General features: G+C 39.4%; 48 protein-coding genes, 1 tRNA gene, 1 pseudogene and 1 riboswitch. Of the genes and pseudogenes, 2 read left to right on the forward strand and 48 right to left on the reverse strand.

All coding sequences use genetic code 11. From position 1 onward, the window contains the following. The 22 genes and pseudogenes from VER_RS05675 to cobU all read right to left on the reverse strand — a co-directional run. Positions 1 to 189 (reverse strand): annotated as a pseudogene (locus VER_RS05675) (arginine repressor); the annotation flags it as partial. A 3-nt stretch (positions 190 to 192) separates the two neighbouring features. Next, entirely contained in the window at positions 193 to 771 is a 579-nt protein-coding gene (locus VER_RS05680; RefSeq protein ID WP_162099908.1) for a class I SAM-dependent methyltransferase, read from the reverse strand. Continuing rightward, a complete protein-coding gene (locus VER_RS05685; protein WP_162099909.1) occupies positions 768 to 1,649 on the reverse strand; it encodes an NAD(+)/NADH kinase in 882 nt (293 codons plus the stop codon). Before VER_RS05685 ends, VER_RS05680 begins: the two co-directional genes overlap by 4 nt. 8 nt (positions 1,650 to 1,657) lie before the next feature. Then, positions 1,658 to 2,461, reverse strand: a complete 804-nt coding sequence (locus tag VER_RS05690; protein ID WP_162099910.1) for a TlyA family RNA methyltransferase — start codon at positions 2,459 to 2,461, stop codon at positions 1,658 to 1,660. Positions 2,462 to 2,476: 15 nt separating this feature from the next. Next, positions 2,477 to 2,944, reverse strand: a complete 468-nt coding sequence (locus VER_RS05695; protein WP_162099911.1) for a divergent PAP2 family protein — start codon at positions 2,942 to 2,944, stop codon at positions 2,477 to 2,479. A 2-nt stretch (positions 2,945 to 2,946) separates the two neighbouring features. After that, entirely contained in the window at positions 2,947 to 3,825 is an 879-nt protein-coding gene (locus tag VER_RS05700) for a polyprenyl synthetase family protein (protein ID WP_162099912.1), read from the reverse strand. A gap of 120 nt (positions 3,826 to 3,945) precedes the next feature. Beyond that, entirely contained in the window at positions 3,946 to 4,164 is a 219-nt protein-coding gene (xseB, locus tag VER_RS05705) for an exodeoxyribonuclease VII small subunit (RefSeq protein WP_162099913.1), read from the reverse strand. Then, the gene (xseA, locus tag VER_RS05710) at positions 4,157 to 5,362 is read right to left on the reverse strand and encodes an exodeoxyribonuclease VII large subunit (RefSeq protein WP_162099914.1); all 1,206 of its coding nucleotides are present in this window, start codon (positions 5,360 to 5,362) and stop codon (positions 4,157 to 4,159) included. Before xseA ends, xseB begins: the two co-directional genes overlap by 8 nt. Before the next feature lie 8 nt (positions 5,363 to 5,370). Continuing rightward, positions 5,371 to 6,372, reverse strand: coding sequence for a metallohydrolase (locus VER_RS05715; RefSeq protein ID WP_162099915.1), 1,002 nt, complete (start codon positions 6,370 to 6,372; stop codon positions 5,371 to 5,373). A 7-nt stretch (positions 6,373 to 6,379) separates the two neighbouring features. Then, positions 6,380 to 6,817, reverse strand: a complete 438-nt coding sequence (gene nusB / locus VER_RS05720) for a transcription antitermination factor NusB (RefSeq protein WP_162099916.1) — start codon at positions 6,815 to 6,817, stop codon at positions 6,380 to 6,382. Further along, positions 6,801 to 7,187 carry an Asp23/Gls24 family envelope stress response protein gene (locus tag VER_RS05725; RefSeq protein WP_238390158.1) on the reverse strand — a complete coding sequence of 129 codons (387 nt, stop codon included), beginning with the start codon at positions 7,185 to 7,187 and terminating at the stop codon, positions 6,801 to 6,803. Before VER_RS05725 ends, nusB begins: the two co-directional genes overlap by 17 nt. Then, a complete protein-coding gene (locus tag VER_RS05730) occupies positions 7,187 to 7,609 on the reverse strand; it encodes an Asp23/Gls24 family envelope stress response protein (protein ID WP_162099917.1) in 423 nt (140 codons plus the stop codon). The genes VER_RS05725 and VER_RS05730 overlap by 1 nt, the downstream gene beginning before the upstream one ends. Positions 7,610 to 7,668: 59 nt before the next feature. Then, complete coding sequence (efp, locus tag VER_RS05735) at positions 7,669 to 8,226, reverse strand: elongation factor P (RefSeq protein ID WP_162099918.1); 558 nt, start codon at positions 8,224 to 8,226, stop codon at positions 7,669 to 7,671. A 14-nt stretch (positions 8,227 to 8,240) separates the two neighbouring features. Continuing rightward, entirely contained in the window at positions 8,241 to 9,311 is a 1,071-nt protein-coding gene (locus VER_RS05740; protein WP_162099919.1) for a Xaa-Pro peptidase family protein, read from the reverse strand. Between the two features lie 60 nt (positions 9,312 to 9,371). Beyond that, a complete protein-coding gene (locus VER_RS05745; protein ID WP_162099920.1) occupies positions 9,372 to 10,070 on the reverse strand; it encodes a pseudouridine synthase in 699 nt (232 codons plus the stop codon). Between the two features lie 11 nt (positions 10,071 to 10,081). Continuing rightward, entirely contained in the window at positions 10,082 to 10,717 is a 636-nt protein-coding gene (cobC, locus tag VER_RS05750; protein WP_162099921.1) for an alpha-ribazole phosphatase, read from the reverse strand. Next, positions 10,680 to 11,816: a threonine-phosphate decarboxylase CobD gene (gene cobD, locus VER_RS05755; protein WP_162099922.1), complete on the reverse strand. Its 1,137-nt coding sequence runs from the start codon at positions 11,814 to 11,816 to the stop codon at positions 10,680 to 10,682. The genes cobC and cobD overlap by 38 nt, the downstream gene beginning before the upstream one ends. Positions 11,817 to 11,830: 14 nt before the next feature. Beyond that, positions 11,831 to 12,739: a GHMP kinase gene (locus VER_RS05760; RefSeq protein ID WP_162099923.1), complete on the reverse strand. Its 909-nt coding sequence runs from the start codon at positions 12,737 to 12,739 to the stop codon at positions 11,831 to 11,833. Positions 12,740 to 12,829: 90 nt separating this feature from the next. Then, positions 12,830 to 13,573, reverse strand: coding sequence for an adenosylcobinamide-GDP ribazoletransferase (gene cobS, locus VER_RS05765; RefSeq protein ID WP_162099924.1), 744 nt, complete (start codon positions 13,571 to 13,573; stop codon positions 12,830 to 12,832). Further along, complete coding sequence (gene cbiB, locus VER_RS05770) at positions 13,570 to 14,547, reverse strand: adenosylcobinamide-phosphate synthase CbiB (RefSeq protein ID WP_162099925.1); 978 nt, start codon at positions 14,545 to 14,547, stop codon at positions 13,570 to 13,572. The genes cobS and cbiB overlap by 4 nt, the downstream gene beginning before the upstream one ends. Next, positions 14,547 to 16,070: a cobyric acid synthase gene (locus tag VER_RS05775; protein ID WP_162099926.1), complete on the reverse strand. Its 1,524-nt coding sequence runs from the start codon at positions 16,068 to 16,070 to the stop codon at positions 14,547 to 14,549. The genes cbiB and VER_RS05775 overlap by 1 nt, the downstream gene beginning before the upstream one ends. Then, positions 16,070 to 16,645: a bifunctional adenosylcobinamide kinase/adenosylcobinamide-phosphate guanylyltransferase gene (cobU, locus tag VER_RS05780; RefSeq protein WP_162099927.1), complete on the reverse strand. Its 576-nt coding sequence runs from the start codon at positions 16,643 to 16,645 to the stop codon at positions 16,070 to 16,072. The genes VER_RS05775 and cobU overlap by 1 nt, the downstream gene beginning before the upstream one ends. A 151-nt stretch (positions 16,646 to 16,796) precedes the next feature. On the opposite strand from cobU, the gene VER_RS05785 reads away from it, so the two are divergent. Further along, positions 16,797 to 17,135 (forward strand): hypothetical protein, encoded by a 339-nt coding sequence (locus VER_RS05785; protein WP_162099928.1) that lies wholly within the window; start codon positions 16,797 to 16,799, stop codon positions 17,133 to 17,135. A gap of 140 nt (positions 17,136 to 17,275) precedes the next feature. On the opposite strand, the gene VER_RS05790 is transcribed toward VER_RS05785, so the two are convergent. The 14 genes from VER_RS05790 to VER_RS05855 all read right to left on the reverse strand — a co-directional run bounded on the left by VER_RS05790 (position 17,276) and on the right by VER_RS05855 (position 29,919). Next, positions 17,276 to 17,782, reverse strand: a complete 507-nt coding sequence (locus tag VER_RS05790; protein WP_162099929.1) for a cob(I)yrinic acid a,c-diamide adenosyltransferase — start codon at positions 17,780 to 17,782, stop codon at positions 17,276 to 17,278. A 26-nt stretch (positions 17,783 to 17,808) separates the two neighbouring features. Beyond that, complete coding sequence (ndk, locus tag VER_RS05795) at positions 17,809 to 18,213, reverse strand: nucleoside-diphosphate kinase (protein ID WP_162099930.1); 405 nt, start codon at positions 18,211 to 18,213, stop codon at positions 17,809 to 17,811. 9 nt (positions 18,214 to 18,222) lie between these two features. Next, positions 18,223 to 19,086: a zinc metalloprotease HtpX gene (gene htpX / locus VER_RS05800; RefSeq protein WP_162099931.1), complete on the reverse strand. Its 864-nt coding sequence runs from the start codon at positions 19,084 to 19,086 to the stop codon at positions 18,223 to 18,225. Positions 19,087 to 19,130: 44 nt separating this feature from the next. Further along, positions 19,131 to 19,207 (reverse strand) — tRNA-Pro (locus VER_RS05805). Positions 19,208 to 19,292: 85 nt separating this feature from the next. Beyond that, on the reverse strand, positions 19,293 to 20,213 hold the full coding sequence (gene thrB, locus VER_RS05810) for a homoserine kinase (RefSeq protein ID WP_162099932.1): 921 nt from the start codon (positions 20,211 to 20,213) through the stop codon (positions 19,293 to 19,295). A gap of 9 nt (positions 20,214 to 20,222) precedes the next feature. Continuing rightward, the gene (locus tag VER_RS05815) at positions 20,223 to 21,512 is read right to left on the reverse strand and encodes a homoserine dehydrogenase (protein ID WP_162099933.1); all 1,290 of its coding nucleotides are present in this window, start codon (positions 21,510 to 21,512) and stop codon (positions 20,223 to 20,225) included. A 147-nt stretch (positions 21,513 to 21,659) separates the two neighbouring features. Continuing rightward, on the reverse strand, positions 21,660 to 22,109 hold the full coding sequence (locus VER_RS05820) for an ACT domain-containing protein (RefSeq protein WP_162099934.1): 450 nt from the start codon (positions 22,107 to 22,109) through the stop codon (positions 21,660 to 21,662). Next, entirely contained in the window at positions 22,102 to 23,118 is a 1,017-nt protein-coding gene (locus tag VER_RS05825) for a lysylphosphatidylglycerol synthase transmembrane domain-containing protein (RefSeq protein WP_162099935.1), read from the reverse strand. The genes VER_RS05820 and VER_RS05825 overlap by 8 nt, the downstream gene beginning before the upstream one ends. Continuing rightward, positions 23,115 to 23,966, reverse strand: coding sequence for a ChbG/HpnK family deacetylase (locus tag VER_RS05830; RefSeq protein ID WP_162099936.1), 852 nt, complete (start codon positions 23,964 to 23,966; stop codon positions 23,115 to 23,117). Before VER_RS05830 ends, VER_RS05825 begins: the two co-directional genes overlap by 4 nt. A 142-nt stretch (positions 23,967 to 24,108) precedes the next feature. Beyond that, entirely contained in the window at positions 24,109 to 24,552 is a 444-nt protein-coding gene (gene larC / locus VER_RS05835) for a nickel insertion protein (protein ID WP_162099937.1), read from the reverse strand. A 143-nt stretch (positions 24,553 to 24,695) separates the two neighbouring features. Then, complete coding sequence (gene larB, locus VER_RS05840; protein ID WP_162099938.1) at positions 24,696 to 25,472, reverse strand: nickel pincer cofactor biosynthesis protein LarB; 777 nt, start codon at positions 25,470 to 25,472, stop codon at positions 24,696 to 24,698. Then, positions 25,469 to 26,257 (reverse strand): RNA methyltransferase, encoded by a 789-nt coding sequence (locus VER_RS05845; protein ID WP_162099939.1) that lies wholly within the window; start codon positions 26,255 to 26,257, stop codon positions 25,469 to 25,471. The genes larB and VER_RS05845 overlap by 4 nt, the downstream gene beginning before the upstream one ends. A 118-nt stretch (positions 26,258 to 26,375) precedes the next feature. Next, complete coding sequence (locus VER_RS05850) at positions 26,376 to 28,166, reverse strand: ABC transporter ATP-binding protein (RefSeq protein WP_162099940.1); 1,791 nt, start codon at positions 28,164 to 28,166, stop codon at positions 26,376 to 26,378. Next, a complete protein-coding gene (locus VER_RS05855) occupies positions 28,159 to 29,919 on the reverse strand; it encodes an ABC transporter ATP-binding protein (protein ID WP_162099941.1) in 1,761 nt (586 codons plus the stop codon). Before VER_RS05855 ends, VER_RS05850 begins: the two co-directional genes overlap by 8 nt. Before the next feature lie 223 nt (positions 29,920 to 30,142). Here VER_RS05855 and tpx point away from each other — a divergent pair, with 223 nt between their 5' ends. Continuing rightward, positions 30,143 to 30,658 (forward strand): thiol peroxidase, encoded by a 516-nt coding sequence (gene tpx / locus VER_RS05860; RefSeq protein WP_162099942.1) that lies wholly within the window; start codon positions 30,143 to 30,145, stop codon positions 30,656 to 30,658. Between the two features lie 156 nt (positions 30,659 to 30,814). On the opposite strand, the gene VER_RS05865 is transcribed toward tpx, so the two are convergent. The 12 genes from VER_RS05865 to VER_RS05920 form a co-directional block, all read right to left on the reverse strand. Further along, positions 30,815 to 31,135: a type II toxin-antitoxin system PemK/MazF family toxin gene (locus tag VER_RS05865; protein WP_162099943.1), complete on the reverse strand. Its 321-nt coding sequence runs from the start codon at positions 31,133 to 31,135 to the stop codon at positions 30,815 to 30,817. Then, on the reverse strand, positions 31,125 to 31,670 hold the full coding sequence (locus VER_RS05870; protein ID WP_162099944.1) for a Panacea domain-containing protein: 546 nt from the start codon (positions 31,668 to 31,670) through the stop codon (positions 31,125 to 31,127). The genes VER_RS05865 and VER_RS05870 overlap by 11 nt, the downstream gene beginning before the upstream one ends. A gap of 141 nt (positions 31,671 to 31,811) precedes the next feature. After that, positions 31,812 to 33,146 carry an amidohydrolase gene (locus tag VER_RS05875; protein WP_162099945.1) on the reverse strand — a complete coding sequence of 445 codons (1,335 nt, stop codon included), beginning with the start codon at positions 33,144 to 33,146 and terminating at the stop codon, positions 31,812 to 31,814. Positions 33,147 to 33,155: 9 nt separating this feature from the next. Continuing rightward, entirely contained in the window at positions 33,156 to 34,400 is a 1,245-nt protein-coding gene (locus tag VER_RS05880) for an adenosylhomocysteinase (RefSeq protein ID WP_162099946.1), read from the reverse strand. A gap of 21 nt (positions 34,401 to 34,421) precedes the next feature. Beyond that, a complete protein-coding gene (mtnA, locus tag VER_RS05885) occupies positions 34,422 to 35,474 on the reverse strand; it encodes an S-methyl-5-thioribose-1-phosphate isomerase (RefSeq protein WP_162099954.1) in 1,053 nt (350 codons plus the stop codon). Positions 35,475 to 35,521: 47 nt separating this feature from the next. Further along, positions 35,522 to 36,343, reverse strand: coding sequence for an S-methyl-5'-thioadenosine phosphorylase (gene mtnP, locus VER_RS05890; RefSeq protein ID WP_162099947.1), 822 nt, complete (start codon positions 36,341 to 36,343; stop codon positions 35,522 to 35,524). A 178-nt stretch (positions 36,344 to 36,521) separates the two neighbouring features. Continuing rightward, positions 36,522 to 37,418 (reverse strand): Hsp33 family molecular chaperone HslO, encoded by an 897-nt coding sequence (gene hslO / locus VER_RS05895; protein ID WP_162099948.1) that lies wholly within the window; start codon positions 37,416 to 37,418, stop codon positions 36,522 to 36,524. A gap of 108 nt (positions 37,419 to 37,526) precedes the next feature. Beyond that, the gene (gene ribE, locus VER_RS05900) at positions 37,527 to 37,985 is read right to left on the reverse strand and encodes a 6,7-dimethyl-8-ribityllumazine synthase (RefSeq protein WP_162099949.1); all 459 of its coding nucleotides are present in this window, start codon (positions 37,983 to 37,985) and stop codon (positions 37,527 to 37,529) included. 75 nt (positions 37,986 to 38,060) lie between these two features. Then, on the reverse strand, positions 38,061 to 39,257 hold the full coding sequence (locus tag VER_RS05905; RefSeq protein WP_162099950.1) for a bifunctional 3,4-dihydroxy-2-butanone-4-phosphate synthase/GTP cyclohydrolase II: 1,197 nt from the start codon (positions 39,255 to 39,257) through the stop codon (positions 38,061 to 38,063). A 44-nt stretch (positions 39,258 to 39,301) separates the two neighbouring features. After that, the gene (gene ribE / locus VER_RS05910) at positions 39,302 to 40,015 is read right to left on the reverse strand and encodes a riboflavin synthase (protein WP_162099951.1); all 714 of its coding nucleotides are present in this window, start codon (positions 40,013 to 40,015) and stop codon (positions 39,302 to 39,304) included. Further along, positions 39,996 to 41,168, reverse strand: coding sequence for a bifunctional diaminohydroxyphosphoribosylaminopyrimidine deaminase/5-amino-6-(5-phosphoribosylamino)uracil reductase RibD (gene ribD, locus VER_RS05915; protein ID WP_162099952.1), 1,173 nt, complete (start codon positions 41,166 to 41,168; stop codon positions 39,996 to 39,998). The genes ribE (VER_RS05910) and ribD overlap by 20 nt, the downstream gene beginning before the upstream one ends. A 126-nt stretch (positions 41,169 to 41,294) precedes the next feature. After that, positions 41,295 to 41,436, reverse strand: a riboswitch (FMN riboswitch). 70 nt (positions 41,437 to 41,506) lie between these two features. Then, a complete protein-coding gene (locus tag VER_RS05920; RefSeq protein ID WP_255494017.1) occupies positions 41,507 to 41,770 on the reverse strand; it encodes a type III toxin-antitoxin system ToxN/AbiQ family toxin in 264 nt (87 codons plus the stop codon). Positions 41,771 to 41,935: the final 165 nt, after the last annotated feature.

Below are 41,935 nucleotides of genomic sequence, written 5' to 3' on the forward strand. Positions count from 1 at the left end.
TAAAGCATAACGATAGTGGCCATCACCAGTAGGAATTTTAATGAGCATTAACTCTTTAATATCACGAGATACGGTAGCTTGTGTTACTTCAATCCCTTCATCCGCTAAAGCGGCTGCTAATTCTTCTTGGGTTTCAATAGAGCGGGATTGTACGATTTCTTTAATTTTGTTATATCTGTAGCGTTTCATAGGTCACCGTCCTTTAATAATATATAAAATGGGAGGCTTATTAATCTGGTTAATAGGCATCCAAGTTGCCACATCATACGCCTGTTGTGGCAAGGTTGTTAACAATGTATGTACTGCTTGCGCTTCCGCTTCACCAGTAGGTGTGCCTGGATACGCTACAATAGTAATCAGACCGCGTGGCGCTAAATGCGTTAAGCCTTGGTTAATGGCCTCAATAGTTGTTGTAGGCTGCGTCATTAACTCATGAGAGCTACCTGGCAAATAGCCTAAATTGAAAATCAGCAAATCAATAGGTGCCGCTAGCCAAGGCGTGTCACTTAGTAGAATTTCATGACGACCTTCTATAAAGTGACAGTTAATATCTTGACGTTGGCACTCTTTAGCCACTCTTTGCTTAGAGGCCTCAATGGCTATAGCTTGCCTATCTAGGCCATATAAAGTAGTTCCTTTTTGGCAATGGTTAGCTAAATACAGCAAATCGTGACCATTTCCTACCGTGGCATCTACAATAGTTTGAGCCTTAGTTAATTGATTAAGCCATAAGGTTCGTTGAAATTGTACAGCATGATTCAAATTAATCATAGAAGTTCATCTCGGCGGGCTGACAATTTACGGAATAAAGTGGCAAAGAATTTTTGCTCATAGAAGCGGACGTAGCGACTATATAAAGCACTGGCTTCTATATGTAAGGTATCCTCACTGGTAAACTCATAATCAAAAGTGCCATCAATACAAATGTGTAGTTTTTCCTGCCGCTTTGGCATGGTTAAATCGATGCGAGCACTTTCTTTTAATACTAAGGACACACTTTGCAATAAATGGGGTGCAATTGGTGTGACAATAATAGAGTGATTATCTGGCGCCATAATAGGGCCACCAGCGGATAAATTATACCCCGTAGAACCAGTGGAACAAGCCACAATTAACCCATCAGCGGGATACATTTGTGTGTAGCCTTCGTTGATGGCTAAATTAATACGCGCCATACGCCCTGGCTTTTCATGGGTAATAACAACTTCATTAATGATAGGGGTTAATTTTTTCGCTCCTTCAGCAGTGCGAATTTCAGCAGCTAAATGAATCCGATTTTCTACGCGATAATCACCATTAGCAATCTTTGTAATTCGATCTTCCATATCGGCTAATTCGATTTGATTCAAAAAGCCTAGCTCCCCTAAATTAATACCACAAATAGGAACATCGTGCATATAAATCTGACGGGCTAAATGAATAAGCGTACCATCGCCACCAAAACTAAAGGCAATATCTAAGTGCTTAAAAATTTCTGGTCGTGGTAATACATGTTCCGCAGGGATGTCAAGAATATGTGGTAAGTCAAATTCTTTAAGATCTTCAGGAAGCCAAACTTCTATGCCACAATTTTCGCAAATACGCTTTGCCTCTTGGAGAACGGGTATTATATTTTCTTTGCCCATATTAGGGATAAAACCAACACGCATATCATCACCTACATTTCATGAGCGGCTGCCACTACTGATTGAACTAACTCATTTGTAATGGGCAAAGCCCCTTCCGCTGTTTCCTTAAAAAATCCTAAAAATTCAATATTACCTTCAGTCCCTTTAATGGGTGAATACGTGACACCATGTGGATATAAACCACAACTTTCAGCTACTTGTAAAATACGGAGCAATACTTCTTCATGAGTACTAGCTTCTCGCACAATACCACCTTTGCCCACTTTTTCACGACCCGCTTCAAATTGAGGTTTAATTAAGGCCACTAAGGAGCCACTGTCTTTTAATAAGGTAACGGCTACCGGTAATACCTTATCAAGGGAAATGAAGGCTACATCAATGGAAATAAAATCCACTAATTCCCCCAATTGTTCCGCTGTTACGGTACGGATATTTTGTTTTTCCATATTAATAACACGTGGATCTTGTCGTAAAGACCAAGCGAGTTGGTTATAGCCCACATCGATAGCAAATACTTTAGCCGCCCCATTTTGTAAGGCACAATCCGTAAAACCGCCAGTAGAGGCGCCAATATCCACCATGACAGCATCCGTTAAATCAATGGGATAGAGCTGTAAGGCTTTTTCTAACTTTAGACCACCACGACTTACATAGGGCAAGGTATTCCCTTTGACCGATAAATCAGCATCAACAGGAATTTTAGTGCCCGCTTTGTCGACACATACTGTGCCCATGAAAATTTGACCAGCCATAATGGCTGTTTTTGCTTTTTCACGGCTTTCAAAGAGGCCTCGGTTCACTAGTAATACGTCTAACCGTTCTTTTGTACTCATAAAACTCCCTTGTGATTACAGAAAATTATAATAAATAATGGATGCAACCGTATATCCTAAGATAGCACCGCCAAATACTTCAAAGGGCGTATGTCCTAGCAATTCTTTAAGCATTTGCCCTCCTTCAATGTGAACTGGAATATTGCGTTTCTTGAAATGTTCCATTAATTGATTGAGAATTTGTGCTTGTCGTCCTGCTTCGCGACGTACACCTGACGCATCATACATGACAATGAGGGAAAAGGTTAAGCAAATAACGAATAAATCAGAGTTTACACCATGCTCATAGGCTGTGGCTGTAGATAAAGCTACTACTAAAGAGGTATGAGAGCTAGGAAAGCCACCGGAGCCAATGAGACGTTCCCATTGCAGACGACGTATTTGTAATAAGACGATAACAAATTTAAGAGCTTGCGCCAAGAACCAACCCCAAAAGGCACAGAGTGCTATGTAATTACTAAAAATTTCACTAAAAAACTGCATGATTAATTCGTCCTATGTACTAGATAATCCACTAAGGCTTCTAAAATTCGGGTATCGCCCTCTATTTCGGCTAAGGCTGCTTTAGCGGCCGCTGCGGTTTCTTCGGCTTTAGCCCGAGCGCCAGCTTCGCCTAATTCAGACACGTATGTAGATTTATCTTGCTTTTCATCACTGCCAGGCATTTTGCCTAAGTCTTCCATGGTGCCCGTTACATCTAAAATATCATCGGTAATTTGGAATAATAAACCGAGTTGGTCGCCATAGGTGCGATAACTAGCTTGCACGTTAGGTGACGCCTTACTAAGAATAAGGCCTATTTCAATAGCGGCCAGGAATAAGGCGCCCGTTTTACCACGATGTAATACTTGCAATTCTGATAAAGGAATGTGACGGCCTTCTGATTCTAAATCAAAAGCTTGGCCCCCCACCATACCTTCTGGCCCAGCGGCTTTCGCTAAGGCTAAGACACATTGCAATTGTTGGCTTGGTGTGGCTACTATATTTTGACACATTAATTGAAAGGCATAGGTTAATAAACCATCGCCCGCTAATATGGCCATGCCATCACCATATACTTTATGGTTTGTAAGGCTGCCACGACGATAGTCATCATTATCCATAGCAGGCAAATCATCATGCACTAATGAATAGGTGTGAATTAACTCGATAGCACAGACGATTTCTTTGTATGGTTCCGGTGAAACACCGAGTGATTCCATAACCGCTTTGGTTAAAATGGGACGTATTCGTTTCCCGCCCATTAATAAGCTGTAGCGCATAGCTTCGTAAAGCTTTGCATATTCTGTATTAGGAGACTCTAAAAGAGTAGCTAAATATGATTCAGTCCAAGCTTTACTGGCTTTTAAATATTCTGTTAACATAGTTCCTCCTACCCTGTGGGTATGTATCAGTAACTACTATTTTATTAATTAATAGCTAGCAATTATAAAAATACTCTCTATCTAATTATTATACATCATTTAGTCTAATTTATACATAGATTATTTCTGCATTTCATCGCCAATTCGTACTTCTTCAATAATTTGGCGTACTTCCCCTTCTACACTTTGAAGCATATCGGAACATTCTTTTACTAAGGTAAGGCCTTTTTTATATTGTGTTAGTAAATCATTCACTGATAGTTCGTTAGCATCTAAGGTGCGTACAATTTCTTCTAAAGCGGCGTATTTCTTTTCGTAATTTTTTAATGTATTAGCCATTGGTATGAATCTCCTTAATCACAGCTTCTAATGTGCCATCTTGCATGGTTATATCAATAGAATCACCAACTGAAACGTCCCTAGTAGTACGGATAGGGCGTCCTTTATGTTCTACTTTGGTATAGCCCTTTACCAATACATGAAGCGGGTTTAATAATTCCAATTGCTTCGCTAAAAGCGCTATATCATTTTGTTTCTGTCCTATACGATTCGTAATGGAAGAAGTTAATTGATGCTGTAAAGCCGTTAATTTTCCACTTTCTTTATGAATTAAAGTAAGGGCTGGAATCCCCAACTTACGGTTGAAGATAGCTTGTAAATCTTGCTTCTTACTTTCTAAAGTTTGCTTCATAAATTGGTGTAAATATTGCTCTTTATCTTTTAACTGTTGCCATAGTAAGGCTACAGGATATACGGATAATTCTGCGGCATGACTGGGCGTAGCACCACGAACGTCGGCAGCAAAATCGCATAAGGTATAATCCGTTTCATGACCTACTGCTGACACAATCGGTGTTTGACAGTGATACACAGCCTCTACTACGGCACGATCGTTAAAACACCATAAATCTTCCATAGAGCCCCCACCACGGCCTACAATGATAAGCTCCACCGCTTTATCCCTATCGGCCCGCTCAATGCCTTTAGCAATAATAGGACCCGCTTTATCACCTTGCACGGGCACAGCAAAAAGTTTAAATTGAACCCAGGGATTACGTTGGGCCGCTACATGTAAAATATCGTGGAGTACGGCACCCGATTCAGACGTTACAAGGCCAATGCAAGTAGGCATGACAGGTAATGGCTGTTTATGAAGATCATCAAAATAGCCCAGTGCAGTTAATTCTTTTTTTAAAGCTTCGTACTCTAATTGATAGGGACTTTTCTGACCAATTTCCATATCATTACAAATAAGACTTAAACGGCCTGTTTTTTCGTAGAAATTTATAGTAGCCCGCATGGTAACAAAAAGACCATTTTCTAAGGCATTGACTAAGCCTTTTTTCTGGGCTGTACCAGCCCAAAGAGCTACGTCAACGGAAGCATCCTCATCTTTTAACGAGAAATAATAATGCCCCGTGCTATGACGTTTTAAATTGGAAATTGTGCCTGCTACATAGCAGTTTTTAAGAATATATTCACGCTCTAAGACACGTTTGATTAGACTGTTTAAGCGTGTAACTGAAAAAACATCCATAAATTCCTCTACTTTCCTAATAAAGCAGCGCCATAGGCTACGCCCGTGGCATTATCGGAGCTATATTGTGGTGGTGCAAAATCCACAGCAAGCTTGTACTTCTGACCAAAGCTGAGTAGTGCTTGCCGTAAATAGCTATTTGCTAATACACCGCCTACGGCAATCAATCGATTAGCTGGGCGCTGTTCCCATTCATAGGTCAGCATTTTAGTCAAAGATTGGCAAATACATAGGAAAACGGCTACAGCCATGTTTTGTTGCGTAGTTTCCGTAATAGAAGCTTCACGTTCAAGACGACGCATCGCCTCGCTACAAGGGCCGCCAAAGCTAAGGGCACCTTGTTTTACGGCGACTGGCAAGGGTTTGAATTGATTATTTTTTACCAATTCTTTTACTTGTTGCTTTAATTCTTTTGGATTAGGACAAAGGCACTTGGCCAATTGTTCTAGTTTTGGTCCTGCTGGAAAGGTTAATCCTAAGGCTACCCCCACACGATCTACAAATTGTCCGCCTTGTAAATCGATGGATCCATTCACTAATTGGGTAGTAAAGAAATGGTCTTCATGAGGTTTACAGTATAATAATTCGGTCGTACCGCCCGATACGTGAAGGCTATAAAACGGCTCAGTAGGTACAGTTTGTAATACGCGTAAAGCAGCTAAAATATGATTTTCTTGATGGGAAAATTCAAATAGTGGCACTTTATGTATATGACTTAAGGTGCGACCTACCCCATGACCTACAAGAAAAGCTGGCATATATGAATTAGCTTCCCGTCTAGGAAACGCACTCACACCAATGCCAGCTAGGGTATAGTCCTGAGGTAATTGCTCAATTAAACTAGGTAAAGCACGGGTATGTTGAAATACCATTTGCGATTGCTGAAGCCCACGGGCGCCAGGTTTCACATCCAATAATTTACGCGCTTCGCCTACTAATTCGCCATCTTCTGTTACGAGTGCACAAGAGGTAGTATAACAACTGGTATCTAACCCTAAATAAACTTTCATAGCCCTCTTAGGCCTCCGTAGCGCCTACGGTTGCTTTATTTTTGGCAATCGTATCAAGAACAGCATTCACAAATTTATAACTCTTTTCCGCACCATAATCTTTAGTTAATTGAATCGCTTCATTAATAATAATGCGTGGATCAATGGCTTCATTAGAAATGGTAAGTTCCCAAGTAGCTAAGCGCAGTACATTTCGTTCTACCGCTCCTAATTGAGCGATTTTACGCTTAGGTGAATGAGCTTGTAACAGCGCATCAATGGTTGTTTTATTAGCTTCTACGCCTTGAATAATAGCTTCGGCATAGGCTATATCCATACCGGCCGTAGTATTTACTTCTTCCGCTGTAGGTACAGAAATAATGTCTTCCGCTGTATGAAATTCCTTGGCGTATAAACTTTGGAAAGCATATAAACGTGCTTGGCGACGATTACGATTTTGTTTCATTGCTAGTCTCCTCTAGTTGTTGATTAGGATCGATTATATTTTCAAAGTGCACGTCAACGCGTACATTTTCAATGGCTAAAGAGTCTCTTAAATCCTTGCGAATTTGTTGACGAATTTGTTCAGCCATGGTCATCAAAGGATAGCCGTAAAGGACATTAATATAAATATTAACCTCTAGACCTTCTTTGCGGTGTTTTACATTAATACCAGGTAAGCGTTTTTGACCAAAATTACGAGCAATACCATCGACCATGCCATAGTAAAAATTACTATTTAGTGAATGATAGCCTGGAATTACGGTTAACGCATGATTGGCAATTTGTAAAATAACCTCGTCGGATATGTCCGCAGGCTTATTCTTAGTATCCACTATGTATCGCTCCTTTCCTCATTAGTTGTAGCATTTAACGTGCTATCAAACGCAATATCTTGAATAAAAATATTAACACCCTCTACGGTGGTTCCCGTCAAGGTTTCAATACCTGTTTTAACATGCTCTTGGACGCGTAAAGCCACGTCGGGAATACGGTAGCCATAACGTGCTACTAAGTATAAATCTAGGGTAATAGATGTATCCGATACATGTTGTAGCTTAACCCCTTCCCACTGGCTTTTCATACCAATAAAATTGGCAAAATCATCACCAGCAGTCGTACTCATGGAGGCAACCCCTTTAATCTCCAACGCTTTTAATAAAGCAATAGTGCCATATACAGTATCGCTAATTTTGGTTATTCCTTCAAAGAATGTAGTCTCTTCACTCATAGTACGCCAGCCTTTCTGCCATAGCATAAAAGCATTTGCCTCTCACCACATGCGTAAAAGACAAATGCTTTTTAATTTAAATGAAATTACGCACGTTCAATGTACTGACCAGTGCGAGTATCGACACGAAGTACATCGTCTACTTCGATGAACAACGGTACTTTAACTACATAGCCAGTTTCAAGCGTAGCTGGTTTAGTACCACCAGTGGCAGTATCGCCACGGATACCAGGATCAGTTTCAACTACACGAAGTTCTACGGCTACTGGTAAATCAATACCAATTACGATACCTTGGAAGAACATGATGCTTACTTCCATGTTTTCAAGTAAGAAGTTTTTAGCATCCCCTAATTGTTCAAGATTTAATTCTACTTGATCATAGGTTTCGTTATCCATGAATGTATAAGCCCCATCCGCTTCGTATAAGTATTGCATACGACGACGATCTACGTGAGCTTTAGGTACTTTTTCACCAGCATTGAAAGTACGTTCAACTACAGCGCCGGTTTGCAAATTCTTTAATTTACAACGAACGAAAGCAGCCCCTTTCCCTGGTTTTACGTGTTGGAAGTCAACTACTTGCCACACGTTGCCATCGAGCTCAACTGTTACGCCCGGACGAAAATCATTACTAGAAATCATTTAAATCCCTCCGTTTAACCTTTTACTTCTATTAATTCTTTCGAGGTATGAGTCAATAATTCATAACCCTCGTCAGTAACAATAACACTGTCTTCAATGCGAAGACCTATTTGACCAGGTAAATATACGCCTGGTTCTACAGTGACAATCATATTAGGCTCTAGGACTATATCAGACCTTGGTGAAGCTACTGGCTCCTCGTGAATATCAAGACCTACGCCATGACCAGTGCCATGATTAAAATACCCTTCATAGCCAGCTTTATAAATACTATCACGGCAAGCAGCATCTACCATTTTACCAGTTACACCGGCTTTAACAGCTTTTAATCCTAATAGTTGAGCTTGTAGTACTACATTGTATAATGACCGTTGTGCTTGTGAAGCGTTACCCATAACAATAGTACGGGTCATATCGGAATGATAGCCTTTATAGACAGCGCCAAAATCAAAGGTAACAAAATCACCATCTTCAATGACTTTATCTGAGGCCACCCCATGAGGCATACTAGATCGATGCCCTGATGCTACTATCGTATCAAAAGAAGGTTCTTCAGAACCACGGCGCATCATTTCGATTTCAAGAATCACTCGAGCTTCTTTTTCGGTCATGCCAACTTTTAATTGAGGCAACATAGCAGCAAAGGCTTCATCAGCAATTTGTGCCGCCTTACGCATTAAGTCTAATTCATCAGGTCGTTTTATGGCCCGTAATGGCGTAAGGTTAACCGATGCAAATTGACTATGGTTAAGTACTTTTGAAAAAATTTGGTATGTATCTACCGGTACATAATTGCCTTCAAAAGCACATACAGCTAAGGATATTTGCTGTTCCTCAATTATCTTTGAAATGCTGTCCCATACGGTAGTAGTATACTGGACTACTTCATAGCCCTCGCACTGTTGCTGAGCTTGTTCCGTATAGCGACTATCTGTAATTATATATGCTTGTTTAGGTGTTACAAAAGCTACCGCTGTAGTCCCTGTAAAACCAGCAAAATACCTAAGATTGGTCTGGCTAAGCAAGAGTATGCCATCATACTGGTGCGCAGTCAAATAATCCTGTAGGCGTAATAAGCCATTCATGATAAGACTCCCTTGCTATAAATTTTTTCATTTCATGATACCATAAATTACGTATTTTGACTATAGTTTTTCCACGTCTTCCTCACTAAGATAGGTAAAATCCCCTAAATTTTCAATGCCCCTTAGGGTTAAGGGACCTACGGATAAACGTTTTAAGTAAGTGACTTCGCCACCAGCGGCGCCTATCATACGTTTTACCTGATGGTATTTCCCTTCCTCTATAGTGATTTGAGCTTTGCCAGGCTCTAACAGCTCAAGATTGGCTGGTTTACAAACTGTGCCATCCCCCAGGACAATACCTTCTTTTATACGCTCTAAGCCTGTTTCAGTGAGTTCACCGGTATATTCAATATAATATAATTTAGAAATATGTTTTTTCCCATTAATGATGCGGTGAGCCCATACACCATCATTCGATAATAAGAGTAAACCTTCCGTATCTTTGTCTAAACGGCCGACAGGTACAACGCCCATAGTTAAAAACTCTGGTGGTAGTAACTCCATTACAGTAGGATGGCGATTATCTTCTACCGCACAAACATAACCAGCTGGTTTATTAAATTTTACATAATACTGTTGACGATTATCTACCACTTCACCGTTAACAGCAATAATTTGTTCGGGAATTTGAATGGCCATATCCTTTTTAGTCGCCACAACCGAATCAACAGTAACTAAACCTTGTTTAATCAAAGCATGTACTTCTTTACGACTACCAAAGGCTTTATTAGCCAAAAATTTATCTAAACGTAAGCGCATATTAAAACCTACTATTTTACATTATATGTTTCTAAATGCTTGGTATAGTTCAGTAAACTCAAGGTATTGTGGTCATCTTCAGTTAAGCCATAGAACTCAACGCGGCTAATAGAGGTATTACCTTGGCTAAAATTCCAAGCAAAATGAAGCGGTAAATTTAGCATTTTACAGATTAAGGTACGATTTGTGCCCCCATGAGCGACTACTAAAATCGTTTTATCGTCCCCCACCTGTTTCATTTCCTCAACTAAGGCTTCCCAAGAACGCTCTTGTACCTCTTGGAAGGATTCGCCATTTGAGATTTTTACTTTATCAGGACTGCGGTACATAGTGTAAATAGATTGTGGCCATTTAGCCTCGATTTGATCATAAGTAAGACCTTCCCAATCGCCAAAGTTAATTTCCCGAAGTCGTTCATCCGTGCGAAATGGAATAGAGCGTTTGTCTAAAATAGTTTCCGCTGTAATTCGAGCGCGATCTAAATCGCTGGCAATAATGGAATCAAAATGCACGGATGCTAATTCTTTAGCCACTGCTTGTGCTTGTAAAACCCCAGTTTCATTTAAAGGCACATTGGTATACCCTTGATAAAAACCAGTGCTATTCCATTCAGTCTGACCGTGACGTACTAAATAAATTGTGTGCATAGGCGAACTCCTTTACATATGAGATTAATAATTCATTATTCGTTCTATCTTTTACGGCAATGCGGAACCATCCAGTGCCTAAGCCTTCATAAGCTTCACAACTGCGAATTAATAGATTTTTAGTGTTTAAAAACTCCATAAAAGCACCTAAATCTGGTGATTCTGGCTGCCAATGTAATAACATAAAATTAACACTAGGGGCGCATACTGTTAAAAATGGAAACGCCTTAATGGCCCCGTAGAGCCATTCCTTTTCACGAGCTACCACAGCCCGACTTTTTTGGCGATATACTTCGTCTTGTAAAGCCCCTATGCCATAGTGAGCAGCTAAGTGATTGACTGACCAAGCGGGAATAAATTGTTTTATCCTTGCTAAGAGTTCTGAATTCCCTAAAAGCGTGCCTAAACGTAGTCCTGGTATCGCATAAAACTTAGTCAAGGAATGTAAGACTAACAGATTAGGATATTCTTTTATATAAGGCCGTAAACTGTGACTTTCATTGGTAAATTCAATAAAAGACTCATCGACCAACAAGAGACTATTAGATGTGGCTGCTAATTGAGCTAATTCTAAGACAGTAGCCACTGTCTGTAAACTTCCGTCAGGATTATTAGGATTGCCTAAACAAAGCAAATAGCGTTCCCCATTAGCAGCCGCTCTATGCAAATGGTCACGCAAAATTTCATAGGGCATTTCAAAGTGATACATAGGGTCTGCTACTAGAGTCAACGGATACGAAGTAACCTTAAGATTTTGCGCTTTCGCAGCTAAGGCATACTCTGAAAAGCCTGGTGCAGGAACTAACACTTCTTTTAAATCTGATAACTCCATTAAAGCATATAAAAGTTGAGCAGCCCCATTGCCAAAAAGAATTTGTTCGCTTGATATGGCAAGGGTTTTACTAGTCACTTCGAGTAAAGCTTCATTATTAGGATCTGGATAGTGAATAATTTCACTAAGATGTTCTTTTAGCGCAGCTTCTCCTTTGGGACTTAAGCCTACAGGATTAATATTAGCACTAAAATCTATAATATCCTGAGGCTGAACGCCATGGGCACGGGCTATTTTGTAAATATTACCACCATGTATATTTTTCATTATGTAGCACCTCCCTAGCGTTTCATAAATGTAATGCCCTCATTTGTAGTTTCCACAGTATCTAAATAATGCAAATTCGGTAAGGCTTGTTGGACAGCGGCCTTACAATCTGCTAAGGGCGCCCCATCAGACGGAAATAAAAGGCCCATAATTGTGCCACTATGAGCAATAATCGTACCTACACTATTAAAGTGACTTCCTATTTCATGGAGCTCATAGAGTAATGGTTTATGCAAAATACGTTGATTAGCAAAGGCACTCAACGTAGCAGCTTGGCCAATTAAAGAAACGTTATGTTGTGCAATACCTTCCTTAAACAAAGCTAAGGATTCCAAAATATAAGGCTCTTTTTCCGCAATTAAATCTCGCAAGCCAGACTGGGCATTAAAGGCTACTGTGTCAATCTCCCCACCTTCATCAAAAATCATAATTTTCATAGGTGGGCAATTACCCAATGGCTCTGTTATCACCCCAGAAATATAATCAAATTGGACTACCCCAGGATAAAAAGAGGCATCGCTCGGTTCTATGCGTAGGCAAATCTCTTTTAATTCTTCTAAGGTTAAAGGGCGACCATAAGCTAAGGCTGTTGCCATGGCGGCCACACTTATATCGGCACTACTCGATGCCATCCCTTTGCCTTGTACAATATCTGATCGTACATGCACGGTAGGGCCTGATTTTAAATGACTCCATTGAGCCAACATGGCTGGTGAAGTCGTTTCTAGTAAGGTCTTTACTTGTTGCGTCGCTAAGGCTGCTTTCGGTTGCAGTGAACAATAATACGGCCTCAAAGGTTGTTGCACTTCGCTAAGGGCATAGGAATAGCGATTGATTGGACAGGTAACCAAGAATGGTTGACCATCAATGGAACCTTGCAAAAATTCGCCGCACGTCCCTGGTGCTCGCACATAATATGACACCTGTCGTTCCTCCATACTAATATACAAAAAAATATAAATATCTACAGTAAATAATCAGTAAAAATACTGTAAAGCTTTTAAGCTAGCTCTTTATAAGGCACCAAAGCCAATGGCAAGGGCTACTAAAATAAGTAACACCTCTGAGGATTCAATAACAAATCCATAGGTATCTCCCGTTACGCCACCTAAATGTTTAGCGATATAAGAGTTTAAAATCATATTTAATAAGATACCGCTACCAAGAAATACGGCATAATCCCAATGAAAATAGATGGCGGGTAATAAAGCGAATATTGTGGACCAAAGGAGCGTACTCTTTGGTGAATATACGGCAAAGGCCTTCCCCATGCCTTCTGGTCGCGCATAGTGGAAAAGACGAATACTTAATACTAAAGAATAGCGACTAATAATTGGCAAAAATAAGAGTAATTCCCAAAGGAATTGAGGATTAACATTGGCTAATAATTGCCATTTCAATAGCGTTAGAAATACAAAACCCACTACCCCATTGGAACCGACGCGACTATCTTTCATGATTTCTAATTTACGTTCTCGGTCACGTCCTGAAAACAGGCCATCACAAGTATCCATAAATCCATCGGCGTGAAGGCCGCCAGTAAATAAGAATTCAAAAATAACTAATAATAAAGCCAATAATTGTATAGGTAAATGATCTGCTAATAGCCAGTAAATAGCCGCCATAAAGGCACCAATGACTAGACCTACAAAAGGAAAATACACTACACTTTTGCCAAAATCATGAATATCCCATTCTGTTTGATTTACGATTTTAAGACGGGTTAAAAATTGTAAGCCAATAAAAAATGACTTCATAGTATCACCAAGATTCTAGAAATTAAGGCTGCTAATACAACCCCTAATAAAGAACAAACATACATCATACCAATTGTTTTTTGAATGTGAATACCACGCATAGGCACATCAGGATTTCCCATAAACTGCCTAAAGGTCATAGTATCCCCATATTTATTATACCCACCAAGGCGGATATGTAAGGCGCCGGCTACGGGTGCTTCCGCATAGCCTCCGTTAGGACTAGGATGTTTGGCTGCATCTCGCTTGGCAATATACCAAGCATTGCGCCAATCATGACGCAAGATAAAAGCGGACGCAATATACAATAATAACGTTATCCGTGCGGGAATCCAATTGACTACATCATCAAAACGAGCCGCCACTCTCCCAAAATATAGGTACCGTTCATTTTTATACCCTAACATGGAATCCATAGTGTTGGCAGTACGGTAAAAAAGCGCGCCTAAAGGGCCAAAGCAAGCGAAAAACAATAAGGGCGAAATAATGCCATCCACGGTATTTTCCGCCACCGTTTCAATGGTAGCACGAGTAATTTCACTTTCATCTAATTCAGTAGTGTCACGACCGACAATCCACCCCACTTTACGGCGTGCTTCGGGAAAGTCCTTAGCCCGTAATAAATGAGCGAGTTCTAGGCCTGCTTCCGCTAAAGAACGTGGACTAATGGTAATATAGACAATAATTACTTCCATAGCATAGGCTACCCAGGGATGAATGGTACCGGCAATTAGTAAGAGGCAAAAGCCAATACCCGTCACCGTTAGCAACGTTAAGCACACCGTTAAGGCACCATAAGCCATTTTTTTACGAGGCGAATCAGTGGCGCCATATAGGAGATGTTCATAGAAAGAAATGACGTTTCCAATGAGGACTACAGGATGAAAACGGCTTTTAGGATCTCCTAAGAGGCAGTCTAATAGAAAGGCCCATAAAGGAATAAAGAAATGAGCATTTTGCACAAACCATTCCATTAGGCTTGTTCCTCTAATAAGGTATCAATGTAGTCCATGTCTAAATGTTGTTCCACAATATCTGCTAAGCAGTTATAAGCAGCATCTTTATGTTCAAAATAATGGAACACTTCACCTAGCGGTGCTAAACCTTTTTTAGTGCGCAAAGCATTGATTAATTGACGACGAAGACTATCATTGTCTAAAATGCCATGAATATACGTCCCCATCACTTGCCCTGTTTCATCAGTAAAACCATCCATTACCTGTACTGGTTTTTCACTGCGGGAGGTAATATTAAAGCATTCAGCTACAGCACCTACACCATGGGTATCCCCCATATGAATTTCATAACCTCGTAAATTTTCACCACTATACTTCATACCTAAGAAAGGTAAATTCTTAGTATTAAAACTTACTTGATGCGTCATTTTGGTGCCTGTCATAGTAGTTTCTGTAGGCAATAAACCAAGACCCGCTAATTCAGGAATATCCCCCTCAACACCATCTGGATCATGTAGTTTTTCACCTAACATCTGATAGCCACCACATACGCCAAGTACCGGTGTTCCCTTAGCGACTAAGGCTTTAATATCCTTATCATACCCACGATCTTGTAAATATTTTAAATCCGCTAACGTATTCTTAGAGCCTGGTAAAATGATTAAATCGGGCTCCCCAATCGCATCACCTGGTTTAACAAAACGAACCGCTACATCTGGTTCATATGCTAAGGCATCAAAGTCTGTAAAATTAGAAATTTTAGGAGTTTGCATAACAGCAATTGTAATATCACGATTAATAGTAGTATGCTTACTTTCGAGGGCTACCGAATCTTCTTCGTCAATGTCAAGATTTTCAATGGCAGGAATAACACCGACTACTTTGCGACCGGTTCGTTCTTCAATGAAGTCGAGCGCTGGTTTTAATAAATTAATATCGCCTCGGAATTTATTGATTACAATCCCTTTCACTAAATCTCGTTCTTCTGGTTCTAATAATTCCAGTGTACCTACAATAGAGGCAATGGCACCACCACGATCAATATCAGCAATTAGCATTACAGGACAGTTTGTCAATTTGGCTACCCGCATGTTTACAATATCATTCGCTTTTAAATTGACTTCCGCAGGACTTCCAGCCCCTTCAATGACAATCATATCAAAATTATGGTCTAAGAATTGAAGACTTTCTTTTACTTTATCCAGAGCAGTTAAGGAATATTGGGTGTGATATTCTTTAGCACTGAATACGCCTACTGGTTTTCCCATAAGTACTACTTGGGAGGATTGATTGCCAGTTGGTTTTAAAAGGACCGGATTCATTTGCACAATTGGATCTATACCAGCCGCTTCTGCTTGAGCTACTTGGGCACGCCCAATTTCATCGCCCCAACGAGTTACATAGGAGTTTAAGGCCATATTTTGCGCTTTAAATGGCACTGTTTTTAAGCCTCTACGATAAAAAATACGGCACAATGCCGTAGTCAAAATACTTTTTCCTACATTTGAACTCGTTCCTTGAAACATAATTTTCTTAGCCATTATATATGAACCTCCTTGGATTTTAGCTCTGTCGTAATACCACTAATGGTAAAATACACTTCATCAGCATTCTTAGCCACGGCTTGATTGAGTAAACCCGCTATATCGCGGAAAAATCGAGCCATTCGATTTTCCGGTACGATTCCTAAGCCCAATTCATTAGTAACAAAGACCACTGTTTTTTGCGCTTCACGACTTTGTGAAAGGATTAATTCTAACTGACCTACTAAGGCTGTTGCTATTTCATTACATGCTGCTTGGGTGTGAGGCTCGTTTTTTAGCATGGCATTGGTAGCATACATAGTTAAACAGTCTACCAAAATGACATCGCATTGTTCTAAAACCTTTGGCCATGAAGCGGCTAGATCATAAGGAATTTCAAAGTTTTGCCACATCGCACCACGACGAGCTTTATGCTTTGCTACACGATCTTCCATTTCATCGTCAAAAATTTGACTCGTTGCTACATACCCTTTCGTGCCTGGTAATGATAACACTAGTTGTTCGGCAAACTCACTTTTACCACTGCGTGCACCACCAGTACAAAGTATGATCTTACTTGTATTGTTCGTCATGAACCGCTATACACTCCCTACTGTTAATTTAATTGACACTACTTGCATTTAGTGCCCCTATAAGTATACAATAATTCCATATCAATACCCATATCTCCCATTATACACCGTTTCGGCCATCTAGGGGGAATAAAAAAGGAGTGTTTATTTTATGGAAATGAAAAATTTTTATGTTAAATTAATGGCTACATTATGGGAAAATACCTATCGCGCGGTTGTTACCGATCAAAATGAACAGTATGCCGCTACAGCCCGTGTGATTGTGAATATTCCCTTACCACCAGAAGCCTTACCACCTAATGCCCCATCGGTAGAACCACAATTATTAGTCCTCGTAGAAGATGGCACTATTGAACCAGAAGACTTAATCGAATTTGAAACCATTTTAGCGGCTAAAATTCGTGAAAAATTCCAATATGAGATTAGTATTGTATTCTTCTACTATCCAAGTCCCGAAGATGTATTAAATACAGGCACGATTGACCAATAAAAGAAAGCTATGTTACGCGAATCACTCGGTAACATAGCTTTTTTTATTGGGTGACCGTATTCCGTATTCACGCGTCAAGCAAGTATGAAGTTACTGCCACTTCACCTACGTGAACACAAAGAATACATAGCGATGGCCTATTAAAGTTCAAACTCTGCACGAGCTAACATGTAGCAACAATCAGACAAACGATTTAAATAACGAATGTTTACTTCGTGAATCGCTTCACCAGATTCTGCAGCACGCAATAAAGCTCGTTCGGCACGACGGGTTACCGTACGGCATTGATGTAATAAGGCGGAACTTTTTTTATCACCAGGTACAATAAATTTAGTGAGTGGTTCCATCTTAGCATCATAGCTATCGATAATTTTTTCTAAATTTTCAATATGGGCATCCGTAATGGTAGGCTCTTGACCTAAGCTAGCTACGTCAGCCATTAACTGCCATAACTCTTTTTGAATGCCATAAATCACTTGTTGAATATCCTCGTGTTCAGAGAAGGCACGGGCAACCCCAAGTACTGCTTGGAGTTCATCAATCGTACCATACGCTTCTACGCGAAGGGAGGCTTTAGAAAGTCGTTCCCCTGTGTATAAAGAAGTAGAACCTTTATCACCTGTTTTAGTGTATACCTTTGCGTTCATACTATCACCTCTAGTAATATAAAAAATTAAAATTCAGGGAACCATAAAGCGACTTCCCGTTTAGCTGTATCTACCGCATCGGAGGCATGAACAACATTTTCATTAATTGCTAAGCCATAGTCGCCACGAATGGAACCAGGATTCGCTTTTAACGGATCCGTAGCCCCATTTAATTGACGCACCGCAGCTACTGCATTTTCCCCACTTAACACCATCGCTAAGACAGGGCCTGAGGTAATGAAATCAATTAATTCTTGGAAAAACGGTTTATCCTTATGCTCAGCATAATGTTCCGCCGCTAATTCACACGGTACTTGCATTAATTTTAAGGCACTAATTGTTAAGCCTTTGCGCTCATAGCGAGCTAAAATTTCACCACAAAGTTTCTTCTTCACTCCATCAGGTTTTACCAGTACTAACGTGTGTTCCATAATTACCTCCTAGCGCATACGCGCAGCTAATTCTTTTAACTTTTCAATACGAGATGCTGTACTTGGATGAGTACTAAATAAAGAACTAGTAAAGTCCTTTACATTGCTTAATGGATTGATAATAAACATATGAGCTGTTGTACCAACTTGAGCTTCACTCGTTGGCAAAGCACCATATTTGGAATAATAGTCGATTTTGCCTAGGGCCGACGCTAACGATAAAGGTTTACCACTCATTTCAGCGCCCCCTTCATCAGCCAAATATTCGCGTGACCGTGAAATGGCCATTTGAATTAAAGCGGCTGCAATAGGTGCTAAAATAATGGTAGCCAACATGGCAATGGGATTGCCCCCTTCGCGATCGTCACTGCGACCAAAGATAGCAAAGAACTGCATCATATTAGCAATCATAGTAATGACGCCAGCAATACTTGCTGCAATGGTACTAATTAAAGTATCACGATGTTTAATGTGGGTCAATTCATGAGCCAATACACCTTCAATTTCATCATCAGTCAAAAGCTCCATAATGCCAGTCGTTACGGCTACCGCACCATGCTCTGGATTGCGGCCTGTAGCAAAGGCATTAGGCACTTTTGAATCAATAATATACACTTTAGGCATTGGCAAATTACCTCGTTTCGCAAGGCCTGCTACCATATTGTACAAATCGGGATTGTCCGTCGCCGATACTTGACGGGCATTGTACATGCTGAGGACAATCTTATCACTATTCCAATAACTGAACAAGTTCATCCCCATAGAAATAATAAACATCGTTAGAAGACCAGTCTTGCCAGCGACTAACTGTCCGATTACCATTAATAAACCAGTCATCAATGCCAGTAAAACAGCTGTCTTTACATTATTCATAGTTTTTGTGTGCCTCTTTCTTAAATGTATACTTCATACGTACATGGTCGGAACGACAAGATTTGAACTTGCGACCTCTACCACCCCAAGGTAGCGCTCTACCAAGCTGAGCTACGTCCCGATGAATAGTATTATATCAACAATTTTGAAAAATATCTATTCACACTATAATTATATAGTAATTGCCTACTTTTGGCAATTTGTAGCTAAGCTGTCACATATTGGGCGCCTGTAGTATCCGCTTCTAATACATAGGCATGACAAGCAATACCGGCTTCATTAAATACGTTGGCCATAGCCACTTTTACGTCTTCAGCGACCTTACGTGGGCAATAAGCTATCAAGGTAGAACCAGAGCCGCTAATAGTAGCGCCATAGGCCCCTTTTGTTAACGCAGCGTTGAAAACGTCTTCACAATGAGGTATTAAGGTTTTACGATATGGCACATGAAGGGTATCTTCAAGGGCAATCCGTAAATAATCTAGCTTGTGTTGCAATAAAGCTGTTACCAATAAAGTGGCATGGCTAACATTCGTTACCGCATCTTTATGCGTAATTGTCTTAGGTAAAACACTGCGGGCATACTCTGTCGCGACCGTAACTTCCGGTACCACAACGGCAAATACTAATTCTTCAGGCAAGTTTACAGTTGTATATAATAAACCACTGGCATGATTAACGGCACACACCAAATTGCCTAATAAAGCGGGTGCTACATTGTCAGGATGACCTTCAATGGAATTGGCTAAGAGTAATAACTCATGGGTGCTTAAGGGCGTTTCAAGGGTTTTATTAGCTAATAAGAGACCTGCTACAATGGCCGTAGAGCTACTACCTAAGCCACGGGAAGGTGGAATGGCAGCCTCACTATGAATAGCTCCATACACAGGTGTTGCCTTAGCGGTTTTAAATACTTGCTCCATAGCAAAACCTACTAAATTATGACTTTGATCTTCCTTAGCTAATAATTCAGCATCAAAACCTGCAAACGTATAGGTATTAGCTGACGCTGCTTGATCAGGTGTAAAGGTAAAGGTATTATATAACTCCAAAGCAAGGCCTAAAGAATCAAAACCAGGGCCACAGTTTGCGCTAGTAGCCGGTACTTTTACAATAATTGGCTCCATAATTCCCTCCTAGTCTGCCATGATTGGAATTACGCTACCTACTTCACGAACAACGCGCAAATTATTAAACGCGTTGATAACATTCACGATATAAGACCGTGGACAAGAAGACGTTACAATAGCAATGGTAGACGTCGTTTCACTTTCATTGCGTTGCGTCACCGCCTGTACGGAAATACGTTGTTCCGCTAGCTTAGTGGCTACTTTAGCTAATACGCCCGTAGAGTTATCTACTAAAATGCGAATATAATAAGAAGATTCAATTTTGCCAGACGCATAAAGATTCTTTTCTGAGAAGTAGAACGGTTGTAGTGCCCCTAAATGCTGAGTGCGAATATTTTTAGCCACTTCCATAATATCCCCTACAATCGAGCTACCTGTTGGCAAGCTGCCAGCGCCTCGTCCGTAAAACATAGCATCATCGATACCATTACCCTTTACATAGAGCGCATTATAGGAGCCCCGTACAGAGGCTAAGGGATGATTACTCGAAATGAACGATGGATGTACATTTAAGGACAAACCTTTTTTAGTTTCTTTAGCAATCCCTAATAATTTGATGGTATAACCAAATTCTTTGCCAAAAGCAATATCGGTGGCATCGATTTTAGTAATCCCTTCTACCGACACATCTTCAAAGAAAATACGACGATTAAAAGCAATGGATGATAGAATGGCTAATTTACGGGCTGCATCTAGGCCTTCCACATCAGCCGTTGGATCTGCTTCAGCATATCCTAAAGCTTGGGCTTCTGCCAATACTTCTTGATAGCCAGCGCCTTTTTCTGTCATATTCGACAAAATAAAGTTAGTGGTGCCATTTAAAATACCCACAATTTCAGTAATACGATTACCAGCTAAAGATTCATATAATGTACGGATAATAGGAATGCCGCCCAATACACTGGCTTCATAGCGTAAATCAACTTCATGTTTAGCTGCTAAGTCAAGTAAATAAGGGCCTGCCTCTGCCAATAAATCTTTATTAGCAGTTACTACACTTTTGCCATTAGCTAACGCTTTTTCCACACATTCACGAGCAAAAGTTGTGCCCCCCATAACCTCTACGACGATTTGAATGGTCGGATCATTGAATACATCCGCTACATTTTCTACAAAACTTGTGCCCTCCGGCAAAGCTATGTGACTATATTTTTCTTTGTTCCGTACATAAATTTTACTAACTTGAATAGGCACACCAGCACGATTAGCAATTAAATCACCGTTTTTGACCAGCAATTCAAAAGTGCCTTGTCCTACCGTACCAAAGCCTAATAAGGCTACTTTAATTGGTTCCATACTATCCCTCTCTCTTATAGGAGTGCCCCGGCCTATGAGTATAAGTCGGGGCTATACCTTATTTTTAATTAATGGTAATCAATACAAACTATCTGCTAAAAGTGAGGTCAAATTAAATTAGGCTTGACCCCAAAAATTGAACGCAAATTAAGCTTGACCTAAAATTTCTACGCGTAAAATACCACGAATTGAACGGATATTATTTAAGCAATCTTCTAATGAAGTAGATAAATCTTTAGTTTCAAAAGCAATCGTTACATTAGCAATACCTTGTAAAGGAATATCTTGGTTAATAGTCAAAATACTGCCATTACTTTCTGCAATAGTACGTAAAATGCTAGATAACATACCTGCTTCATTAGACATAGAAATGGTAATAGATACGATTTTACCTTGAGCAATTTCATAGAATGGGAATACATAATCTTTATATTTATAGTAAGCAGAACGACTTAAATCCATGCGTTCTACTGCTTCATTAATCGTTTTAGCTTCCCCGAGTTTTAAAATTTCTTTTACTTTAATTGTCTTTTTAATTGCTTCTGGAAGAATGTCTTCTTGTACCAAATAAAATTTGTCTTTCTTTAACTTAGCCAATGTTCTTACCTCCATTTTCTCCTTCAACTGCCGCTGCGCCAGCTACGAATTGACGGCCATAGAGTGTAAAGACGGAATACATGCCAATGAAAAATGGCAAATATTCAGCCACTACACGCCAGCCCACTGCAACGATGCCAACGGTCCCTACAGGCAGGAATGAAGTAAACAAATAAATAAATAACCCCTCTGCTACGCCGGTACCACCTGGTGTAGGCGCAAAATACAGAATTAAATTTAACAATATCATACGACTGAGGACTTCCACAATCGGTATATCCCAGGTAAAAGCGCACATCAGTGCTGGTGCAATGGCATACAAAGCCAATAAACTAAGGCCTGATTCCACGAATACTAACAGAGATTGAAACGGTTTGGCATATAATAATGAAAACCCTTCATTAAGTTCTGTCAATTTGGCTAACCATGCTTTTGGATTCCCTTGCTGTAAACGTTCGGCCATTACATAAACAAAGCGCTTCATTAGATTTGTACGTAGTACATAAAGCCCTACAATAGTACAAATAACTAAAAATAAGGAAATCTCTAGCAATGCTTCGCGACTGATATACGGAATTGTAATGGAACTGTGTAGGAAAATTAACGGTAACATTACAATTAAAAACAAAATAGAAAATACAGTACGAATTAGTACAATAGGAGCCCCTTTCATAACAGGCACACCATAACTTTTTAGAATGAGCACTTGCGCAACCGCACCCCCACTAGCACCAGGTGTTAACATGGCCATGAAATAATTGCCAAAGATAACACGCAGGATAGCGATGATTGGTAAATCATAGCCCCCAATATGGACTAGCCGTTGTAAGCGTAAACCATCAAAGTACATCCCTACGGCTAAGGCTAATAAAGCTAGCAATAAGGAACTAAGATTAAACGTTTCTAACGTAGCTAGCGCTTCTAAATCAATAGTAAAGTAAATGGTAAGACCTGAAATAACTACCAGTACTAAGCCTAAAATAAGGCTCCGTTTTAACACTTTGCTCATTCACACTCACCATAATTAACTAGCTGGATTTGGTGGAACTTAATAAACTGTTTTACTGGTTCTGCACACATTGCGGCTAATTCGCCTTCCCAATGGTAATTCCAATGGAATAATGAATTAAGAAGTCTATCATTATTACCTGGATGCGTCATAATTTCATGACTGCCTCTCGTAGTGGCTATACGATGAAGAATTTCCATTAAACGTTCTTCTGTTAATTGACCACCACTCATCATCCCCCAAAAATAACGAGGTGACCAAATCCCCATTTTACTGGATAAAGTATAAGCCTTGTCCGCTACCTCGGCTAAGCCTACCTTACCAGCAAAGCGCCCCCATTGAGTAATGCCATTACGGAAGAAACGGTCTTCTGCGGGAATGCGCATTTTTTTAATACCGTATCTACGCAATAACGTTACCATGATTGGCGTAATTTGTGGTAATACATGGAGATGTTGATGCCCATCGGCATGGGTTATGGACAAACCAGTGGAAACAACTTTTTCAAACTGTTTGTCTAACTCTTTGTACACTTCTTCGAAATTAATTTGTCCCATCACTGCTTTTTTTACAAATTCAGGATAGGAAGTGAGAAAGCGCCCATTCTCTAACAAAGTAGGTACTTCCGCTGGGTCACATAGAGGTTTTAGACCACCTACTAAGGCTGTATGTACACCAATGCCGAGTTGAGGCATATTTTTAGCAAGCCCTACAGCTTGATCAAAAGCCTCCCCATTAGCTAATAAGGATGTACTTGTAATAATCCCCTCAGTATGCCCTTTAATGATACCTTCGTTGACGGCTTCATGTAAGCCAAAATCGTCGGCATTAACTATTAATCGAATCATACGCACCTTCTATTCTTTTAATCCTTGTTCATATAAAGAGGATATATGTTATTTTAACATATGTCTATTGGTAGTGTATAGTGTTATTTTGTGAATATACCCATAATTTTAAGAATAATTGTAAAATTAATACAACCTATAATCACAAATCTTGTTTTAGTACTTGCCAAATTCGCTGTTGTAACTCTTTTAGCGGTATTTGTAAAGCCTTAGAAGCCTTATAAAGGTCTTCGTATTCTAAAGACGTATTAACTAAGCGCCCTTTATAATAGGCTCGTTTAACATGAATTTGTTGCCCTTCATAAGTTAGCTCACTAAATTGACGATCACAAATTTCACGTTGCACCGGAAAATAACGAAACCCAATGGTCGTTGTATTTTGAAAAATAATATCACTAAGCTTTGTCAATTGATTCTGAGCCGTAAGGATACTTAGCAAAATGGCAGGTCGTCCTTTTTTCATAATAATAGGTGTAAGCCAAGCATCATTAGCACCTGCTTCTAATAAGGTATCCAATAAAGGGCCGTAAAACTCTGGATTCATATTATCAATATTAGCTTCAATTTGTATTAAATCAGCTTCCATAACGCCTCCTTAGAACGATGCACGCTATAACTGTTTTTATTATATAATCAAAAAATAACCAGCGCTAGTTGTCAATGAAATTTTAATAAAGAGTTAGCTAGCATTTAAAAATTTGTTAACTTTCACTCTGTTAAAATTATTAACTATCGTTGACTATTAATAACATGCGCTAAGCGTCCAGCCCCAAAGCCATTATCAATATTCACTACTCCTACACCGGCAGCACAGGAATTGAGCATGGATAATAAAGCGGCTAAGCCCTTGAAATTGGCGCCATAGCCCACACTAGTAGGTACAGCAATAATAGGCTTAGTCACTAAGCCTCCTACAACACTGGCTAAGGCCCCTTCCATACCGGCTACTACAATGACTACATTTGCTGCTTGAATATCACTTAACCGATGAAATAAGCGATGAATACCAGCAACGCCTACATCGTAAATACGTTTTACGTCATTCCCCATTAACTCTGCCGTTAAAGCCGCTTCTTCAGCTACAGGAATATCACTAGTACCAGCTGTAACTACGGCAATCGGGCGGTTTTCATTGCGCAAAGTCCAATCACTGCGCCGATAGAGAATACGACTCGTAGCATCGTATTGTAAATCAGGGATGCTTGGTTGTAAGGCTGTAAAAATACTTTCACGGCCTCGTGTGCCCATATATGTTCCATAGTGAAGATTTAACTCTTTAAAAATTTCAATACATTGAGCATCTGTTTTCCCTTCGCAGTATACAACTTCAGGAAAACCTTGTCGTTTAGCCCGATCTAAGTCAATAACAGCCTCTTGCAAGTTGGACACGGTTACTTCATCACGAATCTGCTGACTCATAAGCTTATTAATACCTGCTTCACAGGCTTCAGCCGATAATTGCCCTAATTTGTAAGCCTCTAATAATTCACTAACCCTTTGACTCATGATAACCAACTCTCTCTCACGGCATACATACATAACGCACTGGCTACCGCTAAATTTAATGACTCAATAGGGCCATACATAGGAATTGTAATACGGTCTGATGCTATATCAAACCATTCATCACTAAGACCATTAGCTTCATTCCCTAATAACAATATAGTAGTCGGTGCAAACTTTACCTCTTGGATAGGCGTAGCTTCTGTTAAAGCAGTAGCATATACACTAGCCCCACTGTTTTTAATCAGCGGTAACATAAACTCTGTTGTAACAGTTTCATAAATCGGTAATTTCGTAATAGCACTCATAGTACTGCGAACCGTTTTCTCATTGTAAGGATCAACACTACCTTTGGTTAAGAATAACCCTTTCGCTCCCGCTGCTACAGCTGTACGAATGATGGTTCCTAAATTACCAGGATCTTGAATCGCATCCAATACAATATATAAGCCCCTATCTAAAGCCTGTAACGTAGGGATTTCTTTTTTTACAATAGCTACAATGCCTTGACCGTTTACGGTGCTTTCCACTGATTTTAACAGATTCTCTTTTACCTGATAGACTACGGCTCCCTGAGCAGCTGCCTGTTCAGCTACGGCATATGCTTCGCTATTTGCATCGTATACATCACTTAAAAATACAGTAACCACTAACCCTGTAGGCACCATATCGGCCACCGCTCGTAATCCTTCGGCTAAATACTCACCATATTGTTTACGATATTTCTTACGCTGTAAGGATTGCGCATATTTTAATGTCTTATTCTCTTTAGATGTAATAAGTTCCATACGCCCCTCCACTATAGTAATGAATACCGCACAGCAAATTGTGGCATTGCATGTGCGGTATTTGATAAATACGCTAAGCTCTTTTGACAGAAACCGTACGCTCTATAATCTTAATTTATTATATCACAACTGACCGTGCTTCCCAAAGAGCAAAGAAAGAACCTTTTTGCGCAATTAACGATTCATACTTACCAGATTCTACAATCTCGCCTTGTTTAATCAAATAAATCTGATTAGCACTACGAATTGTTGATAAACGATGAGCTATACTAATAATTGTTTTTTCACCGCGAATCGTTTCAATCGATTGTTGAATCAATTGTTCTGTATGACTATCAATGTGAGCCGTTGCTTCATCAAATATCAAAACTTGGCGATCACGAACTAATACCCGAGCCATAGCCAGCAATTGTTTTTGCCCCGTCGATAATAAAGAGCCTAAATAGCCTACTGGCGTATCATATCCCTGTGGCAAACGCTCAATCATAGTATGTAAATGAGCCTTTTTAGCTGCTGTAATTAAAGCCTCTTCAGGTATGGTCTCATCATAAAGCGATAAGTTTTCACGAATAGTGCCTTTAAATAAATGACTATCCTGAAATACATAGCCCATGACTTCCCGTAACACTGCTGGCGCATAATTGGCGGTATCGTAGCCATTGATACGAATGGTACCTTGCGTAGGACGATAAAAGCCCATCAATAATGACATAAGCGTTGACTTGCCCCCTCCAGAAGGGCCTACAATGCCAATGAATTGCCCCCCTTCAATGGTAATAGAAATATCTTTTAAGGCATAATTAGTCGAATTATCATAGGAAAACCACACATGATCAAATTCAATGGTATGAATGGTTTTAAATTCCTCAGGAATTGTAATTGTTTCAATAGTTGTATCAGCTTCTTCATTGATGATAGGTACTAAACGTTCAGCCCCAGCTAAGGCACTTTGCAGATTATTATATTTTTCAGCAATCTCTTTTAAAGGTTGGAAGAATTTATCCATATACTGAATAAAAGCAAATACAGTCCCCGCCTCAGTTACTGAATCAAACCAATTAGTAAAACTAAAAATAGCAATAAAAATAACAAAGAGCATGCCATCTACTATGGGTCTAAAAATAGCAAAGGTTCTTACTTCAAATAAACCGGCCTGTAAAAACTCACGACTAATGCGATCATATTGCTTAGCCATAATACTTTCCCCAACATAGGACTTTATTATGACAATAAAGTTAAGCATTTCTTGCACAGAGGTATTGGAAGCAGCCAGTTTTGTACGCACGCCACGAAAGGCCTTACGAGCATACTTTTGATACACAAAAATTAACACGGCCATAAGTGGTACCAATAAAGACACGACAGCTGCCAATTTAACATTTAAAAAGAACATGGAAATTAAAATGCCTATAATCATCAAGGTACTACTGCCAAGTTTTAAAACTACATCAGTATAAAGCGTACACAAGGATTCGGTATCATTGGTAACACGAGTTACTAAATTACCAATTGGCAATTCGCCAAAGTGAGCTGGCGTACGGGCTAAAATTTTGGCAAACACTGTATTGCGAATTTCAAAGATAATCCGTTGCCCAAATTGTTGTAAGGTATAATTGTGAACAAACATAGCAACGATACTCAATGTAATTGTCAAGAAATACAAGCCTGCATATTCTAAAATAATCCCCACATCACGCTGTGGAAAGGCTGTATCAATAACCCGTTTGATAAGCATAGGTCGGATTAATTCTAGCCCTAAGGCAAAGAGTAAAAATAAAGCGGCCCAAATAAGCAAGAATTTATGAGGACTAATATACTGCCCCAAACGTCGTAACAATAAGATATCTTCATGTTTAGTAAGAGCTACTTCTTCCTGCACTGTATAGGAACTACTATGTTGCTTACTCATGAGACACCTCCTTTGCTAATGCCGCCATATCATCTTCTACCAAGGGCTCATCAATTTGCTGAGCATATAACCGGCAATATTCACCATTAAGAGCTAATAACTCTTCATGAGTTCCTTGTTCTACAATGGTGCCCTCTTTAAATACTACAATACGATTGGCCTCACGTAAGGCTTCAAGGCGCTGTGAAATAAATAATAAAGTTTGTTGGCGACCTTGACGCAAGGTTTTAATGATAGATCTAGCACTAATTGTATCGAGCGCCGAAAAACTATCATCTAATAATAAATACGGTGCATTTTTATATAGACCGCGCGCTATATTAACCCTTTGTTTTTGACCGCCTGATAAATCAGTACCACCTTCTTTAAGTCGTTTAGAGGCCGGTGCTAAGCGTTCACTTAAATCACGCGTTAACGCGGCTCTTTCAGCAGCTTCAGTTAAATCAGTAGTATGATTAGAAGCCTCACCAAAGGCAATATTTTCACCCAAGGTAGTGCCTAATAAAAATGGCTCTGGTGGCACATAAGCAATACTACGCCGCAATACTTGAAGCGGTAATTTAGTGATATCTTCATCCCCAATATATACACTATTTGCAGGTGTGTCATGGAGACGTAACAACAATTTAAACAACGTAGACTTACCCGAACCAGGTCCCCCTACTATGCCAATAAACTCGCCAGGCTGAATTGTTAAATTAACATTTTCTAACATAGGAGCCGATGTTTCAGGATATGTAAAAGATAAGTCACTAATCGTCATAGTTGTCAGTGGTAACTCACGAGTATCTTCCGTTAATTGTTCTTCCTCAATCATAAGAAAATCATAAATTCTATCTAAAGAGGCTAAGCCTTTTTGCAATACCGATAGTAGCGAGCCTATACCCATAATAGGGCCAATAATTAAACTTAAGTACCCATTAACGGCTACGAAATCCCCTACAGAAATTTCATTGGCAATAATTAATCGTCCACATACAAAAATAGCTATGGCGTGACACATAAAAGGCGCTACAAAGGTCAACGGTGCTAAAATAGCATCTAATAAGGCTACACGCATATTCTTCTCGTAATTAATCTTATTAATATTTTTGAAACGCCATAAACTACGCATTTCACGATTAAAGGCACGAATAACGGGCATGCCTAAGAATAGTTCTTGAGCAAACTCAGTTAAATCGCTATATGTATTTTGCGCTTCCTTCTGACGCTGGCGCATGCGACGACTTACATAGAGCATGCCAAATAAAATAAATGGCATCGGTAAAAGTGTTATTACCGTTAACGAAACGCTAATTTCTTTGGCCATTAAGAAAAAAGAGCAAATGCCAAAGAAAATAGCATCTACTAAAATCATCACACCTAGCCCTAAGGATACACGCAGTGAAGTTACGTCATTCGTCATCAAGGCCATAACCTTACCGGGGCCATTCTTTTCGTAATAAGCCGTCGGTATATAAAGGGCATGATCAAACAATCGGCGCCGTAAAAGAAACTCAAAACGTCGAATAGACCCTAATAATAAATGGCGCGACCCAAATTTAAGGACCGTAATGGTAATACCTAATATAAAAAAGTACCCTATATAGGTAGTAAGGCCTTCCTTACCATAATATAAGGTGTTAATGGCTTCCCCAGTAAGTCTTGGTACATAGAGGAATAAAATATTAATCGTTATCAATAGAAGGATCCCTAACAAATAGACGGGTCCATATCCTTTGAAAAACTGTGAAAAAATAGTAAGTTTTTTCATTATGTATATCTCCAGTTGTCATTCAGATATTTTTTGTATCTCTTAAGTTTACATTTTATGTTTCTATTGTATCATATAAAGTATAACATCGAAAATTATCAATTTTTATTTTACTTATGCAAAACACCATGATATACTTAATAGTGTCAAGTGAGTGTACAATACACTCGCTATTAAGAACAGAAATGAAATTTTGAAATTAATCTTTAGGAGGTTATTTATTATGGAAAAACGTACTGGCGTAATCACTTTCGCAGGTAATCCAATGACTTTAGTAGGTAAAGAAGTAAAAGTTGGTGAAGCAGCTCCTAACTTTACTGTTTTAGATAATGGTTTAGCAGCTAAAACTTTGAAAGATTTCGAAGGCAAAGTAAAAATTATCTCTGTTGTTCCTTCCCTTGATACTGGCGTTTGTGACGCTCAGACTCGTTGGTTCAACAAAGAAGCTACTGAACTTTCCAACGATGTAGTAGTATTGACTATCTCCATGGACCTTCCTTTCGCTCAGAAACGTTGGTGCGGTGCTGCTGGTGTTGAAAATGTAGTAACACTTTCTGACCACAAAGATGCTAGCTTTGGTGAAGCGTATGGCTTCTTAATTGAAGAACTTCGCTTGTTAACTCGTGGTATTGTTGTTATCGGCAAAGACGACAAAGTAGCCTATGTTGAATATGTACCAGAAGTAACACAAGCTGTAAACTTTGACGCTGCTGTAGCTGCTGTTAAAAAATTAATCTAATCTAAGTATATTAGTTATCCCTGCTCTACTATAGGATTTCCTTCTTATAGTAGACATGATGATATGTACGCCAAAAGGGGCTGTAGCAAACGCTACAGCCCCCTTTTTATACTAATTTTATGTAACTAAAAAGTATTTAAGATAATCTAAAATCTTTTAAAAATCATAATAAGTCAATAGTTGTTGAATAGCATAGATATCAAAGGCATCTAAATCTCCTATTTTAGATTTAAAATCTTTTTCTTTTAATTTTAATGGTTGACTTAATCGAACAGTTGAAGGTCTTTCTAAACCAGCTTCATTCCATTTCATTAAATCAAACTCACCATTAAAATGTTTCCTAGGCCCATGGCTAGTTACCTTTAGTGATAAAATATAGGCTTGATTATTTTCTAAGACAATAACTGGACGCGTTTTAACTTGACTAGAATCTTCAAATTTAACCAACGCCCACCAGACTTCCCATTCATTCGGCATAGTCCATATCCTTTGGTAAGATGAGTACGTCATCTATAGTATCTCTATGCCCTATAAATTGGGATTTAGCAAATACAGGTTTAAAGTCTTCAACTATGTTTTTATCTTTAAAATAAGATTTAATTGCTTCATTAGCAATAATTTCATGTTTATTAAATTTATAAGATTTGCTCCATGGTCCATCAGATTCATGACTCATTTTAACTAGCGCAGACGTAGAAATAGCATTATACGTACGAAGTACATCAATAAGAAATAATTGCTCTTTACGATTTAATTTACTTCTATCAAATGGTTCACTTTGTATTCCATTTCTTCCAAAGTGTTTATATGTTTCATAAACTTCTGGCAAAACCGGTCCAAATTGCCAAGCTTCAAAAGATTCCTCTATAAGAGGATAACCTAGTTTTTTAAAGCTAGCTGCTTGTGCGAAATATAGTAATTTATTAAGTCGTAAATTAGTCATAAGATCTTCGTTAGGATTATTGTTAACTAATTCAATAAAAAATTTAGCAACGTCAATTGCTTTAGCCATAGAAATACACCACCTTTCGTTAGAATATATATACTATTTATTAATTTCAACTTTATTATACTCGTTCTCACTCATTTAGTAAATCCATATTAAAAAGGCTGTAACTTAAACTAATGCTTCTGTTACAGCCTTTTTATATACTTATTTAACAAATACCTCTGTTTTGCTCATTACATCAAAGCGTAATTGCTCTTCGTCAATTGTCAATAATTCACGGTCTTTCATAACTACTTTCCCGGCAACGATAGTAGTCTGTACGTCTGAGGAATTAGCGGCATACACTAAAGAAGCCACATCATTATAACGTGGTAACCAGTGCATCCCCGTTACGTCATACAAACAAATATCAGCGCGGTAGCCTTCTTTAATTAGCCCTAAATCGTGATAATCTAGCACTTTAGCCGCTTCTACCGTGCCTAACGCTAAGGCAGTATGAGCCGGAATAGCTTTTGGATTAAAATGAGTTGCTTTATGCAAGGTAGCTGCTAAGCGTACTTCTTCTAACATATCAGCATTATTATTACTAGCAGAACCATCTGTGCCCAGACCAACGGTAAGCCCTTTAGCTAACATGGCGGGTACATCGGCAATGCCACTAGCTAATTTAAGATTCGATTGTGGATTATGAGCTACACGAACGTTTTTAGCTTTCATAATATCTAAATCTTCATCAGTTAAATGAACACCATGAGCTGCTACACAGCCAGTATCGAATACACCTAAGTCATTGAAATGAGCAATTGGCGTTTTACCAGTGGCCTTTATTACATTCTCTACTTCCCCTTTTGTCTCACAAAGGTGAATATGAATTTGAGCACCCATATCATGACTTAAAGCCATGACTTTACGCATATAATCATCAGGACACGTATACGGTGCATGAGGTCCTAACATAACCTTAATGCGATCATGGTCAAAACCATGCCAGTGTTCAAACAATTCACGACTTTCCACAAGAGCTTGCTCGGCCGTTGGTGCCACCCCAGCCATACCACGAGCCAACACAGCACGAATGCCTGTTTCTTTTACTACCTTAGCTGTATCTTCCATGAAGAAATACATGTCGCTAAAACAAGTAGTGCCACTGCGGAACATTTCAGCAATGCCTAGGCGGGTGCCTACTTCTACTAAATCATTAGTTAATTTAGCTTCGGCTGGCCAAATGGCATTTTGCAACCAATCCATTAACTCAAGATCATCAGCATAATTACGAAATAACCCCATAGCAATATGAGTATGTGTATTCACTAAACCTGGAGCAGCTACTCGCCCATTTCCATCAAGAATATACGCTGCATTACCACATTCCTTCGTAATGAGTTCTTGTCCAAATGGCGTTTTACTTTCTGCTTCCGTCAAAATTTTATCGATATACCCCTCTTTAATAATCAAAGTTACATTGCGTAACATGTCTTTGCCAGATTCGGCAGATTCTCCCGTAATACAATCAATATTGCGAATTACAATGTCAGCCATGGTGTCTCCTTATTGTACTTTATGTAAATAATCATATTGTTCTTGTGTTAAGGCATCAATGTCATAGCCCATAGAATGAAGTTTTACCTTAGCAATGCGTTCATCTAATTCATGAGGCAAAATATGAACCGTGCTTTCCATTGTAGTACCATGATCAAGTAAGTATTCAGCAGCTAAGGCCTGCATAGCAAAGGATAAGTCCATAATTTCAGCAGGATGACCATCACCGGCTGCTAAGTTGACAAGACGACCACCAGCTAATAAGTATAAAGTACGACCATCAGCTAAAGTATAGCCTTCAATATTTTTGCGTACATTTTTGTGAGATACAGCTACCTCTGCCAATTCAACGCCATTTACTTCACAATCAAAATGGCCTGCATTACACATAATAGCTTTATCTTTCATGACTTCATAGTGTTCTTTGCGAATTACATCTTTGCAGCCTGTTACGGTAATGAAAATATCACCAATAGGGGCAGCTTCAATCATAGGCATGACTTTGAAACCATCAAATACAGCTTCAATCGCTTTGATAGGATCTACTTCGGTAACAATTACATGGGCACCTAGACCTTTGGCCCGCATTGCTACCCCTTTACCGCACCAGCCATAACCTGCAACCACAACATTTTTACCAGTTACGGTTAAATTAGTGGTGCGCATAATGCCATCCCATACGGATTGGCCCGTACCATATCGATTATCAAAGAGATATTTACAGTACGAATCATTAACTGCAATCATAGGGAACGTCAACTTATGTTCATTGGCTAACGCATGTAAACGATGTACGCCTGTAGTTGTTTCTTCAGAACCGCCAATTAAACGTTCTTTAGCATCAGTACGAGTCGTGTGCAATAAGTTAACAAGGTCACCACCGTCATCAATAATAATGTGAGGTTTATGATCCAATGCTTTATTTAAGAACATAAAGTATTCTTCTTCAGTGCAATCATGCCAAGCATATACGGTAAGCCCCATATCAACTAAAGCAGCTGCTACATCATCTTGCGTGGATAAAGGATTAGATCCGGTTACAATAACATCGGCGCCCGCTTCTTTTAAAACAGTGGATAGATAAGCCGTTTTAGCTTCCAAATGAACACTAACAACTACCGTTTTACCTTCAAATTTATGACTTGCTTTAAATTCTTCACGCAAACTATTAAGGGCAGGCATAAAGTTAGATACCCATTCAATTTTTTTGCGACCTTCTGGTGCTAACTTTATGTCTCTAATTAATGATTCCATGGTAAACCTCTTCTTTCTAATTTATTTACTTAATTTTTTCTGCATATCCGCAATCGTTACATCAAACGGTGCCGTTAATACCCCTTCTTCTGTAATAATCGCACTGACTAATTCATGGGGGGTTACATCAAAGGCAGGATTTAATACTTCAATATCTGCCGGTGCCGTTGGCAAACCACCAAAACAAAGCACTTCCTCAGGACTACGCATTTCAATCGGAATTTCGCTCCCTTTTTGTAAGGTAAAATCAAAAGTACTATAAGGAGCGGCCACATAAAATGGTATATTATGTGCGTTAGCTGCTAAAGCAACGCCATAAGTGCCGATTTTATTGGCTACATCACCATCAGTGGTAATGCGATCAGCCCCCACGATAACAGCATCAATGAGTCCTTGCTGCATAGCATAAGCGGCCATATTATCTGTTAATAAGGTAACGGGAATGCCATCATGATGTAATTCAAAAGCAGTTAAACGAGCTCCTTGAAGTAATGGTCGTGTTTCATCAGCATATACTCGCTCTAATTGACCTTTTGCATGTAGCTCCCGAACTACGCCTAAAGCGGTGCCTAATCCAGCGGTAGCCAAAGCGCCAGCATTGCAATGCGTTAAAATACGAATGTGTTGCTTCCCTTCAAATAGAGTGGCACCTGCTTTTGCCATAGCTTCATTAAGACGTTGGTCTTCTAAATCAATAGCTTTTGCTTCCGCCTCTATAAGCGGTAAAGCCGCTACCATAGTATCGCAAGGAAATACAATATTAGTAACAATACGATCAATAGCCCAGGCCAAATTAATAGCCGTAGGTCTTGTTTCTTTTAAAGTATTGGCAAAGTCTAAGAAATTAGCTCGTTGCGTTACTTCGTCAGGAGCTGATTCAATGGCTTCACGGGCTGCTAAAATTAAAGCATAGCCTGCAGCCACACCAATGGCTGGTGCCCCACGAACAAGCAGTTTCTTAATCGCTTCAGCAACTTGACGCCAATCTGTACAATCAATATATACTTCCTGGGTAGGTAACTTAGTTTGATCGAGTAAAATAAGGGCCTCCCCATTCCAAGTAATACTTTTCATAGATTGACTCTTTAATGTGTTTAAGGAGCTAACCGCTTCTTGTAAACTCATAGTAATTCCCCTTCTTTGCCAAGAGCCGCTTTAAAACCACCATACTCAGCTAAACGATGATGACATGGTAAATCCTGATCTGGATCTAAGCGTTCAATCGTTTCAAGAATAAGGGCTTTGAAATTATTGGACATTTGCGCCATAATATCGAGTACTTCTTGATGAGTTAATTCTGTTGGTGAAATGCCGGCGGCGTAATTCGTTACCATAGAAATCGTAGCATAGGCAATTTCTGCTTCCCCTGCTAATACGACTTCTGGTACATTTGTCATCCCCACCGTATCAGCACCTAACATTTTAAACATCTTAATTTCAGCAGGCGTTTCAAAACGAGGTCCTTCGGTACAAACGTAAGTACCACCATTGTGTAAATCTATAGCTAAACTCTTAGCAGCGTCTTCAATGACACTGCGCAAGGCTGGCGAATAGGGATTACCTACGCCAAGATGAACTACTTTTTTGCCATTGCCATCAAAGAAAGTACTTATACGAGATTTTGTAAAATCTAAGAACTGATCCACTAATACAAAATGACCTGGCGCAAAATCTTGATTTAAAGAGCCCACGGCAGTAGTGGAAATAATCATAGTAACACCTAATTTTTTAAGGCCCCAAATATTGGCCCGATAATTAATCAAATGAGGCGGAATTGAATGTTTCATGCCATGACGGGCTAAGAACACCACTTGTTTCCCTTTATAACTGCCCTGTGTATAAGCAATGTCCCCATATGGTGTGGACATGGTTTTCGCTTCAATATTTTCAAACATCGATGGATCGTACACGCCGGTACCACCAATTACTGCGATTACACCCATTATAGTCACCTCTTTATAAATAAAAACATCCTAACAAAAGAAAACTCCAGAGCAAGCCCTGGAGAATCCATACCTTAGTCACTGCCCTAAGGCTCGTTTATTCTATTGTACCACATTCTAAGAGAATCAGTTAACATTTGTTTTTGCAAGGTAGCCTTGCAATTATCACAAAAAATGATTAATGTACTTCCTGATTACCAGGCTTATTGGTAGCTTCAGCAAAGACTTTTTGCAACTCTTCACGACTAAAATGATATTTTTCATTGCAATAATGACAAACTAATTCTGTCGTTTCATCTTTGAGGAGTTCTTCTTTGTCCTGAGGCTGTAGAGTTGCTAAAATTTGTTCGAAACGTTCACGGCTGCAGGTGCAGTTAAAATGAACGTCCCCTTCATAGACTTGTTCTTTAGTTAAGCCTGCTAACACTTTATCCACTAGCCCCGCTCCATCAGGATGGGCTTCTAAGTATTTTGAAATAGGGCCCAATTCATTGATATTAGCTTCTACCTGAGCCAACGCTTCATCGGTTGCATCAGGTAAGGCTTGTACTAAGAAACCACCAGCCGCTTTGGTTGTTTGATCCGTATTCACTAACACGCCTAAACTAATAGTAGCTGGAATCTGTTCAGAGGTATATAAATAGTAAGCTAAATCTTCAGCCACTTCTCCCGATTGCATTGGACTTTGCGACGTATAATCTTGACGAAGTTTTGTGAAACGAGTAACTTGTACCTCACCATCATGACCAACGGCAGCGCCTACATCCAATTTTCCTTCATATTTCAAAGGCACTTCCACATGTGGATTATCCACATAGCCACGCACTGTGTTATCACTGAACGCATCTACATGCACTACGCCTAAAGGACCTTTACCATTCAAACGTAAACTTACATTTTCTTCATTTTTAAAATCACCAGCCATCAAAAGCGCACCGGTCATCGTACGACCTAAAGCCGCCGTTGCTACGGGGCTTAAATTATGACGAACGCGCGCTTCTTCAACCGTATCGGTCGTGACCGCGAACGCTAAACGTACCCCTTCTTTGGTGGTATAGCGACGAATAAAATCCATAAATTCTTACTTCCTTTAACTAAATTTTGACTTCTATATATTTTATAATTTTTGACTTAAAGCACTTGTTACTAAGCATAACTTAACATTGCTCTCAGTAATTATAGCTTAAATTTGTTCCAACAAATTTACCATTTCAATAGCACCCATGGCACAATCGAAACCTTTATTGCCTGCTTTAGTACCAGCACGTTCAATAGCTTGTTCAATGTTTTCGGTTGTTAATACACCAAACATAACAGGTACCCCTGTTTCAAGGCTAATATGAGCAATCCCTTTAGATACTTCGCTACATACATAATCATAATGTGTAGTGGACCCACGAATTACAGCACCTACACAAATAATGGCGTCATACTTACCGCTGAGGGCTGCTTTTTTAGCAACTACAGGAATCTCAAAAGCCCCTGGTACCCAAATTGTATTAATATCATCTTCCTTTACATCGTGACGAAGCAACGCATCCATAGCACCACCGATTAATTTAGACGTAATAAATTCGTTGAAACGAGAACCAATAATAGCAAAACGTTTACCTGTGCCTAATAATTTACCTTCTGTAATCATTTGAAATGCCTCCTAATTTTCTAGTTTAGCTTATAATAAGTAACTCCATATTATAAAGCCCTATATAAAGTCATATTATAATAAGTGACCCATTTTTTCTTTTTTAGTTTTTAAATATCCTGCATTTACATTATTAGCTTTAACAATGACAGGCACACGTTTTTTTACATCAATGCCCCAATGCGTTAAGCTATCACGTTTCAAAGGATTATTTGTCAATAAATCAACACTCTTAATGCCTAAGAAACGAATAATTTGAGCAGCCAAAGAGTATTCGCGCATATCTGGCGGGAACCCAAGCTCTACATTCGCTTCTACTGTATCCAGCCCCTTTTCTTGTAAGGCATACGCTTTAATCTTGTTAGTAAGACCAATGCCTCGCCCTTCTTGACGCATGTAAACTACGACACCACGACCCTTAGCTTCAATCGTGCGGAGTGCATTGTGAAGCTGTTCCCCACAATCACAACGTTTAGAACCAAACACATCGCCCGTCAAGCATTCGGAGTGAACACGAACCAATACGTCTTCTTGCCCCTTCACATCCCCTTTGACAATAGCTAAATGCTCTTTATGATCCAAATAATTTTTGAAAACAAAAATTTTAAAATCACCAAATTCAGTTGGTAAATTAGATTCAGCAGCTAATGTAATAATTGGTTCGTGTAATTTACGATATTCAATCAGTTCAGCGACTGATGCAATTTTTAAATCATGCTTCTTAGCAAATTCAAGCAAGTCATCAAGACGAGCCATGCTACCATCATCTTTCGTAATTTCGCAAATAACCGAAGCTTCTTTAAGACCTGCTAAGCGGCATAAATCGATGGACGCTTCCGTATGACCTTGACGCACTAGGACGCCCCCTTCTTTATATTGAAGGGGGAATACATGACCAGGACGGCGGAAATCATCAGGCCGAGCTTTACCGTCAATTAAAGCGCGAATAGTATAAGCCCGTTCATACGGGGAAACACCGGTCGTAGTATCTACATGGTCTACGGATACAGTAAAAGCTGTTTCATGATTATCCGTATTCTTTGTCACCATTTGAGGGATTTCTAAACGGTCTAAATCTTCTTTACGCATAGGCGTACATACGATACCACGGGCTTCTTTTACCATGAAATTAACATTTTCCATAGTGGCAAATTCTGCAGCCACCATAAGATCCCCTTCGTTTTCACGTTTTTCGTCATCCACGATAACTACGGGTTTACCAACTTTAATATCTGCTAAGACTTCTTCAATCGTATTTAACGTTCTTGTCATAATAATGTCTCCTTATAGCCTCTAAATGAATGGGCCTACCTAATCTATATAAATCCCTTGGCCGCTAACCAATCTTTGGAGAGGCCTTGTGCCTTAGAACTACCAGTTTTACTTGATGTATGAGCCTTCACCTGCGCACTCGAAGGCTTCGTTTCAGACGCTCCTTCACTCGGCAAACTCATGAAATGACGAATATATCGACCAGCGATGTCCGTTTCAAGATTTACCACTGTTCCCACGGTAGCTGAAGCTAAAATTGTATTAGCAATGGTGTGAGGAATGATGGAAATCTCAAAATAAGTAGCTTCTCGCTTAGATACAGTTAAACTAGCGCCATCCACAGCGATGGACCCTTTATAAATAATATAATCCAGTACATCCGGTGTTGTTTCAATAGTAAAAACTACCGAATTATCAAGCTTGCGAATGTTTCGAATCCGACCTTGGCCATCTACGTGACCAGCTACCATATGACCGCCAAAACGACCATTAGCCGCCATAGCTCGTTCTAAATTGACCGCTTGCCCAGATGTAAACTTAGCTAAAGTAGTCATATTCACCGATTCAGGCATTACATCGGCTACGAATTGGTTACCTGTAGACGAGGTGACCGTTAAACAAACACCATTAACTGCAATAGAGCAGCCAATTTCCATATCTGAGAAAATCCTATGTCCTTGAATCGTAAGTCGCATAGCTTGAGCGCTCCGCTGTACGCTAACAATTTTACCGACTTCTTCAATAATTCCGGTAAACATCTGAGCCACTCCTTTCTGCCACATACGCTTCTAAACGAATATTGTTATCTAATATACAAGCCGATTCAAAGCGCAACGGAACCCCTTCGGCTAAATGATCAATACCTTGACCATTTACAGCACTCAGAGCCGTTTCACCACCTATGATAAGATTGCCTATATAGGTGACAATCTTATTGAAAGCTTTTGCCTCTACAAACGAAGCAATTACATGACTGCCCCCTTCTACAAGAACTGAGGTAAAGCCTAGTTTGCCAAGTAATTTTAAAATTTCAATAATATCTAAGCCGTTAAAGGTAGAATCTACAGCTAAAACCTTTGCTCCTTTGGCAGTGAGAGCCTCTATGCGTTCTTCCTCACAAGCAGGGCTTACTAAAATGTACACCGAGCGATTGGGCTGTTCAAATAGCTTAGCATCTAAAGGCGTTCGGCCTAAACTATCGAGAATCACTACATCAGGTTGATGCAAATTTTCAATCTGTAAACGACAATTTAAACTTGGATTATCGCTTAATACCGTGCCTATGCCGGTTAAAATCGCATCATGAGTAGCTCGTAAACGATGACCATCTCGCCTTGCCGTTTCATTGGTAATCCACTGTGAATGACCTGTACGAGTAGCAATTTTACCATCTAACGACATGGCTGATTTTAACGTAACAAAAGGTCGGCCCGTTTTAATAAAGGTTAAAAATCCTTCAATTAATTTAGCACACTGTGTTGTTAACACACCCGTTGTTACCTCTATGCCTGCTTGCCGAAGCATTTCAATGCCCTTGCCGGCTACTAACGGATTAGGATCAACCACGCCAATCACAACCCGTCGAATACCAGCTTCAATAACACGCTTGGCACAAGGTGGTGTCTTACCATAATGAGCACAAGGTTCTAACGTGACATAGAGCGTAGCGCCACGCGCACTACCCCCCGCTTGTTGCAGAGCATTCACTTCCGCATGAGCTTCACCAGCTTTATGATGAAACCCTTCACCAACAATCTGACCGTCTTTTACAATAACAGCGCCGACCATTGGGTTGGGATGTGTTTGTCCTGTTGCCTTGGCTGCTAATTCTAACGCTCGCGCCATAAAGGACTCGTCTATATTAGCTTGTGTAGCGCTTTGTGTAATTATTTCATTTTGTTCATCTGCCATACTATGAACTCCTAACATAAAAGGGACTATATTTCTATAGTCCCTGAGTTTATTGCGTTATAAATCTCGCTTTCTAAGAGATACTATATTTGAATCTTAGTATCACTATTAGAAGGCGAACTCATACCGTGTCTTTTCCCATCCAGACTATACTGTCGGTCTCGGAATCACACCGAGTCAACCCATTTCAGAGCTTGCGGACTATCACCGCCGGTCAGGAATTGAATACGAACGAGCGTCCGATTCGCACCTTGCCTCAAAGACTATCTGTATTAAATTTTGAAATTACTACTATTTCTATAGATGATTATACTATCATTTACAGCTTTGCGCAACAATTAATCTTTAAAGTTTAATATCCAATCTTCTAAGGCTTTTTCTAGTTTATTAAAATCACACGAGAATCTTATCTTATAATTATTATTTCTTTTTTCATATATTTTTTGTACATGTTTTATAATTTTTTCTTTAACACTTAAGCAAAAAGAATATTCTTTTTGTAATAAATTTTTATAATTATTATCGCCAATACATTTAAAATCAATTCTTTCATAGGCGCCATCTGGTACAGGAATCATTTTTTTCAAATCAAGTACACCCAATACATGAATTAACTTGTTAGATGAATAGGCTTTTTATCCCCTTTAAATACCCCATAAAAATAGAAAAGGGGCTGTAACGAAATACAACTCCTAAAACTATTAATGCGGCTTGAAGATATATAAGCATCTTCAAGCCGCATTATTGCTATATTTATATAAGAGAAA

The organism is Veillonella sp. R32 (assembly GCF_010093125.1).
Classification (GTDB): Bacteria; Bacillota; Negativicutes; order Veillonellales; family Veillonellaceae; genus Veillonella_A.

Coding starts and splice junctions, on each gene's coding strand:
- VER_RS05680 (WP_162099908.1), bottom strand. CDS start 771: ATGATTAATTTGAATCATGCTGTACAATTTCAACGAACCTTATGGCTT.
- VER_RS05685 (WP_162099909.1), bottom strand. CDS start 1,649: ATGCGTGTTGGTTTTATCCCTAATATGGGCAAAGAAAATATAATACCC.
- VER_RS05690 (WP_162099910.1), bottom strand. CDS start 2,461: ATGAGTACAAAAGAACGGTTAGACGTATTACTAGTGAACCGAGGCCTC.
- VER_RS05695 (WP_162099911.1), bottom strand. CDS start 2,944: ATGCAGTTTTTTAGTGAAATTTTTAGTAATTACATAGCACTCTGTGCC.
- VER_RS05700 (WP_162099912.1), bottom strand. CDS start 3,825: ATGTTAACAGAATATTTAAAAGCCAGTAAAGCTTGGACTGAATCATAT.
- xseB (WP_162099913.1), bottom strand. CDS start 4,164: ATGGCTAATACATTAAAAAATTACGAAAAGAAATACGCCGCTTTAGAA.
- xseA (WP_162099914.1), bottom strand. CDS start 5,362: ATGGATGTTTTTTCAGTTACACGCTTAAACAGTCTAATCAAACGTGTC.
- VER_RS05715 (WP_162099915.1), bottom strand. CDS start 6,372: ATGAAAGTTTATTTAGGGTTAGATACCAGTTGTTATACTACCTCTTGT.
- nusB (WP_162099916.1), bottom strand. CDS start 6,817: ATGAAACAAAATCGTAATCGTCGCCAAGCACGTTTATATGCTTTCCAA.
- VER_RS05730 (WP_162099917.1), bottom strand. CDS start 7,609: ATGCTATGGCAGAAAGGCTGGCGTACTATGAGTGAAGAGACTACATTC.
- efp (WP_162099918.1), bottom strand. CDS start 8,226: ATGATTTCTAGTAATGATTTTCGTCCGGGCGTAACAGTTGAGCTCGAT.
- VER_RS05740 (WP_162099919.1), bottom strand. CDS start 9,311: ATGAATGGCTTATTACGCCTACAGGATTATTTGACTGCGCACCAGTAT.
- VER_RS05745 (WP_162099920.1), bottom strand. CDS start 10,070: ATGCGCTTACGTTTAGATAAATTTTTGGCTAATAAAGCCTTTGGTAGT.
- cobC (WP_162099921.1), bottom strand. CDS start 10,717: ATGCACACAATTTATTTAGTACGTCACGGTCAGACTGAATGGAATAGC.
- cobD (WP_162099922.1), bottom strand. CDS start 11,816: ATGAAAAATATACATGGTGGTAATATTTACAAAATAGCCCGTGCCCAT.
- cobS (WP_162099924.1), bottom strand. CDS start 13,573: ATGAAGTCATTTTTTATTGGCTTACAATTTTTAACCCGTCTTAAAATC.
- cbiB (WP_162099925.1), bottom strand. CDS start 14,547: ATGGAATGGTTTGTGCAAAATGCTCATTTCTTTATTCCTTTATGGGCC.
- VER_RS05775 (WP_162099926.1), bottom strand. CDS start 16,070: ATGGCTAAGAAAATTATGTTTCAAGGAACGAGTTCAAATGTAGGAAAA.
- cobU (WP_162099927.1), bottom strand. CDS start 16,645: ATGACGAACAATACAAGTAAGATCATACTTTGTACTGGTGGTGCACGC.
- VER_RS05785 (WP_162099928.1), top strand. CDS start 16,797: ATGGAAATGAAAAATTTTTATGTTAAATTAATGGCTACATTATGGGAA.
- VER_RS05790 (WP_162099929.1), bottom strand. CDS start 17,782: ATGAACGCAAAGGTATACACTAAAACAGGTGATAAAGGTTCTACTTCT.
- ndk (WP_162099930.1), bottom strand. CDS start 18,213: ATGGAACACACGTTAGTACTGGTAAAACCTGATGGAGTGAAGAAGAAA.
- htpX (WP_162099931.1), bottom strand. CDS start 19,086: ATGAATAATGTAAAGACAGCTGTTTTACTGGCATTGATGACTGGTTTA.
- thrB (WP_162099932.1), bottom strand. CDS start 20,213: ATGGAGCCAATTATTGTAAAAGTACCGGCTACTAGCGCAAACTGTGGC.
- VER_RS05815 (WP_162099933.1), bottom strand. CDS start 21,512: ATGGAACCAATTAAAGTAGCCTTATTAGGCTTTGGTACGGTAGGACAA.
- VER_RS05825 (WP_162099935.1), bottom strand. CDS start 23,118: ATGAGCAAAGTGTTAAAACGGAGCCTTATTTTAGGCTTAGTACTGGTA.
- VER_RS05830 (WP_162099936.1), bottom strand. CDS start 23,966: ATGATTCGATTAATAGTTAATGCCGACGATTTTGGCTTACATGAAGCC.
- larC (WP_162099937.1), bottom strand. CDS start 24,552: ATGGAAGCTGATTTAATACAAATTGAAGCTAATATTGATAATATGAAT.
- larB (WP_162099938.1), bottom strand. CDS start 25,472: ATGAGTCAAAGGGTTAGTGAATTATTAGAGGCTTACAAATTAGGGCAA.
- VER_RS05845 (WP_162099939.1), bottom strand. CDS start 26,257: ATGGAACTTATTACATCTAAAGAGAATAAGACATTAAAATATGCGCAA.
- VER_RS05850 (WP_162099940.1), bottom strand. CDS start 28,166: ATGAGTAAGCAACATAGTAGTTCCTATACAGTGCAGGAAGAAGTAGCT.
- VER_RS05855 (WP_162099941.1), bottom strand. CDS start 29,919: ATGAAAAAACTTACTATTTTTTCACAGTTTTTCAAAGGATATGGACCC.
- tpx (WP_162099942.1), top strand. CDS start 30,143: ATGGAAAAACGTACTGGCGTAATCACTTTCGCAGGTAATCCAATGACT.
- VER_RS05865 (WP_162099943.1), bottom strand. CDS start 31,135: ATGCCGAATGAATGGGAAGTCTGGTGGGCGTTGGTTAAATTTGAAGAT.
- VER_RS05870 (WP_162099944.1), bottom strand. CDS start 31,670: ATGGCTAAAGCAATTGACGTTGCTAAATTTTTTATTGAATTAGTTAAC.
- VER_RS05875 (WP_162099945.1), bottom strand. CDS start 33,146: ATGGCTGACATTGTAATTCGCAATATTGATTGTATTACGGGAGAATCT.
- VER_RS05880 (WP_162099946.1), bottom strand. CDS start 34,400: ATGGAATCATTAATTAGAGACATAAAGTTAGCACCAGAAGGTCGCAAA.
- mtnA (WP_162099954.1), bottom strand. CDS start 35,474: ATGAAAAGTATTACTTGGAATGGGGAGGCCCTTATTTTACTCGATCAA.
- mtnP (WP_162099947.1), bottom strand. CDS start 36,343: ATGGGTGTAATCGCAGTAATTGGTGGTACCGGCGTGTACGATCCATCG.
- hslO (WP_162099948.1), bottom strand. CDS start 37,418: ATGGATTTTATTCGTCGCTATACCACCAAAGAAGGGGTACGTTTAGCG.
- ribE (WP_162099949.1), bottom strand. CDS start 37,985: ATGATTACAGAAGGTAAATTATTAGGCACAGGTAAACGTTTTGCTATT.
- VER_RS05905 (WP_162099950.1), bottom strand. CDS start 39,257: ATGACAAGAACGTTAAATACGATTGAAGAAGTCTTAGCAGATATTAAA.
- ribE (WP_162099951.1), bottom strand. CDS start 40,015: ATGTTTACCGGAATTATTGAAGAAGTCGGTAAAATTGTTAGCGTACAG.
- ribD (WP_162099952.1), bottom strand. CDS start 41,168: ATGGCAGATGAACAAAATGAAATAATTACACAAAGCGCTACACAAGCT.